Annotated in this window: 47 protein-coding genes and 1 pseudogene (1 of these 48 only partly in view); 32 read left to right on the forward strand and 16 right to left on the reverse strand. The window is 66.8% G+C overall.

Translation table 11 applies throughout. The annotated features are described in order from the left end of the window. A protein-coding gene (betI, locus tag WS75_RS28350) for a transcriptional regulator BetI (protein WP_059685553.1) crosses the window boundary here: on the reverse strand, nt 1–268 show its beginning. The gene continues 317 nt to the left of window position 1, outside the view; 268 of the gene's 585 nt are visible here — the first part of the coding sequence; the start codon lies at nt 266–268; its stop codon lies beyond the left edge, outside the window. A gap of 721 nt (nt 269–989) precedes the next feature. Here betI and WS75_RS28355 point away from each other — a divergent pair. The 8 genes from WS75_RS28355 (at nt 990) to fdhA (ending at nt 10,907) form a co-directional block, all read left to right on the forward strand. Then, the gene (locus WS75_RS28355) at nt 990–1,892 is read left to right on the forward strand and encodes an alpha/beta fold hydrolase (protein WP_059685555.1); all 903 of its coding nucleotides are present in this window, start codon (nt 990–992) and stop codon (nt 1,890–1,892) included. 67 nt (nt 1,893–1,959) lie between these two features. After that, complete coding sequence (locus tag WS75_RS28360; RefSeq protein WP_059685557.1) at nt 1,960–2,529, forward strand: methyltransferase family protein; 570 nt, start codon at nt 1,960–1,962, stop codon at nt 2,527–2,529. Nucleotides 2,530–2,545: 16 nt separating this feature from the next. Next, entirely contained in the window at nt 2,546–3,829 is a 1,284-nt protein-coding gene (locus WS75_RS28365; RefSeq protein ID WP_059685559.1) for a glycosyltransferase, read from the forward strand. Beyond that, nucleotides 3,826–5,421, forward strand: a complete 1,596-nt coding sequence (locus WS75_RS28370) for a DHA2 family efflux MFS transporter permease subunit (protein WP_059685560.1) — start codon at nt 3,826–3,828, stop codon at nt 5,419–5,421. Before WS75_RS28365 ends, WS75_RS28370 begins: the two co-directional genes overlap by 4 nt. Nucleotides 5,422–5,431: 10 nt before the next feature. Further along, complete coding sequence (locus WS75_RS28375) at nt 5,432–6,370, forward strand: glycosyltransferase family 2 protein (RefSeq protein ID WP_059685562.1); 939 nt, start codon at nt 5,432–5,434, stop codon at nt 6,368–6,370. Nucleotides 6,371–6,378: 8 nt separating this feature from the next. Continuing rightward, complete coding sequence (locus WS75_RS28380) at nt 6,379–8,256, forward strand: efflux transporter outer membrane subunit (RefSeq protein WP_059685564.1); 1,878 nt, start codon at nt 6,379–6,381, stop codon at nt 8,254–8,256. Beyond that, a complete protein-coding gene (locus WS75_RS28385) occupies nt 8,256–9,446 on the forward strand; it encodes an HlyD family secretion protein (protein WP_059685566.1) in 1,191 nt (396 codons plus the stop codon). The genes WS75_RS28380 and WS75_RS28385 overlap by 1 nt, the downstream gene beginning before the upstream one ends. A 264-nt stretch (nt 9,447–9,710) precedes the next feature. Next, nucleotides 9,711–10,907, forward strand: coding sequence for a formaldehyde dehydrogenase, glutathione-independent (gene fdhA / locus WS75_RS28390; RefSeq protein ID WP_059600256.1), 1,197 nt, complete (start codon nt 9,711–9,713; stop codon nt 10,905–10,907). Nucleotides 10,908–11,000: 93 nt separating this feature from the next. Here the strand turns inward: fdhA and WS75_RS28395 are convergent, their stop codons facing one another. Further along, entirely contained in the window at nt 11,001–11,840 is an 840-nt protein-coding gene (locus WS75_RS28395) for a hypothetical protein (RefSeq protein WP_059685568.1), read from the reverse strand. Between the two features lie 8 nt (nt 11,841–11,848). After that, nucleotides 11,849–13,270, reverse strand: a complete 1,422-nt coding sequence (locus WS75_RS28400; protein WP_059685570.1) for an aminotransferase-like domain-containing protein — start codon at nt 13,268–13,270, stop codon at nt 11,849–11,851. A 284-nt stretch (nt 13,271–13,554) separates the two neighbouring features. Between WS75_RS28400 and WS75_RS28405 the strand changes: the two genes are divergently transcribed. Next, nucleotides 13,555–14,967, forward strand: coding sequence for a discoidin domain-containing protein (locus WS75_RS28405; RefSeq protein ID WP_059685572.1), 1,413 nt, complete (start codon nt 13,555–13,557; stop codon nt 14,965–14,967). A gap of 55 nt (nt 14,968–15,022) precedes the next feature. Here the strand turns inward: WS75_RS28405 and WS75_RS28410 are convergent, their stop codons facing one another. Next, entirely contained in the window at nt 15,023–16,048 is a 1,026-nt protein-coding gene (locus WS75_RS28410) for a GlxA family transcriptional regulator (RefSeq protein ID WP_059685574.1), read from the reverse strand. 173 nt (nt 16,049–16,221) lie between these two features. Then, a complete protein-coding gene (locus WS75_RS33055) occupies nt 16,222–16,488 on the reverse strand; it encodes a hypothetical protein (RefSeq protein ID WP_257129470.1) in 267 nt (88 codons plus the stop codon). A gap of 9 nt (nt 16,489–16,497) precedes the next feature. On the opposite strand from WS75_RS33055, the gene WS75_RS28415 reads away from it, so the two are divergent. From WS75_RS28415 to WS75_RS28465, 11 genes are all read left to right on the forward strand, one after another. After that, complete coding sequence (locus tag WS75_RS28415; protein WP_059685577.1) at nt 16,498–17,772, forward strand: serine hydroxymethyltransferase; 1,275 nt, start codon at nt 16,498–16,500, stop codon at nt 17,770–17,772. Nucleotides 17,773–17,815: 43 nt separating this feature from the next. After that, nucleotides 17,816–18,787, forward strand: coding sequence for a dipeptidase (locus tag WS75_RS28420; RefSeq protein WP_034186088.1), 972 nt, complete (start codon nt 17,816–17,818; stop codon nt 18,785–18,787). Between the two features lie 139 nt (nt 18,788–18,926). Then, nucleotides 18,927–19,460 (forward strand): DUF5943 domain-containing protein, encoded by a 534-nt coding sequence (locus tag WS75_RS28425; protein ID WP_059685579.1) that lies wholly within the window; start codon nt 18,927–18,929, stop codon nt 19,458–19,460. 74 nt (nt 19,461–19,534) lie between these two features. After that, nucleotides 19,535–21,598 carry an NADH:flavin oxidoreductase gene (locus WS75_RS28430; protein ID WP_059685581.1) on the forward strand — a complete coding sequence of 688 codons (2,064 nt, stop codon included), beginning with the start codon at nt 19,535–19,537 and terminating at the stop codon, nt 21,596–21,598. Nucleotides 21,599–21,600: 2 nt separating this feature from the next. Beyond that, nucleotides 21,601–23,526, forward strand: coding sequence for a (Fe-S)-binding protein (locus WS75_RS28435; RefSeq protein ID WP_059685584.1), 1,926 nt, complete (start codon nt 21,601–21,603; stop codon nt 23,524–23,526). 4 nt (nt 23,527–23,530) lie between these two features. After that, a complete protein-coding gene (locus WS75_RS28440; RefSeq protein WP_059685586.1) occupies nt 23,531–24,700 on the forward strand; it encodes an electron transfer flavoprotein subunit alpha/FixB family protein in 1,170 nt (389 codons plus the stop codon). Then, entirely contained in the window at nt 24,697–25,482 is a 786-nt protein-coding gene (locus WS75_RS28445; protein WP_059685589.1) for a drug:proton antiporter, read from the forward strand. The genes WS75_RS28440 and WS75_RS28445 overlap by 4 nt, the downstream gene beginning before the upstream one ends. Nucleotides 25,483–25,534: 52 nt before the next feature. Beyond that, on the forward strand, nt 25,535–26,776 hold the full coding sequence (locus WS75_RS28450; RefSeq protein WP_059685591.1) for an aromatic ring-hydroxylating oxygenase subunit alpha: 1,242 nt from the start codon (nt 25,535–25,537) through the stop codon (nt 26,774–26,776). A 30-nt stretch (nt 26,777–26,806) separates the two neighbouring features. Next, nucleotides 26,807–27,964 carry a hybrid-cluster NAD(P)-dependent oxidoreductase gene (locus WS75_RS28455; RefSeq protein WP_059685593.1) on the forward strand — a complete coding sequence of 386 codons (1,158 nt, stop codon included), beginning with the start codon at nt 26,807–26,809 and terminating at the stop codon, nt 27,962–27,964. 139 nt (nt 27,965–28,103) lie between these two features. After that, nucleotides 28,104–28,967 carry a glycine betaine ABC transporter substrate-binding protein gene (locus WS75_RS28460; protein WP_059685595.1) on the forward strand — a complete coding sequence of 288 codons (864 nt, stop codon included), beginning with the start codon at nt 28,104–28,106 and terminating at the stop codon, nt 28,965–28,967. A 225-nt stretch (nt 28,968–29,192) separates the two neighbouring features. After that, nucleotides 29,193–30,848, forward strand: a complete 1,656-nt coding sequence (locus WS75_RS28465) for an APC family permease (RefSeq protein ID WP_059685597.1) — start codon at nt 29,193–29,195, stop codon at nt 30,846–30,848. Nucleotides 30,849–30,994: 146 nt separating this feature from the next. On the opposite strand, the gene purU is transcribed toward WS75_RS28465, so the two are convergent. Beyond that, a complete protein-coding gene (gene purU / locus WS75_RS28470; protein WP_059685599.1) occupies nt 30,995–31,882 on the reverse strand; it encodes a formyltetrahydrofolate deformylase in 888 nt (295 codons plus the stop codon). Between the two features lie 263 nt (nt 31,883–32,145). Further along, nucleotides 32,146–33,072, reverse strand: a complete 927-nt coding sequence (locus WS75_RS28475; RefSeq protein WP_082729771.1) for a choline sulfate utilization transcriptional regulator — start codon at nt 33,070–33,072, stop codon at nt 32,146–32,148. 202 nt (nt 33,073–33,274) lie between these two features. Here WS75_RS28475 and betC point away from each other — a divergent pair, with 202 nt between their 5' ends. From betC to WS75_RS28495, 4 genes are all read left to right on the forward strand, one after another. Continuing rightward, a complete protein-coding gene (betC, locus tag WS75_RS28480) occupies nt 33,275–34,810 on the forward strand; it encodes a choline-sulfatase (RefSeq protein WP_059685604.1) in 1,536 nt (511 codons plus the stop codon). A gap of 45 nt (nt 34,811–34,855) precedes the next feature. Continuing rightward, nucleotides 34,856–35,824: a choline ABC transporter substrate-binding protein gene (gene choX / locus WS75_RS28485; RefSeq protein ID WP_059685607.1), complete on the forward strand. Its 969-nt coding sequence runs from the start codon at nt 34,856–34,858 to the stop codon at nt 35,822–35,824. Between the two features lie 255 nt (nt 35,825–36,079). Continuing rightward, on the forward strand, nt 36,080–37,219 hold the full coding sequence (locus WS75_RS28490; protein ID WP_059685609.1) for a porin: 1,140 nt from the start codon (nt 36,080–36,082) through the stop codon (nt 37,217–37,219). Between the two features lie 199 nt (nt 37,220–37,418). Beyond that, nucleotides 37,419–38,669: an MFS transporter gene (locus WS75_RS28495; RefSeq protein WP_059685611.1), complete on the forward strand. Its 1,251-nt coding sequence runs from the start codon at nt 37,419–37,421 to the stop codon at nt 38,667–38,669. A gap of 6 nt (nt 38,670–38,675) precedes the next feature. Here the strand turns inward: WS75_RS28495 and WS75_RS28500 are convergent, their stop codons facing one another. From WS75_RS28500 to WS75_RS33060, 5 genes and pseudogenes are all read right to left on the reverse strand, one after another. Further along, a complete protein-coding gene (locus WS75_RS28500; RefSeq protein ID WP_059685613.1) occupies nt 38,676–39,038 on the reverse strand; it encodes a YbjQ family protein in 363 nt (120 codons plus the stop codon). 115 nt (nt 39,039–39,153) lie between these two features. Further along, nucleotides 39,154–40,407, reverse strand: coding sequence for a M20/M25/M40 family metallo-hydrolase (locus tag WS75_RS28505; protein ID WP_059685615.1), 1,254 nt, complete (start codon nt 40,405–40,407; stop codon nt 39,154–39,156). 78 nt (nt 40,408–40,485) lie between these two features. Then, a complete protein-coding gene (locus WS75_RS28510) occupies nt 40,486–42,198 on the reverse strand; it encodes a M36 family metallopeptidase (RefSeq protein ID WP_059685618.1) in 1,713 nt (570 codons plus the stop codon). 480 nt (nt 42,199–42,678) lie between these two features. After that, nucleotides 42,679–43,623: a GlxA family transcriptional regulator gene (locus tag WS75_RS28515; protein ID WP_059685620.1), complete on the reverse strand. Its 945-nt coding sequence runs from the start codon at nt 43,621–43,623 to the stop codon at nt 42,679–42,681. 142 nt (nt 43,624–43,765) lie between these two features. Next, nucleotides 43,766–44,159 (reverse strand): annotated as a pseudogene (locus WS75_RS33060) (hypothetical protein); the annotation flags it as partial. Between the two features lie 375 nt (nt 44,160–44,534). Here WS75_RS33060 and WS75_RS28525 point away from each other — a divergent pair. Further along, a complete protein-coding gene (locus WS75_RS28525; protein WP_059685624.1) occupies nt 44,535–45,662 on the forward strand; it encodes an aminotransferase class V-fold PLP-dependent enzyme in 1,128 nt (375 codons plus the stop codon). Nucleotides 45,663–46,049: 387 nt separating this feature from the next. On the opposite strand, the gene WS75_RS28530 is transcribed toward WS75_RS28525, so the two are convergent. Continuing rightward, nucleotides 46,050–48,350: an NADP-dependent malic enzyme gene (locus tag WS75_RS28530; RefSeq protein WP_059686340.1), complete on the reverse strand. Its 2,301-nt coding sequence runs from the start codon at nt 48,348–48,350 to the stop codon at nt 46,050–46,052. Between the two features lie 135 nt (nt 48,351–48,485). Between WS75_RS28530 and WS75_RS28535 the strand changes: the two genes are divergently transcribed. The 7 genes from WS75_RS28535 (at nt 48,486) to WS75_RS28565 (ending at nt 55,525) form a co-directional block, all read left to right on the forward strand. Beyond that, nucleotides 48,486–49,457 (forward strand): LysR substrate-binding domain-containing protein, encoded by a 972-nt coding sequence (locus tag WS75_RS28535; protein ID WP_059685627.1) that lies wholly within the window; start codon nt 48,486–48,488, stop codon nt 49,455–49,457. Between the two features lie 317 nt (nt 49,458–49,774). Then, entirely contained in the window at nt 49,775–50,728 is a 954-nt protein-coding gene (locus WS75_RS28540) for a choline ABC transporter substrate-binding protein (protein ID WP_059685628.1), read from the forward strand. Between the two features lie 100 nt (nt 50,729–50,828). Further along, nucleotides 50,829–51,758, forward strand: coding sequence for a 3-keto-5-aminohexanoate cleavage protein (locus tag WS75_RS28545; protein WP_006484708.1), 930 nt, complete (start codon nt 50,829–50,831; stop codon nt 51,756–51,758). A gap of 87 nt (nt 51,759–51,845) precedes the next feature. Next, complete coding sequence (locus WS75_RS28550) at nt 51,846–52,811, forward strand: L-carnitine dehydrogenase (RefSeq protein WP_059685629.1); 966 nt, start codon at nt 51,846–51,848, stop codon at nt 52,809–52,811. A 6-nt stretch (nt 52,812–52,817) separates the two neighbouring features. Then, complete coding sequence (locus WS75_RS28555; protein ID WP_059685631.1) at nt 52,818–53,306, forward strand: thioesterase family protein; 489 nt, start codon at nt 52,818–52,820, stop codon at nt 53,304–53,306. A gap of 43 nt (nt 53,307–53,349) precedes the next feature. Then, nucleotides 53,350–54,306, forward strand: coding sequence for an alpha/beta hydrolase (locus WS75_RS28560; RefSeq protein WP_059685636.1), 957 nt, complete (start codon nt 53,350–53,352; stop codon nt 54,304–54,306). A 22-nt stretch (nt 54,307–54,328) separates the two neighbouring features. Next, nucleotides 54,329–55,525, forward strand: coding sequence for a TauD/TfdA family dioxygenase (locus WS75_RS28565; protein WP_059685639.1), 1,197 nt, complete (start codon nt 54,329–54,331; stop codon nt 55,523–55,525). A gap of 192 nt (nt 55,526–55,717) precedes the next feature. On the opposite strand, the gene WS75_RS28570 is transcribed toward WS75_RS28565, so the two are convergent. From WS75_RS28570 to WS75_RS28580, 3 genes are all read right to left on the reverse strand, one after another. Beyond that, nucleotides 55,718–56,020 (reverse strand): DUF4148 domain-containing protein, encoded by a 303-nt coding sequence (locus WS75_RS28570; protein WP_059447722.1) that lies wholly within the window; start codon nt 56,018–56,020, stop codon nt 55,718–55,720. A 212-nt stretch (nt 56,021–56,232) separates the two neighbouring features. Further along, nucleotides 56,233–57,219 (reverse strand): oxidoreductase, encoded by a 987-nt coding sequence (locus WS75_RS28575; protein WP_059686345.1) that lies wholly within the window; start codon nt 57,217–57,219, stop codon nt 56,233–56,235. 136 nt (nt 57,220–57,355) lie between these two features. Next, nucleotides 57,356–57,646: a DUF3331 domain-containing protein gene (locus WS75_RS28580; RefSeq protein ID WP_044847789.1), complete on the reverse strand. Its 291-nt coding sequence runs from the start codon at nt 57,644–57,646 to the stop codon at nt 57,356–57,358. Between the last annotated feature and the right edge of the window lie 25 nt (nt 57,647–57,671).

Raw genomic sequence — 57,671 nt, forward strand, 5'->3', positions numbered from 1 at the left:
TCGCGCGCAGCCGGGACCGCGGGTCCTTGCGTGCCGCGATGCGGCGGCGCGTGGTGGCCGCCCACAGATCGCGCAGCACGTGCCGCATCGTGGCTTCGAGCAGGCCGTCCTTGTCGCCGAAGTAATGGCTGACGATGCCCGTCGAGATGTTCGCGCGCTGCGCGACCGATGCGAGCGTCGTGCCGGGGAGGCCGGCCTCGTCGATCGAGCGCAGCGTCGCGTCGATCAACTGCGCGCGACGAATCTCCCGCATTCCGACTTTTGGCATTGCGAACCCCTTCGCCCGGACGGGCCGTTCCTGGAAGTCGACAGCTTAGCGGTTTTTTATTGACCGTTCAATCAACAAAAAAACAGGGTCCGACGTCGAATCGGTAGATCGGCTGGGGGATCAGATGCTGCCGCACGCGATTGTGCAGGTGCGGAAAAACGCGTCGAAAGAAGGTTAAATAATTTGAAGTTTGTTTAAAACGATTTCCGAAAAGACGGCGCAATAGTTGCGAAAGGTCATTTAATCGATTTATTACACGTCGAAAGAATGTCGAGCTATGTGAGATTTTAGGAAATTCAGAAATTCTGGTCTCGTGTTCCGTCACGGGCAATTTCCAGGAATTCGTTTCAATCAGTCGATTGAAGTTATATAAAGAATTGAAATTAAAGGAAATTGTGTGGATGATCGAGTGCTTGTCGGCTCGACAGCAAACGATTGCGGTCAACGCGGGATCGAGTCCTTCTACCATAAAAATTGCCAAAAATATTTGAATCTGGCGTATTTCCAGATGGAGTAGAGGGGATCGTTGGAATGACTTGAGTAAGTAATATTGCCCGTATTAGTATGGCGCCGAACCATAAGGAATGAATCGGCGCCGCGGGTTTTTCCCGCGGTGCGTCGGCAATGGGTGCGGCCAACGACCGCGACGGGGCCGGCGCCCGCCATTGCGCACCTGCAGCATGCCGCGACGCCGAGACGCCGCATCCACCGGAGAACGACGATGCCGACCGAAAAATACGTGGTCCCGCTACCGAATGGTCTGAAGGTCTACGTCGAACGGAACGTGTTCGATCCGTCGTTCGACACGGCGATGCTCGTCAACGGCGCGCTCGCGACGACCGCCTCGTTCGGGCAGACCGTCCAGTATCTCGGCGAGCGGATGAACACGATCTGCTTCGACCTGCCGTATGCGGGGCAGTCGCGCCAGCACAACCCCGGCTGCTTCATTCTGACCAAGGACGACGAGGCCGCGATCCTCCAGTATCTGGTCGAGCGCTTCGCGCCGGCGTTCCTCGTATCGGTGTCGTGGGGCGGTGTCGCGTCGCTGTTCGCGCTCGCGCGCGGCTGCCCGAGCGTGCGGCGCGCGGCGATCTGCTCGTTCTCGCCGTTCCTGAACGACGCGATGGTCGACTACGTGACGCGCGCCCGCGACCACATCGCGGCCGGCGAGAACCTGAAGGCCGCGCAGCTGCTGAACGATACGGTCGGCCGCTACCTGCCGCGCATCATGAAGCTCTACAACTACCGCTATCTGACGCGCTTGCCGCGCGACGAGCAGGACCAGGTCGCGTTCCACGTCGACCAGATCCTGTCGCTGCAGCCGGAGCGCTACCTGAGCGAGTTTTCGAACATCGGCTGCGAGTTGCTGTTCCTGAACGGCGAGCGCGACGAATACACGACGCCGGCCGATGTCCGCCAGCTCGCCGCGCACGTGCCGCGCGCGCGCTTCGCGACGGTTCCCGACGCCGGTCATTTCCTCGACATCGAAGGCCGCGCGCAGCGCGAAACCACGCGCGCGGCGCTGCTCGACTTCTTCTGCGATACGCCGCCCGTCGCAGCGGGCATCGCGCTCGGCGCCGCACACGCATGCGTGTCCGCGCCGATGCCGGCGCTGTCGTCATGACGCAGCACGTCGCGCACCGGGCACACCGGGCGCATCCGAATTTTCTTTCACACGAGGCAGGCCAGCCGTGAATATCGTTCAGACCATCGCCATCGTCGTTCCCTGGGCCGCGTGGCTCGCCTACTGGATCGCGACGTCGCAGGCCGTGAAGACGACCGTGCGCAAGGAGGCGTCGCGCTCGCGCACGCTGCAGTCGATTCCGCTGATCGTCGGCGGCGCGTTGATCATCCTGCCCGATCCGTCGTGGCAGGCACTCGTGCCCGACTGGCAGCGCTTCGGCCTGCAGGCGCAATGCGGGCTCGCGGTGCTCGTCGCGGGGCTGCTGTTCTCCGTATGGGCGCGACTGCATCTCGGCACGAACTGGAGCGTGTCGGTCACACTGAAGGAAGACCATGAACTCGTCCGCACCGGGCCGTATGCGCTCGTGCGTCACCCGATCTATACGGGCTGCCTGATCGCACTCGTCGGCGCCGCGCTGATCGGCGGCGAATGGCGCGGCGCGCTTGGCGTCGCGCTCGTGTTCGCGTCGCTCGCGTACAAGGTGCGCGTCGAGGAGAGCTGGCTGACCGGGTATTTCGGGCCGGCGTACGCGCAATACCGCCGCGAGGTCGCGGCGCTGATCCCCGGCTTCTATTGACCCCGCGAGGCGCGCGATGGCGAAGGTGATCGTGACCGCGATCGGGTCGGCGGGCGACGTGCATCCGCTGCTCGGCGTCGCGCGTGCGCTCGCGCTGCGCGGCCACGACGTCGTGTTCTGCACGCACGCGCCGTTCGAGGCGATCGTGCGCCGTTGCGGGTTCGCGTTCGTGCCGATCGGCACCGCGGCCGAATACGAGGCCGCGATGGAGAACCCCGCGCTGTGGGATCCGCGCACGTCGTTTCGCACGCTGTGGCAGGTGATCGCGCCGACGCTGCGCCCGCACTACGACGCGCTGCGCGCACTGACTGATGGCGATACGGTACTCGTCGGCACGCTGTGGGCATTCTCCGCGCGCTTCATGCAGGAACTGCACGGCACGCCGTACGTATCGGTGCAGGTGTCGCCGTCGACGCTGCTGTCCGCGCATGCGCCGCCGACGCACCCGCGCCTGACGATTCCCGCACGCTGGCCGCTGCCGGTGAAGGCGGCGCTGATGACGCTGATCGAGCGCCAGGTGCTCGATCGCACCTGCGGCCCCGCGCTCAACGCGGTGCGCCGCGAGTTCGGGCTCGCGCCCGCGCGACGCGTGCTGGGCCGCTGGCTGCATTCGACCGACGGCGTGCTGTGCCTGTTTCCCGGCTGGTTCGCGCCGCCGCAGCCGGACTGGCCGTCGAATCACCAGCAAAGCGGTTTCCCGTTGTTCAACGATATTGCGACACCCGACGAAGATGTGGCACTCGATGCGTATCTCGCGGCCGGTGAACCCCCGGTCGTGTTCACGGCCGGTTCGACACGCGTCGATCATGCGGCCTATGCGCGCGCGGTGGCGGATGCGCTGCGCGCGAACGGCGCGCGCGGGATCCTGCTGAGCCCGCACGATGCGGCGCCGGACGGCGATCGGCTGCTCGTGCGCCGTTTCGTGCCGATGCGCAAGCTGCTGCCGCGTTGCCGCGCGCTCGTGCATCACGGCGGGATCGGCACGGCGGCGCTCGCGTTCGAAGCGGGAATTCCGCAGGTCGTGACACCGTTCGCGCACGACCAGTTCGACAACGCGCAGCGGGTCGCCGTGAGCGGCTGCGGCGTGCGCGTCGACGGCCCGATCGACGGCGCGCGTCTTGGCGTGGCGCTCGCGCGCGTGCTCGGTGAACCCGCGTTTGCGGCGCACGCTGCGCGTATCCGCGCAGCGCTGGCGGCCGAGCAGGACGGCTGCGAAGCCGCCGCCGATTTCATCGAACGGTTCGCGCCGACGCGCGGGTGGGCGGCCACACGGCCCGTAGTCGCGGCGGCCGGCGCATGAGTACCGCACCGCCGCTTCGCGACGGGCCCGCCGTGCCGTCCGCGTTCGACGTGCCGGCCGCTGCGCCGGCCGCGCCGCCGGTGCGCGGCGCCCGGCTCGCGCTGCTGACGTTCGCGCTGTCGCTCGCGACCTTCATCGAAGTGCTCGACTCGACCGTCACCAACGTCGCGGTGCCCGCGATCTCGGGCAGTCTCGGCGTCTCGAACAGCCAGGGTACGTGGGTGATCAGCTCGTATTCGGTCGCGGCCGCGATCGCGGTGCCGCTGACCGGCTGGCTCGCGCGGCGCGTCGGCGAACTGCGGCTGTTCGTCGGCGCGGTGCTGCTGTTCACGCTGACGTCGCTGCTGTGCGGCCTCGCGCGCGACCTGCACGTGCTGGTGGTCTGCCGCGCGCTGCAGGGGCTGTGCTCGGGGCCGATGGTGCCGCTGTCGCAGACGATCCTGCTGCGCACGTTCCCGCCGGACAAGCGCACCGTCGCGCTCGCGCTATGGGCGATGACGGTGCTGCTCGCGCCGATCTTCGGGCCGGTGGTCGGCGGCTGGATCGTCGACAGCTTCTCGTGGCCGTGGATCTTCCTGATCAATTTGCCGATCGGGCTGTTCTCGTTCGCGGTCTGCACCGCGATGCTGCGCCCCGACGCGCAGCGTGGTGCGGCCGGCCCGATCGACGTGCCGGGCATCGTGCTGCTCGTGATCGGCGTCGGCTCGCTGCAGGCGATGCTCGATCTCGGCCACGACAAGGGCTGGTTCGATTCGCCGCTGATCGTCACGCTCGCGGTGGTCGCGGGGCTCGCGATCGTGTCGCTGCTGATCTGGGAGGCGGGCGAGGCCCATCCGGTCGTCGACTTGAGCCTGTTTCGCGATCGCACGTTCTCGTTCTGCGTGCTGATCATCTCGCTCGGGATGATGAGCTTCTCGGTGGTGGGTGTCGTGTTCCCGCTGTGGATGCAGGCGGTGATGGGCTACAACGCATTCCACGCGGGGCTCGCCACCGCGTCGCTCGGCGTGCTCGCGCTCGTGTTCTCGATTCTCGTCGGCCTGCACGCGCACCGTTTCGACGCGCGCGTGCTCGCGACCTTCGGCTTCCTCGTGTTCGCGACCGTGCTCGCATGGGATGCGCATTTCACGCTGAAGATGACGTTCGCGCAGATCGCGGCGCCCGGGCTCATCCAGGGAATCGGGCTGCCGTGTTTCTTCATTCCGCTGACCGCCGCGACGTTGTCGCGCATTCCGGACGACCGGCTCGCGGCGGCGTCGAGCCTGTCGAACTTCCTGCGCACGCTGTCCGCCGCGTTCGGCACCGCGATGAGCGTGACGCTGTGGGACAACCGTGCGACCTATCACTACGACGTCGTGTCGCAATCGGTCACGCACGCATCGGCGAACACGCAGCGCTTCGTGCACACGCTGAACGCGATGGGCGTGGACGGCGTGCGCGAGCTATCCACGCTGCACCAGGTCGTGATGCAGCAGGCGTACATGATGGCGACGGGCGACATGTTCTGGATGGCGAGCATGACCTGCCTCGTGCTCGCCGCGATGATGTGGCTCACGCGGCCGAAGCGCGGCGCGGCAGCTTCGTTCGGACATTGAGGAGAGCGGCATGACGACACTCGGCGCACTCGTGATCCTGTATCACCCGACCGACGCGCAGCTCGCGGCACTCGGCACGTGGCGGCACGCGTGCGACGCGCTGCTCGTCGTCGACAACACGCCGCAGCCCGATCCGCGCGCAAGCGAACTGTGCGCGCGCGACGGCATCGCGCTGCTGCATCACGGCAATCGCGGCGGCGTCGCGGGCGCGTACAACGCGGGGCTCGCGGCGCTGTTTCGCGACAACGTCGATGCGGTCGCGCTGTTCGACCAGGATTCGTCGGTGCCGGCCGGTTACTTTGCGACGATGCGCGACGCCTGCGAGGGGCTCGCGGGGCGCGCGTTCCTGGCCGGCCCGCGCATCTTCGACGAGAACGCGCGCAGCTTCCTGCCCGAGCTGGCGACCAACGGGATCGCGTTACGCCGGCTGCGCGTCGATCCCGATGCGCAAGTGCAGCGCTGTGCGTTCCTGATTTCGTCGGGCTGCGTCGTGTCGCGCGCCGCGTTCGACGTGCTCGGCCGCTTCGACGAGACGCTGTTCATCGATCACGTCGATACCGAATACAGCTTCCGCGCGCTCGCGCGCAACGTGCCGCTCTACGTCGTGCCGTCGCTGGTGCTGCCGCACCGGATCGGCGCGAAGCAGCGTCACGCGTTCGGCCCTTTCGAAATGACGTCGATGAATCACTCGTGGCAACGGCGCTACTACAGCGCCCGCAATGCGGTGCAGCTCGGGATGCAGTACGGGCTGCGCTTTCCGGTGGCGATCGTGCCGAACCTGCTGACCGTGTGGCAGGTCGTGCAGATTGCGCTCGTCGAGCGCGACAAGCGCGACAAGCTCGCCGGCATCCTGTTCGGAATCGCGGACGGCCTGTTCGGCCGGCTCGGTCCGCTCGAGCGCACGCGGCCGCGTCTGGCCGCACGTGCGCAGCGCGTCCAGCAGGGATGAGGGAAACGATGCGGCGTGTGAAAGAAAATGCGGCAGCGCTGGCGCGTGGCGTGAAGGGCGGTGCGTTGATCGGAGCCGCGGCGGCGGCGATGGCATTGGGCGGATGCGTGCCGACCGGCTTCCTGCCGTCGCTGTCGTTGCGTGCGCCGGCCGACGATGCGCTCGCGCATACGGCCGGCCCCGGCGTGAATGGTGCGTGGCCCGCACCCGACTGGGTGAAGCAACTGCAGGATCCGCAGCTTGACGCGCTGGTCGCCGAGGCATCGCAACACAATCCCGACCTGCAGGTTGCTCAGGCGCGCTTGCGGATCGCGCAGGCGCAGCTTCAGCAGTTCGATTCGTTGACGGGGCTGACGGGTACGGCCGGCGCAACGGTCAGCCGCGCGCGGATGCCGAAGCCGGGCGACGACGTCGCCAACGTGTCGGTCAGCGGCTATCGCGTGCCGGTCGAGATATTTGGCGATCCGAACGTATCGCCGTCGTCGGTGTTCGTCGGGCTCAACTACCAGCTCGACCTGTGGGGCAAGAACCGCGCGGCGACGAAGAGCCTGATGTCGCTGCGTGACGCGGCGCGGGTCGAGGCCGAGCAGGTGCGGCTCACGCTGGCGGTCGCGATCGTCACCGTGTACTGCCAGCTCGACCAGGCGTACGCGACGCAGGATCTGCTGCAGCAGAAGCTCAAGGTCAGTCAGCGTGTGACGACCGTGCTGCGCGAGCGTACCGCGCGCGGGCTCGACAACGCGTACGACGCGAGCGACGCATCGATCAAACGCAGCAAGCTGCTCGCGCAGATCGCGCTGAACGACGAGCAGATCAAGCTCGCGCAACTGCAGCTCGGCGTGCTGTCGGGCCGCGGCCCGGAGCGCGGGCTTGCGCTGCAGCGGCCGCGCGTCGGCGCATTGGCCGGCGGCGCGCTGCCCGCGCGGCTGCCGGCCGATCTGCTGGGCCGTCGGCCCGACATCGTCGCTGCGCGGCTGCGTGTCGAAGCCGCGTTCGCGAATGCCGATTCGACACGCGCGCAGTTCTATCCGGACGTGAATCTCGTCGCGCTCGGCGGCGTGTTCGCGCTGACGCCCGCGTCGCTGTTCTCGCGCGACGCGCTTGGCGGTTCCGTCGGCCCGGCGATCTCGCTGCCGGTGTTCGATCGCGGCCGGCTGAAGGCGAAGCTCGGCGCGGACGTCGCGCAGGCCGACGTCGCGATCGGGCTGTACAACAAGACCGTCGACGATGCGCTCGGTCAGGTCGCGCAGATCGTCACGTCTCTGCGTACGTCGCAGACGCTCGTCGCGCAGCAGCAGGACGCGGTCGCGGCCGCGCAAAAGATCGTGGAGATCGCGACTGACCGTCATCGGCGCGGCGTGCTGATGCAGAAAGACGTCGATGTCGCGGATCTCACGTTGATCGACGAGCGCGCACAGATGATCGCGCTGCTCGGCCGGCAGCGGACGCTGCGTGTCGGGTTGATCGGCGCGCTGGGCGGCGGGTTCGACGCGGGCGCGACGGTCGCGCAGGCGCCGACCGTGCATCGGGCGCGTGGCGGGGCGGCGAAGCGCGGCGCTTCGGTCGCCGCATCCGCAGCGCCCGCCGTGGCGTCTGCGACCGCCACGGCCGCACCGGCCGCCGCCGCGACCACGAGCCAGTCGGTGGCGGGGCCGTCGGCCGATGCGCGTGCGCGGAGCGTGGCCGTCCCGCAGGTCGTCGCAGCATCGAATGCGGCGGCCGCGCGACGCGACGACGCGCCACGCCCGCCGGCCGTCGGCGCGACGCCTCGCGGCGTCCCCGTTTCCGCGCGCACGGCGGCAGTGAATCCAGCGCCGGGTCCGTCGGCCATGCCGCCGATCCCCTTGTTCCAGCATGACCGCCTGATCGTTACGCAAAGCGACTGATGCACCACGACAACCTTCATAACGCCGCGCAGCCGGCTGCCCTGAACGATCCCGCACTCGACGCGCGCCGGGCGACGCGCCGCAAGCGCTTCACGCTGTTCTTCGCGGTCGTGCTGCTGGCCGCGCTCGTCTGGATCGCGTTCTGGCTGTTGCATGACCGCTATTACGAAGACACCGACGACGCGTACGTCGCGGGCAGCATCGTGCAGGTCGCGGCGCAGATTCCGGGCACCGTGACCGACGTGCTGGTCGCCGATACGCAGGCCGTGCGTGCCGGGCAGACGCTGGTGCGGCTCGACGACACCGAGGCGTCCGTCGCGTTCGCGCAGGCGAAGGCGCAGCTCGCGCAGGCCGTGCGGCAGGTCGCGAACGCGAAGATCTCGAACACGATGTACGTCGAAGCCGTGACCGCGCGCCAGGCCGACCTGTCGCTCGCGCAGCGCGCGCTCGCCGCGCGTTCGGGCGCGTCGGTCGAGATCGTCGCGCCGGAGGAGCTGGCGCGCGCGCGCGCGGCGGTCGCCGGTGCGCAGGCCAATCTCGCGGCCGCACAGGCGCAGCTCGATGCGGCGCGCGCGCTCGGCACCCGGTTGCCCGTCGACGAAAACCCGGCCGTCGTGCAGGCTACCGCGCAGTTCAAGCTCGCGTACCGGAACCTGAAGCGCACGACGATCGTCGCGCCGGTCGACGGCACGATCGGTCAACGTTCGGTGCAGGTCGGCCAGCAGGTCGGGCCCGGCGTGCCGCTGATGTCGATCGTGCAGCTCAGTCAGTTGTGGATCGAGGCCAATTTCAAGGAAGGGCAGATCCGCCACATGCGCATCGGGCAGCCGGTCGAGATCGTGTCGGATCTCTACGGCTCGCGCGTGACCTATCGCGGCCGCGTGCAGGGCTTCTCGGCCGGCACCGGCAGCGCGTTCTCGATGCTGCCCTCGCAGAACGCGGCCGGCAACTGGATCAAGGTCGTGCAACGCGTGCCGGTCGTGATCGCGATCGATCCTCGCGATCTGGCCGCGCATCCGCTGCGGGTCGGGCTGTCGATGCGTGCGACCGTCGATACGCGCAACCGCGACGGCCATGCGCTCGACAGCGAGCCGCCGACGCCGGCCGTCAGTACGCGCGTGCACGACGGGGTGGCGAGCGACGCGGAAGCGGCGGCCGCCGCGATCGTTCGCGAGAATCAGGGCGGGTAACGCGCGCCCGACCGACGGGGCGGGCCGATCGCGCCGATCGGCCGCGCTCACGCGTTTCGTGCCTGCCACGATCGCGCTCTCCGGCCGTTTTTTCCCTGACCCGACTTTCGTGTTTCCGCCATTTATGTCGGCACCGTTCAAACGCATGTCGCGTTTGAGACATCGGGGCCCCCACCTCCGGGACTACTCTCGAACAGCACGTTGCGTAGCGCCGCATCCGTTGGCGCGCGGCAGCGCCATCCAACGAGACATGGAGACAATACGATGAGCAGCAATCGAGGTGTCGTCTATCTTGGGCCGGGCAAGGTCGAAGTGCAGAAGATCGATTATCCGAAAATGGTCGATCCGACCGGCCGCGCGATCGGCCACGGTGTCATCCTGAAAGTGGTGAGCACGAACATCTGCGGCTCCGACCAGCACATGGTGCGCGGCCGCACGACCGCTCCGGTCGGCCTCGTGCTCGGTCACGAGATCACGGGCGAAGTGGTCGAGGTGGGCCCGGACGTCGAGACGCTGAAGATCGGTGATCTCGTGTCGGTGCCGTTCAACGTCGCATGCGGCCGCTGCGCGATGTGCAAGGACACGCATACGGGTGTGTGCTTGAACGTGAACCCGTCGCGTGCCGGCGGTGCTTACGGCTACGTCGACATGGGCGGCTGGATCGGCGGCCAGGCCGAGTACGTGCTCGTGCCGTACGCGGACTTCAACCTGCTGAAATTCCCCGACCGCGACCAGGCGATGGCGAAGATTCGCGATCTGACCTGCCTGTCCGACATTCTCCCGACCGGCTATCACGGCGCGGTGAGCGCGGGCGTGAAGCCGGGCTCGACGGTCTACATTGCGGGCGCGGGCCCGGTCGGCATGGCGGCGGCCGCGTCGGCGCGCCTGCTCGGCGCGGCGGTGACGATCGTCGGCGACATGAACGCGGAACGCCTCGCGCACGCGCGGGCGATGGGCTTCGAGACGGTCGACCTGTCGAAGGACGCGTCGCTCGGCGAGCAGATCGAGCAGATCCTCGGCGTGCCGGAGATCGATTGCGCGGTCGACTGCGTCGGCTTCGAGGCGCACGGCCACGGTTCGTCGGGCCATTCCGAGGAAGCGCCCGCGACGGTGCTGAACTCGCTGATGGAAATCACGCGGCCGGCCGGCGCGATCGGCATCCCGGGCCTGTACGTGACGGACGATCCGGGCGCGAAGGACAAGGCCGCGCAGCACGGCAGCCTGAGCATCCGCTTCGGCCTCGGCTGGGCGAAGTCGCACTCGTTCTTCACGGGCCAGACGCCGGTGCTCAAGTACAACCGCAACCTGATGCAGGCAATCCTTTTCGACCGTCTGCCGATCGCGAAGATCGTCAACGTCGAAGTGATCTCGCTCGACCAGGCGCCGGAAGGCTACAAGAAGTTCGACGGCGGCGCGCCGCGCAAATTCGTGATCGATCCGCACGGCTTGCTGGCGGCCTGACGCACGAACGACGGGCATGAAGCGGGCGGCACCGGAGACGGTGCCGCCCGTTTTTCGTTGCGGGCGTGGCTGCGGTCGCCGTGCGCCGCGCGCTCAATGCCCGCGATAGATCATCGCCGTTTCGGCCGCGCTCGCCATCGCTCGCCGGCCATGACGCGTATGCAGGGTCACGCGGCGTATCGCGTGCGCGTGTCGCGTCGCGGTGGCACCGCCTTTCCAGTCGGCGACGCGAATGCCGCCGCCGCGCGCGCTGTCCGGTCCGTGAACCGGCGGCGTGTGCCGCGCGAGCGTCGTCATCGGGCGTCCTGTCGCGTGTCGGGGCGTGCCCGCATTGCCGGGTTGAGCGGCCTTGGTCGACCGATCGGTGTCGGTGTCGACGTTGGCGTTGGCGAGCCGATCGATGTCGACTGCCGCGCGCTCGGCCGCATGAAATGCCGGGACGGGCGCGGGCGCGGGCCCGACCGGCAACGTCGGCGCATCACCCGCATGCAGACTGGCGTAAGCCGTCAGCGGGCGCGACGCGCCCGGTCCGTGACAGACGGGATTCGCCCGGCACGTCCGGTCATACGTCACATAGCCGCCGACCAGCATCACGAGGGTCAGGATGCTCAGCAGCGGTGCGCTTGACGCGCGCGGCCGCTGGAGCGCCGCGCTGCGCACCGCGGCCGCGACGCGCGACGACCACGTCGGGACGTGCTGCGCCTCGTGCGTGGGCGCGGCCTGCGCGGCGGGCACATCGTCGTTCGATCGGCGCAGCGGCGCGAACGGCCAACCCCCCAGTCCGCAGACGGGGCACTGCTCGCTGGCGCGGAACGCCATGAAGCCGCACTGCCGGCAGCGCTGGCTGACGGTGGCGCGCGGCTCGGCACGCAGGCTCAGTGCGCCGCGCAGCGTGTCGCGCGTGCGGACTTTCCGGTTGGGCAGGACTTGCATGATCGTTGCTACCTCGTCTGCTGTTGCCGCCCCGCGAGCCTTCCGATGGTCCGCATCGCGTCCTCGACGGCAGGGGTCCACGGTCGGCCATAGTTCAGCCGGACGTAGCGGTGAAAGGCGCCCGTCATCGAAAAGATCGGCCCGGGCGCGAGGCTGACCCCATTCTCCATCGCGTCGCCGAACAACTGCATCGCATTGACGTGCGGCGGCAATTCGATCCACAGGAAATAGCCGCCGCGCGGGGCATGCACCTCGGTGTCGGCCGGGAAATACGCGCGAACGGCCGCGAGCATCTGCGCCTGGTGGGCCGCGAGGTTGAGCCGGAGCCTGCGCAGGAAGCGGTCGTACGCGCCGTCGCGCAGATAGCTGGACACGGCCATCTGCGCGGGCACGTCGGCCGCCGGCGCGCTCGTGTTCTTCACCTGCCTGATCTGCTTCACGTAACGTCCGGCCGCGACCCAACCGACCCGGAAACCGGGGGCGAGACACTTCGAGAACGAACCGCAATGCAGCACGAGCCCTTTGTCGTCATACAGCTTCGCGGGGCGCGTGGGCGTCGGGTCGAAATGGAGTTCTCCGAACACGTCGTCCTCGATCAGCGGCACCTGGTGCGATGCGAGCAGTTCGATCAGCCCGCGCTTGCCCTCGTCGGGCAGCGTCGCGCCTGTCGGGTTGTGGAACGAGGTCATGAACCAGCACGCGCGCACCGGATGCGTGTCGAGCACGTCGGCGAGCGCGTCGAGGTCGAGGCCGGTGCGCGGGTCAACCGGAATCTCGATGGCCTTCAGATGCAGCCCCTGCACGGCTTGCAGCACCGCGGGGAAGGCAGGGCGTTCGATCGCGACGATGTCGCCAGGGCGCGTGAGCGCCTGCAGGCTCAGCGTCAGCGCTTCCGCCGCGCCGGTCGTGATGACGATTTCTTCCATCGGCAACGCCGCGCCCGCGTTCAGGTACCGCAACGCAATCTGGCGGCGCAACGCTTCGTTGCCTGGCGGCAGGCCGGCCAGCAGTGTCTCGCGGTCCATGTTGCGGGCGGCCGTCGCCGCATATCGCCACAGGCTGCTCATCGGAAACAGTGAGTAGCTGGCGAATGCGGAACCCAGCGGCACGATGTCGTCGCGTTTGAGCGAGTCGATCAGCTGGAACAGCGCATCGCCGCCGCCGGTGTGCGATGCAGCCGGTTTGCGCGGTGTGTCGTGACCCGCGCGCACACGCTTGTCATCGAAGTTCGCAACGAAATAACCGCTACGCGCGCGCGCGACGATCAAGCCCTCGCTTTCGAGCGCGTAGTACGCGCGAAACACGGTGGAGGGACTGACACGATAGGCGAGGCATGCGGCGCGCACGGTCGGGATGCGTGCGCCTGGCGGCAGGTCGCCGCGCCGGATCGAATCGGCAATCGTCTGTGCGAGCACCGCATATCGCTTCATGCCTGGCCTCCGGCCGATCACGGCCGTCGCTGAAAAAAGAGTAGCACGGCGTCCGCCGCGTTCAATCCCGCCCCCAATCGTTCATCGGCAGTTCGCTGATACGCACGTTTTCGACTGACTCTGAGCCTTTTCTTCAGACCAGCGAACCGGCATTCTTCGCAAGTCTCATTCCCGACGCGTGATCGATACGGTCTTCACGCTCCTCGACGGCGGATCCGTGACGACCGCGCACCGTGCGCGGGACCGGGTGCGCAGTGTCCTCACCTTACCCGGAAGCAATCAGCGTGAAATCGAAGTTCCTCGTCGCGGGCCTCGTTGGCGGCCTCGCGCTCAACCTGCTCGGCGGCACCGCTGAAGCGGCCTGCGTCAACAATCCCCCGACTCAATCCAACGCGTCGTTTCCCGCCGCACTGACCGGCAAGCTCGTCTATCACAGCTACGTCAAGTACGGCGACGGCACGAGCCAGCTGTTCCTGTACGACTTTTCGGCGCGCACGCTCACGCAGTTGAGCAAGAGCAGCTGGGGCATCACCGATCCGATGAACGGCGTGTTCAGCCCCGACGGCAAGTGGCTTGCGTTCATGGGCATCAGCAATGGCGCCTGGAACGTGTTCATGCTGCAGCTCGGCGCCGGCACGCCGCCGGTCAACCTGACGAACAGCACGGGCGCGACGCGCAACGAGGATCCGAAGTTCAGCGCCGACGGCAAGACGCTCGTGTTCAAGCAGAACGGCGACGTGAAGCAGGGCACGCTGTCGTACACGAGCGCGGGCCCGGTGCTTACGTCGGTCGTGAGCCTGACCAACGCACCGGCGGGCGCCGAATACTCGATGCCGTTCCTCGCGCCGGACGCGAGCGCCGTCTACTACGCGACGGGCACCGGCTCGAACATGGGGCTGATGAAGCGCACGATCGCGACCGGCACGACGGTGGTGTTCGATCATCCGGCCGGTCTGCAGACCTACTATCCGATCGTACGCGGCGACGGCATGGTGTTCTACGCGCGCTGGAAGGACACGGGCGGTGCCGACCAGATCTATGCGAAGACCGCGGATCCGGCGTCGACGCCGAACGCGCTGCCGATCAACGACTGCATGAGCAACAACTCCGATCCGGCGCCGGTGAGCGGCACGAACTATGTGTTCTTCTCGTCGACGACGGCGGGCGGCTATCAGCTCTATGTGGGCGACGTGACCACCGGCCAGCGCTGGAGCCTGTCGCAGTTCGGCGTGAATGCGGACACGACCAAGGCGAAGCTCGGCTCGAGCTACTACGGTGGCCCTGCCGCCGCGCAGCCGATGCTGCTGTCGCAAGGTCGTCCGGCTGCTGCGTCGGCGAGCTACAACGCATCGCTGACGGCGGACAAGGCGTTCGACGGCAACACGACGAGCACGCGCTGGGATTCGCCGGAAGGCGCGGGCGTCGATCCGCAATGGATCTCCGTCGATCTCGGCGCGGTGAAGAAGATCAGCAGCGTCGATCTCTACTGGGACGCGGGTGCGCTCGTCTACCAGATCCAGACGTCGACCGACAACGCGAACTGGACGACGGTCTACTCGACGAACAACGGCGTGGCGTACGGTCACGTCACGCTGCCGAACCTGAACGCGCAGGGCCGCTACGTGCGGATGCTCGGCACGAAGCGGGCGACGCAGTGGGGTTACTCGCTCGATGAAATGCAGGTGTGGGGATCGTAAGCACCAGCAAAAAGGCGGCCTTCGAGGCCGCCTTTTTTATCGCGCCACGCCCGCGTCACGCGTGAATCACATGAGCCGGAAACGCCGGTGCGGTCGCCGCCGCGCCGTGCGCGAGCGGTGCGACCTGCTTGCGGCGCTCGCGCGTTGGCGCAACGCCGAACGCGTCGCGATAGCTCTTGCTGAAGTGGCAGGCCGACTGGAAGCCGCACGCCATCGTGATGTGCATGATCGACATGTCGGTCTGCAGCAGCAACTCGCGCGCGCGGCGCAGCCGCAGCGTCAGGTAATAGTGCGTGGGCGTCATCCCGAGATGCTCGCGGAACAGGCGCTGCAGTTGGCGCTGCGACATGTTCGCGAGTCGTGCGAGTTCCTCGCGCGACAGCGGCTCCTCGATGTTGTTTTCCATCAGCGAGATCACTTCGAACAGTGACTTGTTCGCCGAGCCGAGCCGCGCGACGAGCGGCATCCGCTGTTGCGCGCTCGTGTCGCGCACGTGTTCGACGATGAACTGCTCGGCGATCTGCGTGACGCGCGCGGTGCCCACGCGCGCGGCGATCAGGTTCAGCATCATGTCGAGCGGCGCGACGCCGCCGGTGCACGTGATGCGGTCGCGGTCGACCACGAACAGTTCCTTCAGGAAGCGCGTGTCCGGAAACTCTTCCTTCAACGCCGACATGTTTTCCCAGTGAATCGCGCAGGCATAGCCCGCGAGCAGCCCCGACTTCGCGAGCGCATAGGTGCCCGTGCACAGGCTGCCGAGCGGTAGTCCCATGCGCGCGAAGCGGCGCAGCGTCGACAGATGGGCGGGCGTGGTCGCGCGTTGCACCTCGACACCGCCGCACACGAATACGATATCCGGCTGCCCCACGCATTCGGCCGGGCCCGTGTCGACCGTGAGGCCATTGCTCGCCGTAACCGGGCCGCCGTCCGGGCTGATGATCGACCAGCGATAGAGCGGCTGGCCGCTCAGGTAATTCGCCATCCGAAGCACCTCGATCGCATTGGTGAACGCGATCATCGTGAAGTTCGGTAAGGGCATGAACGCGAAGTGGGACAGCGACGCTGTGCGGTCGGGCGACATGGGGGGCGTTCCTTGAATCTCTAATAGCTTTTGGCCCGAGAGGCACGGATCGGGCTGCCGTATTGTGTGAGCGAGCGCAACAAGCGTGCCATACGGCTAAACCCTAGCTGCATACGTTGTATGGGTGGAAAGCGGATGCTGCACTGCACCGTAAGCGGGCTGCGCTGCACCCTTCACGCGCAGCTCAGGCACCGGCGAAGTGCCTGTCCGTGGATAAACCGCACGCGCCGGTTTGCCTGGTCATCGGAAAAAGCACGACCGGTCACTTGTACAAAACGGACGCGCATGGCGGAAAAGGCAAAGAACGCGTCTAAATTCATCAATCCGCCGAAAATCCGAACGACAAGAATAGAGCCGTCGGCAGCCTTGCACTGGATGCGCGGGAAACCCAGGTACGGCGGGCCTCGAGCTTCGGTTGCACGCCCATCATTCTTCGTCACGGACGCACTATGTCGAACACCCAGCCTTTCTTCTCGCAGCCCCTCGCCGAGCGCGATGCGCCGGTGCGCAGCGCCATCCTGAAGGAGCTCGAGCGCCAGCAGTCGCAAGTCGAGCTGATCGCGTCGGAAAACATCGTGTCGCGCGCGGTGCTCGAGGCGCAGGGTTCGGTGCTGACCAACAAGTATGCGGAAGGCTATCCGGGCAAGCGTTACTACGGCGGCTGCGAATTCGCGGACGAGGTGGAGGCGCTGGCGATCGAGCGCGTGAAGCAGATCTTCAACGCCGGCTACGCGAACGTGCAGCCGCACTCGGGCGCGCAGGCGAACGGGTCGGTGATGCTCGCGCTGGCGAAGCCGGGCGACACCGTGCTCGGCATGTCGCTGGACGCCGGCGGCCACCTGACGCACGGCGCCAAGCCGGCGCTGTCGGGCAAGTGGTTCAACGCCGTGCAATACGGCGTGAACCGCGACACGATGCGGATCGACTACGACCAGGTTGAAGAACTCGCGCACCAGCACAAGCCGAGCCTGATCATCGCCGGCTTCTCGGCGTACCCGCGCGCGCTGGACTTCGCGCGCTTCCGTGCGATCGCCGACAGCGTCGGCGCGAAGCTGATGGTCGACATGGCGCACATCGCGGGCGTGATCGCCGCCGGCCGCCATGCGAACCCGGTCGAGCATGCGCACGTCGTCACGTCGACCACGCACAAGACGCTGCGCGGCCCGCGCGGCGGCTTCGTGCTGACCAACGACGAAGAGATCGCGAAGAAGATCAACTCGGCCGTGTTCCCCGGCCTGCAAGGCGGCCCGCTGATGCACGTGATCGCCGGCAAGGCCGTCGCGTTCGGCGAAGTGCTGCACGCGGACTTCAAGACCTACATCGACAACGTGCTCGCGAACGCGCAGGCGCTTGGCGAAGTGCTGAAGGCGGGCGGCGTGGACCTCGTCACCGGCGGCACCGACAACCACCTGCTGCTGGTCGACCTGCGCCCGAAGGGCCTGAAGGGCGCGCCGGTCGAGCAGGCGCTGGAACGGGCAGGCATCACCTGCAACAAGAACGGCATTCCGTTCGACACCGAGAAGCCGACCGTCACGTCGGGCATCCGCCTCGGCACGCCGGCCGGCACGACGCGCGGCTTCGGCGTCGCGGAGTTCCGCGAGGTCGGCCGCCTGATTCTCGAAGTGTTCGACGCGCTGCGCGCGAACCCGGAAGGCGACCACGCGACCGAACAGCGCGTGCGCCGCGAAATTTTCGCGCTCTGCGAGCGCTTCCCGATTTACTGATCGACGACCCCCACAAAAGTAGAGACTTGAGCGAGAGGCAGATATGAGCACGCTGCATCAGGACAGCATCATCATCGACGGACTGAACATCTCGAAGTTCGAGAAGCCGGTGTTCGAGGACATGCGCAAGGGCGGCATCACGGCCGCGAACTGCACGGTATCGGTGTGGGAGAACTTCACCAAGACCGTCGACAACATCGGCGTGATGAAGAAGAAGATCCGCGACAACGGCGAACTGCTGACGCTGGTGCGCACGACCGACGACATCTTCCGCGCGAAGAAGGAAGGCAAGACGGGCATCATCCTCGGCTTCCAGAACGCGCACGCATTCGAGGACAACCTCGGCTACATCGAGGCGTTCGCCGACATGGGCGTGCGCGTCGTGCAGCTTTGCTACAACACGCAGAACCTGGTCGGCACGGGTTGCTACGAGCGTGACGGCGGCCTGTCCGACTTCGGCCGCGAAGTGATCACCGAGATGAACCGCGTCGGCATCATGGTCGACCTGTCGCATGTGGGCGGCAACACGTCGTCGGAAGCGATCGCGTTCTCGAAGAAGCCAGTGTGCTACTCGCACTGCCTGCCGTCGGGCCTGAAGGAACATCCGCGCAACAAGAGCGACGCACAGCTGAAGGAAATCGCCGACGCCGGCGGCTTCGTCGGCGTGACGATGTTCGCGCCGTTCCTGAAGCGCGGGATCGAGGCGAACATCGACGACTACATCGAGGCGATCGACTACGTCGTGAACCTGATCGGCGAAGACGCGGTCGGCATCGGCACGGACTTCACGCAGGATTTCGCGAAGGAATTCTTCGACATGCTGACGCACGACAAGGGCCGCTATCGCCAGCTGACGAACTTCGGCAAGGTGATCAACCCGGACGGCATCCGCACGATCGGCGAATTCCCGAACCTGACCGCGGCGATGGAACGCCACGGCTGGAAGGAGTCGCGCATCCGCAAGATCATGGGCGAGAACTGGGTGCGCGTGTTCAAGGACGTGTGGGGCGCGTAAGCGCCCGCCGACCCGAACCGCCGCCCGCGATTCAACACAAGAACAATCGGGACGTGCCCGCGCTCGCAGCGCGGGCACGCGGACGATGTCGTGCCTGCGCCAGAACCGCGCGGCCTTTTTTCCTCACGGAGTCACCACGATGCAACCGCAACTGCCGATCAACGTCGATCCCGATACCGGCGTCTGGACCACCGACGCACTGCCGATGCTGTACGTGCCGCGCCACTTCTTCACGAACAATCACGTCGCCGTCGAAGAAGCGCTCGGCGTCGAGGCGTATGCCGAGATCCTCTACAAGGCCGGCTACAAGTCCGCATACCACTGGTGCGACAAGGAAGCGAAGCTGCACGGGCTGACCGGCATGGCCGTGTTCGAGCACTACCTGAAGCGCCTGTCGCAACGCGGCTGGGGCCTGTTCTCGATCATCGAGGCCGATCCGGCCAGCGCGCGCGCGAAGATCGGGCTGCGCCACTCGTCGTTCGTGCTCCAGCAGCCGGGCAAGGAAGGCAAGCTCTGCTACATGTTCGCGGGCTGGTTCGCCGGCGCGATGGACTGGGTCAACGACACGACGCCGGAAGGCAAAGGCGCGCCGCGCGCGCAATCGAAGGAAGTGCAGTGTGCGGCCGAGCATCACGACCACTGCGTCTTCGAAGTGTCGCCGATCGCGCACTGATGCGCTGACATCACGACACAGCAACACAACAACACCCGCAACACGAGACATTCGAACGCCAGAGGTCGCCTGCGATGCGTTATCCCCACCTGTTCAAACCCATGCAGCTGAACCAGCTGACGCTGCGCAACCGGATCGTCAGCACCGCGCACGCGGAGGTGTATGCCGAGCCGGGCGGCCTGCCGGGCGACCGCTACATCCGCTATTACGAAGAGAAGGCGAAGGGTGGCGTCGGCCTCGCAATTTGCGGCGGTTCGAGCCCCGTGTCGATCGACAGCCCGCAGGGCTGGTGGAAGTCGGTGAACCTGTCGAACGACAAGATCATCGACCCGCTCACGCGCCTGGCCGACACGATGCACAAGCACGGCGCGAAGATCATGATCCAGGCGACGCACATGGGCCGCCGCTCGTCGTTCCATGGCGAGCACTGGCCGCATCTGATGTCGCCGTCGGGCGTGCGCGAGCCGGTGCACCGCGGCAATGCGAAGATCATCGAGATCGAGGAAATCCGCCGCATCATCGGCGACTTCGCGGCGGCCGCGAAGCGCGTGAAGGCCGCCGGCATGGACGGCATCGAGATCTCCGCCGCTCACCAGCACCTGATCGACCAGTTCTGGAGCAAGCGTTCGAACCATCGCACCGACGAATGGGGCGGCAGCCTCGAAAACCGTCTGCGTTTCGGCATCGAGGTGCTGACGGCCGTGCGCGAAGCGGTCGGCAAGGACTTCTGCGTCGGCCTGCGGATGTGCGGCGACGAATTCCACGAGGACGGTCTCGATCACGAGGCACTGAAGGAAATCGCGCAGGCGATGTCGGAGACGGGCCTGATCGACTACCTGAGCGTGGTCGGGTCGGGCGGCGACACGCACAACACGATCGCCAACTGCATGCCGCCGATGGCGCTGCCGCCGGAGCCGTTCGTGCACCTCGCGGCCGGCATCAAGTCGGTGGTGAAGATTCCCGTGATGCACGCGCAGAGCATCCGTGACGCAGGCCAGGCCGAGCGCCTGCTCGCGAACGGCATGATCGACCTGGTCGGCATGACGCGCGCGCAGATCGCCGATCCGCACATGGTGATCAAGATCCGCGACGGCCGGGAAGACGAAATCAAGCAGTGCGTCGGCGCGAACTACTGCATCGATCGCCAGTACAACGGCCTCGACGTGCTCTGCATCCAGAACGCCGCGACGTCGCGCGAAGCGACGATGCCGCACATCATCGAGAAGTCGCGCGGCCCGAAGCGCAAGGTGGTGGTGGTCGGCGCGGGCCCCGCGGGGCTCGAGGCCGCACGCGTCGCGAAGCTGCGCGGCCACGACGTGGTGCTGTTCGAGAAGAACGCCGAAGTGGGCGGCCAGGTGATGATCGCGGCGAAGGCGCCGCAGCGCGAACAGATGTCCGGGATCATCCGCTGGTTCGACATGGAAACCAAGCGCCTGGGCGTCGATCGCCGCCTGGGCGTCGCCGCCGACGAGAAGATGATCATGGCCGAGAAGCCGGACATCGTCGTGCTCGCGACCGGCGGTTCGAGCTTCACGTGGCAGGTGCCGGCCTGGGGCGTGGCCGAAGGGCTGGCCGTCAGCTCGTGGGACATCCTGACCGGCAAGGTCGAGCCGAAGCAGAACGTGCTGCTGTTCGACGGCGTGAGCACCCATGCGGGCGCCGGCGTGGCCGACTTCATGGCGAGCCGCGGCTCGAAGGTCGAGGTCGTGACCCCCGACGTGAAGGTGGCCGACGATTGCGGCGGTACGACGTTCCCGATCTTCTATCGCCGCCTGTATGCGCTCGGCGTGATCCCGACGCCGAACACGATGCTCGATCGCGTGTACGAGGAAAACGGCAAGATGATCGCCGTGCTGCGCAACGAATACACCGAGGAACTGGAAGAGCGCGCGGTCGACCAGGTGGTGATCGAGAACGGTTCGTCGCCGAATGACGAGCTGTACTGGAAGCTCAAGCCGGAGTCGGTGAACCGCGGCCAGATCGATCCGCACACGCTGTTCGCGGCCGAGCCGCAGCCGTGCCTGTCGGAAGAACTGGGCAACGGCCGCTTCCTGCTGTTCCGTGTCGGCGACTGCATCTCGATGCACAACGTCCACGGTGCGATCTACGACTCGCTGCGTCTCGTCAAGGATTTCTAAAGATGAATCCGGCTTTCCTCATTACCGCACTGCTGTGGCTGTCGGTGGCGGGGCTCGCGTTCGCGGTCGCGAAGCGCTCGTCCTACTGGCGTCTCGGGCGCGCGACGGCGCCCGGCTCGTTCGGCGTCGCGAACCTGTTCGCGATCCCGAAGCGCTATTTCGTCGACCTGCACCACGTGGTTGCCCGCGATCCGTACATCGCGAAGACCCACGTCGCGACCGCCGGCGGCGCGATCGCCGCGCTCGCGCTGGTGTTCGTCAACTACGGCCTGGCGATCTACTCGCCGTGGCTCGACAAGCTGATCTTCCTCGCGGCGCTCGCGATGCTCGTCGGCGTGGTGTTTGTCTGGCGCCGCCGCGCGGCGAAGGACGTGCCCGCCCGTCTGTCGCGCGGCCCGTGGAACGCGCTGCCCTGGCTGCTCGGCTCGTTCGCGCTCGGCCTCGTGCTGTTCATGGTCGTGCCGGCCGGCGCGATGTCGGGTGCGTTCGCGGTGCTCTGCGCGCTGCTGATCGGCGTCGGCGCATTCACGATGACCGTCGGCGCCGCGAAGGGCGGCCCGATGAAGCATGCGATCGCCGGCCTGCTGCACCTCGCATTCCACCCGCGCCAGGAACGTTTCGCGGCCACCCGTGAATCGTTCACGGGCAACGGCACGGCCACGCCGCCGACCGCGCTGAAGCTGCCGGACATCGAGCACGACGAGTATGGCGTCGCGAAGCCGGTCGAATTCCGCTGGAACCAGCTGCTGAGCTTCGACGCGTGCGTGCAGTGCGGCAAGTGCGAGGCCGCGTGCCCCGCGTTCGCATCGGGCCAGCCGCTGAACCCGAAGAAACTGATCCAGGATCTCGTCGTCGGCATGGCGGGCGGCACCGATGCCGCGTACGCCGGCAGCCCGACGCCGGGCCTCGCGGTCGGCCAGCATCGCGGCGAGCCGAACGGCCCGATCGTGTCCGGCTTGATCGAGGAGCAGACGCTCTGGTCGTGCACGACCTGCCGTGCCTGCGTGCAGGAGTGCCCGATGCTGATCGAGCACGTCGACGCGATCGTCGACATGCGCCGCAACCGCACCCTGGTGCACGGCACGGTGCCGGGCAAGGGCCAGGAAGTGCTCGCGAACCTGCGCGAGACCGGCACGATGGGCGGCTACGACACGGCTGCACGTTACGACTGGTCGGTCGACCTGAACGCCCCCGTCGCGCAACCCGGCAAGCCGGTCGACGTGCTGTTCGTCGCCGGTGAAGGTGCGTTCGACATGCGTTACCAGCGTACGCTGCGCGCCTTCGTGAAGGTGCTGAACAAGGCGGGCGTCGACTACGCGGTGCTCGGCGGGACCGAGACCGACACCGGCGACGTCGCACGTCGCCTCGGCGACGAAGCGACGTTCCAGCAGATGGCGAAGCGCCTGATCGGCACCCTCGGCTCGCTGTCGTACAAGCAGATCGTGACGGCCGACCCGCACGTGATGCACAGCCTGCGCAACGAATACCGCGCGCTCGGGCTGCGCGTGACGGTCAAGCATCACACGACTTACCTCGCGGAGCTGGCCGACAGCGGCAAGATCGCGCCGAAGGCCGTCGAGGCGCTGCGCGAGAAGCGCACCACGTATCACGACCCGTGCTACCTCGGCCGCTACAACGGCGAGACGGAATCGCCGCGCAAGCTGCTGAAGACGATCGGCATCCAGGTCGTCGAGATGGAGCGCAACGGCATGCGCGGCCGCTGCTGCGGCGGTGGCGGCGGTGCGCCGCTGACCGACATCCCGGGCAAGCAGCGTATTCCCGACATCCGCATCGCCGACGCGCGCGCCATTGGCGCGGACGTGGTCGCGGTCGGATGCCCGAACTGCACGGCGATGCTCGAAGGCGTCGTGGGCCCGCGCCCCGACGTGCTCGACGTGGCCGAACTCGTTGCCGCCTCGCTGGAGTGAATCGATGAACACGATCAAACGAATCGATCCGCGCCGGCCGTTCATCATCACGGCCGCGGGCCTGAAGCGCATCACGCTGGGCGAGGAAGGCAGCGCCGACGCGAGCGCCACGCAGTGGTCCGCGCACGGTCACGGCGCCGCGGCCGCGAAGCCGCGCCGCCCGGTGCAGGACCCGAAGCACGTGATGCTGGTGGTGGCGCACACCGAGCGCGGCGCGCTCGACGATCACGCGCGGCAGGCGCTCGCCGCCGCCGCGGTGCTCGCCGACGCGCAGACGGAAGTCGCGCTGCTGGCGTTCGGTGAACTGAAGGATGACGCAGCGGAGCTCGGCGTCGACAAGCTGATCGAGCTGGCCGACTTCGACCGTCGCGCCTTTGCGCCCGAAAGCGAATTGCAAGCGTTGCAGGCCTGCGCCGCGGCGCTCGCGCCGAAGCACGTGTTCGTGCCCGACAACGCGACCGGCGACGGCGATCTGGGCCGGCGTTACGCGGCGGCCGCCGGCGCGAGCGTCGCGACCCACGTGGTCGAGATCGACGCGAAGCACGTCGGCGCGTATGCGCAGGCCGGCCGTGCGTTCGCGACGCGCGGCTTGCCCGACGTGATCCTGCTGGCGCAGAACGCGGTCGAAGCAAAACTGCCGTTCGTCGGTGCCGGCGAGCGCCTGGCCGCCGACTTCATCCGCCCGGCCGGCGACGCGGCGCAACCGTACCGCGATCTCGGCCTCGAGGAAATCGACGCGGCGCAGGTCGCGCTGGAGGAAGCCGACTTCATCGTGTCGGCCGGCAACGGCGTGTCCGACATCGGCGCGTTCGAGCGGCTCGCCGGCGCGTTCGGCGCGGCGATCGGCGCGAGCCGCGTCGCGGTCGACAACGGTCACTTCACGCGCGACAAGCAGGTGGGCGCGACCGGCAAGACGGTCGAGGCCAGCGTGTACATCGCGTTCGGCATCTCGGGCGCGGTGCAGCACTTGCAGGGGATCAAGGACTGCCGCCACGTGATCGCGGTCAACCTCGACGGCAGCGCGCCGATCGCGAAGCGCGCGAATCTGACGGTGGTGGGCGACGCGCAGGCGACGATCGCCGCGCTGATCGAACAGGTGCAGGCCGCGCGCGCGTCGCGCGGACAATCGCCGGCCGCGGTCGGCGCCCGTGAATCCGAAGGAGTCGCAGCATGAACGCCCCCCGCCAGTTGCAACGCATCGCGGTGCTCGTCTCCGTGGGCCGGCACCCGGTCAGCGGCACCGCGCGCTACAGCCGCAACGACGCGGCCGCGCTCGAGGTCGGCCGTCAGCTCGCGGAGCGGCATCGCGCGCAGCTCGACGTGCTCCATGCGGGAGACCCCGCGAATGAAGCGCTTGCTGAATACCTCGCGCTCGGTGCGCGGCAGGTCGAGGTGCTGGCCTGTCACGACGGCGACGATGCCGCGCGTGCGCTCGCCGCGCGCGTCGAAGGCTATGACCTCGTGCTGACCGGCACCCGCGCCGAGGGCGCGTACGACACCGGGATGCTGCCGTATCGCGTCGCCGCGACGCTCGGCTATCCGCTCGTCGGCGCGGCCGTCGACGTGACGGTCGACGGCGGCCGCGCGGCGGTCCGGCAATTCTTGCCGAAAGGGTTGCGGCGGCGCGTCGATGCGGCGCTGCCTGCCGTCGTTGCGGTCCACCCGCTCGCCAACGTGGCGCCGCGCTACGCGTATGCACGGCTGCGGGCCGGGGCGATCCGCCCGGCACTGACGTCGACCGGCGCGGATGCCGATGCCAGCGCGTGGAAGGTGGGTCCGATCGAGCGTAAACCCGTAAAGCTGGTCGCCGCCGAGAAGCGCTCCGGGCATGCCCGGATGCTGTCGGCGACGACGACGGAAAGCCGCGGCGGCAACGTCGTAAATGAAGGGAGTTCAGTCGAAAAAGCACAAGTGATCCTCGCGTATTTGCGCGAGCATCAGCTCATCGACTACTGATTTTGATGCCTGTCGGCAACCACACTGGGACGCAAGGAATCCGGAGCAAACGATGAAAGTATCGGCAGACATTCGTGCACTGATCGAGCGACGCAAGGAAGGTTACAGCCTCGAGGCGCCGTTCTATACGAGCGAGGAAATCTTCGCCCTCGACATGGAGGCGATTTTCCGCCAGCACTGGATCCAGGTCGCGGTCGAACCGGACATTCCCGAGCCGGGCGACTACCTGACCGTGCAACTGGGCAGCGACTCGATCCTGATCGTGCGCGACGACGACATGGAAATCCGCGCGTTCCACAACGTGTGCCGCCACCGCGGCGCGCGCCTGTGCAACGAGGATAAGGGCTCGGTCGGCAACATCGTGTGCCCGTACCACAGCTGGACCTACAACCTGACGGGCCAGCTGATGTTCGCCGAGCACATGGGCGAGCAGTTCGATCGCTGCAAGCACAGCCTGAAGTCGGTGCACGTGCAGAACCTCGCGGGGCTGATCTTCATCTGCCTCGCCGAGGAGCCGCCGGTCGATTTCGCGCAGCTGCGCGCCGAGATGGAGCCGTATCTGCTGCCGCACGATCTGCCGAACACGAAGATCGCCGCACAGATCGACATCATCGAGGAAGGCAACTGGAAGCTCACGATGGAGAATAACCGCGAGTGCTATCACTGCGTCGCGAACCATCCCGAGCTGACGATCTCGCTGTACGAATACGGCTTCGGCTACCAGCGCTCCGACGCGAACGCCGAAGGCATGGACGCATTCGCGGAAACCTGCGTGCGCCGTGGCAAGGAGTGGGCCGAGATGGGCCTGCCGTCCGCCGAAATCGAAAAGCTGCTCGACGTGACGGGCTTCCGTACGCAGCGCCTGCCGCTCGACCGGAGCGGCGAATCGCAAACGCTCGACGCGAAGGTCGCGTCGAAGAAGCTGCTCGGCAAGTTCGAACAGGCCGACCTCGGTGGCCTGTCGTTCTGGACGCAGCCGAACTCGTGGCACCACTTCATGAGCGATCACATCGTGACGTTCTCGGTGATTCCGCTGTCGGCCGGCAAGACGCTCGTGCGTACCAAGTGGCTCGTGCACAAGGATGCGAAGGAAGGCATCGACTACGACGTGAAGAACCTGACGGCCGTGTGGAACGCGACCAACGACCAGGATCGCGCGCTCGTCGAGTTCTCGCAGCGCGGCGCGACCAGCAGCGCGTACGAGCCGGGCCCGTATTCGCCGTACACGGAAGGTCTCGTCGAAAAATTCTCGGCCTGGTACATCGGCCGGCTCGCCGAAAAGACCGGCGCGTAGTAGTCAGCGGAACAGCAAGCGGAGTTACACATGATGCGAGATGCGGCCAATTTCGAGCCGGCGGACAGCCGGGTTACACACCCGGCGTTCTGGAACGCGCTCCCCGAGCGCTGGACGAGCGACGTCGAGGAAACGCTGGTGTGCTGCCACGTGCGGCAGGAAACCCACGACGTGAAGAGCTTCTTCTTCCGTTCGCCGCAGGGCCGTGCGTTCTCGTTCGAGCCCGGGCAGTTCATCACGCTCGAGCTCGACATCGAAGGCGAGACGATCAACCGGTGCTACACGATCTCGTCGTCGCCGGCGCGGCCGCACACGATCTCGATCACGGTCAAGCGCGTGCCGGGCGGCAAGGTGTCGAACTGGCTGCACGACAACCTGCAGCCGGGCGCGTCGGTGCGTGTGCTCGGCCCGGCCGGCGAATTCACGTGCGCGCGGCATCCGGCGCGCAAGTATTTGTTCCTGTCGGCCGGTTCGGGCGTCACGCCGCTGATGTCGATGAGCCGCGCGCACCATGATCTTGCAGAGGATCGCGACATCCTGTTCGTGCACAGCGCACGCACGCCGGACGACATCATCTTCGCGCGCGAACTCGATCTGATCGCGTCGAACCATGCGAATTTCCGCACGTCGTTCGTCGTCGAGCGTGTCGGCGCACGCACCAACTGGCCGGGCGTCACGGGCTTCCTGACGCTGCCGCTGCTGAAGCTGATCGCACCGGACTTCATGGAGCGCGAGATCTTCACGTGCGGCCCCGCGCCATACATGAAGGCCGTGCGCGACCTGCTCGACGAAGCCGGCTTCGATCGCAAGCAGTATCACGAGGAAAGCTTCTCGTTCGAAACGCTCGCGCAGACCGCGAGCGACGACGTGCTCGCCGAACTCGTGCAGGCCGCCGACGGCGCCGATGTCGCCGACGTCGCGACGAAGCAATACACGGTCAGCTTCGCGAAGAGCAACCGCGAGATTTCGTGCGGCTCGGAGCAGCACGTGCTCGACGCGGCGCGCCAGTCGGGCGTGCGGCTGCCGGCGTCGTGCACGCAGGGCATGTGCGGCACCTGCAAGGTCAAGCTCGTGTCGGGGCAGGTCGAGATGAAGCACAACGGCGGCATCCGCCAGCGCGAGATCGATCAGGGGATGGTGCTGCTGTGCTGCAGCAAGCCGCTGTCGGATCTTGTGATCGACAAGTAGTCAAAACAAGCCATTGCATGTCCGGGGGCGTCGCGTCGCACCCGGACAAGCATCCGTCGCAAAACAACGATACCGCGGAATTGTGGTTGAAGAACCTAGAGAGACAACGCGCACGGTGCGCATTTCAAGGAGATCGACCATGAAGTTGTTCGGAAAACTGATGTGGACCGGCGCACTGTCGGCGATGGTGGCACTGAGCGCGTCGGCGCTCGCCGATACCAAGCCCACGCTGAAGATCGGCTACGTCGAGGGCTGGGACGACAGCGTCGCGACGTCGAACGTCGCGGCCCGCGTGATCGAGAAGAAGCTCGGCTACCAGGTCCAGCTCGTACCGGTCGCTGCCGGGATCATGTGGCAGGGCGTGGCGCGCGGCGACCTCGACGCGACGTTGTCCGCGTGGCTGCCCGTCACGCACGGTTCCTACTGGGGCGAATACAAGGCGAAGGTCGTCGATCTCGGCGCGAACTTCCCCGACGCGAAGATCGGCCTGATCGTCCCCGACTACGTGAAGGCGAAGAGCATTGACGACCTGAATGCCGAGAAAAGCAGCTTCGGCGGCCGGATCGTCGGCATCGACGCGGGCGCGGGCGTGATGCGCAAGACCGACGAAGCGATCAAGAGCTACGGCCTGAGCTACACGCTGATGCCGAGCTCGGGCAGTGCGATGACGGCCGAGCTGTCGCGCTCCGTCGGCGCGAACAAGCCGGTGATCGTGACCGGCTGGGCGCCGCACTGGATGTTCGCGAAGTGGAAGCTGCGCTTCCTCGAGGATCCGAAGAAGGTGTTCGGCGGCGCGGAGCACGTCGACAGCGTCGTGAACCCGCAGCTCGAAACGAAGGCCAAGCCGGTCGTCGCGTTCCTGAAGAAGTTCCAGTGGAAGCCGGGCGAGATCGACAGCGTGATGCTCGCGATCCAGAACGGCTCGAAGCCGGAAGCGGCCGCCGATGCATGGATTGCGGCGCATGCGGACCGCGTGAATTCGTGGACTGAAGGCGCGCAGTAAGACCGCGGCGATTCGTCGCGCGAAATCATAAAACAATACGCCGGGAGTGGTTGGCAGGAATCCGAAATAATCGTGAATTCATGCGGCCATATCCCGGTTTTCTATTTCCGATTCTGCAAAAATGCGCGTTATTTGTTACACTAGCGCCCTTGTGCGGAATCATCTGCTTTGCATCGGACCGGAGTAAGCGCTGAGGCGCTTACGCTGATCGAGAGGAGGAATTGGATGAATCAGGCAGGACTGCGTGCTAATCGCACCAGTGGTGTTGAGGCAACCATCTCACATGATTCGACGGGCCACACGCTGCACCGTGGCCTGACTTGGAAAGACGCATTCTGGGTAACGAGCGGCGTGCCGGCAGGCGTGCTGTTCACGATCGGCGGCGTATGCGCGACGATCGGTCAGCCCGCGTGGGCGATCTGGATCGCCGCGATCACGATGGGGCTGATTCAAAGCGCGACTTATGCGGAAATATCGGGGCTATTTCCTCATAAATCGGGCGGCGCGTCGGTGTATGGCGCGATCGGCTGGGTCCGATACAGCAAGCTGATTGCCCCGGTTTCCGTGTGGTGCAACTGGCTCGCGTGGTCGCCGATGCTCGCGCTCGGCTGCGGCCTCGCGGCGAGCTATGCGCTCACGAGTCTCTTTCCCGCCGATGCGGCAGTGCTGCACTGGCAGCTCAAGGTTGCGGACCTCGGGTTCATCAAGCCCGGTCTTTCCCTTCGAATCAACGCGACATTCATCATCGCGACGATTCTGCTTCTCATCACGTTCAAACTGCAGCACAGCGGCGCGTCGAAGGCGGCACGCACGCAGCGCATCCTCGGCATCGCGTCGCTCACGCCGCTGTTGATCGTCGGCATCGTGCCGTTAGTCACCGGCGACGTGCCGATGTCGAACCTGCTCCCGCTGCTGCCGCTCGGTCATGACGCGCAAGGCAACCTCACGACCGCGACCTTCGGATCGTGGAACGGGCAGGGCGTCACGATGGCGCTCGGCGCGATGTTCATGGCCGGCTGGGCGTCGTACGGTTTCGAGACGGCCGTCTGCTATACGCGTGAATTCCGTGATCCGCGTCGCGACACCGCGAAAGCGATCTTCTGGTCGGGCGCGCTGTGTCTCGTCGTGATGACGCTCGTGCCGATGGCGTTCCAGGGCGCGCTCGGCACGCAGGCGATGCTCGATCCGTCGATCGGCGACGGCACCGGCGTCGCGGCCGCGATGGCGAAGATCGTCGGCGGCGGCGCATGGGTCGCGAATGCGGTCGTCGTGATGCTGATGCTGTCGATCCTGCTGATCGTGATGACGTCGATGATGGGCTCGTCGCGCACGCTGTACCAGGCATCGGTCGACGGCTGGCTGCCGAAGTATCTGTCGCACGTGAACGAGCACGGCTCGCCCACGCGGGCGATGTGGACCGATCTCGGCTTCAACCTCGTGTTGCTGATGATGTCGGACTACATGACGGTGCTGTCGATCTCGAACGTCTGCTACATGCTGTTCGTATTCCTGAACCTTCAATCGGGCTGGATCCACCGGATGGATCGCGGCAACTGGGATCGGCCGTTCCGCTGCCCGACCTGGCTGCTCGTCGCCGGTTCGATCTGCGGCTACGCGAACCTCGTCTATGTCGGCGCGGGTGCGAACCTGCAAGGCGAAGGCACGCTGCGCAACGGGCTGATCGCGATGCTGCTGATCGTGCCGGTGTTTCTCTATCGCCACTACTGGCAGGATCGCGGTCGTTTCCCCACGCAGATGCAGCGCGACATGGAGCTCGACGTGCCGAAGCGCGCGATGTGGCTGAACCTGATGCCGTATGCGGCGCTGGTCGGCGCGGGGCTCACGATCTGGCTGTCGTACTACTTCGCGTGGGTGAAGTGAGCACCTGACCACGGCGCGCGCGGCGCGTGACGAATCCGGACACCGCACCCGGAGCCGTCGCGCGAAGCGTCGAACCTCAGGCGATAAAAAACCCGACCGGCTGCTGCTGCCGGTCGGGTTTTTTGTTGGCTGCTCGCCGAGTGGACTTACGGAAACACCACCGTCCGGTCGCCGTTCAGGAACACGCGGCGTTCGATGAACGCCTTCACCGCGCGTGCAAGCGTGATGCATTCGACGTCGCGGCCGACCGCGAGCAGTTGCTCGGGACGCAATGCGTGATCGACGCGTTCGACCACCTGCTCGATGATCGGACCTTCGTCGAGATCGTCGGTCACGAAGTGCGCGGTCGCGCCGATCAGCTTCACGCCGCGCGCATGCGCCTGGTGATACGGCTTCGCGCCCTTGAAGCCGGGCAGGAACGAGTGATGGATGTTGATCGCGCGGTTCGCGAGCTTCGCGCTGGTTTCCTGCGACAGCACCTGCATGTAGCGCGCGAGGATCACGAGTTCGGCACCGCTCGATTCGAAGAAGTCGAGCCACTGCGCTTCCTGCTGCGCCTTGGTGTCGGCCGTGATCGGGAAGTGGCGGAACGGCAGCCCGTGCTGCGCGGCGAGCGGCTCGAAATCCGGATGGTTCGACACGATGCCGACGATGTCCATCTTCAGCTCGCCCATCCGCCAGCGGAACAGCAGGTCCGCGAGGCAGTGCTCGAGCTTCGACACCATGATCAGCACTTTCGGGCGCGCATTGACGTCGTGGATCGCCCATTGCGTGTCGCCTTCACCGCCGCCGCCGAGCCCGGTGGCGATCGGCCCGAACTCCTGGCGCAACGCGTCGATCTGTAGCGTCTCATCCGTCGGATGAAACACGCAGCGCACGAAGAAGTGGTTGCTGAGATCGTCGTCGAACACGTTCAGCGCATCGACGTAGCAGCGATGGCGCTCGAGAAAGCCGACGACGGCGGCGACCTGACCGGCCGCGCTCGGGCACGACAGCGTCAGGACGAATTGATCGGGGCGTGAGTCGGCGGTCATGAAATTCCTCGGAGTCGTGGGGCGCGAACCCGCGCGGCGGCGCACCGGGGCGCCAGGCTACGCGGGTAGCGGGAGACTCAAGTAAATCAGGACGTTTTCGGCGCGGATAGAACCAACCCGCCGTGTGGCTGGTATCGGCGCGCCAGCGCGGCCGGACTGGGGGCGGCGCTTCATGTGCGGGCGAGCCGGCGGGCGTCGGGCGGAGGAGCGCAGCCGGTACGGCCGGCGTCGGGCGCATCTCCTCCGGCCGGCCGGCCGATCGTTCAGGCAGGTGCGCACGCATCCAGCAGCCAGCGCCGGAACACGTGGGTCGCGTCCGGCTCGGGGCGCTGCGGTGGACGCACGAGGAAGTAGCCGCGCGACGTGACGACGGGCGCGTCGACGAGCTTCACGAGCTGCCCGGACGCGGCGAGCTCGTCGACGAGCGGCGACCAGCCGAGCGCGACACCCTCGCCGATCAGCGCGGCATGGATCACGAGCGCATAGCTGTTGAAGGTCACGCCGCGCGCGGCGGCCGGCGCGTCATGGCCGTGCGCGTCGAACCAGCCGGCCCACGACAGCCAGCGTTCGGGGCGCGTCGGCTGCACGTGCAGCAGCGGCAGCGCATGCAGATGGTCGGGCCGGGCGACGTGCGGGTGCGCGGCGCGGAACGCGGGCGAGCAGACCGGGGTGACGGATTCCGGAAAGAGCCGCGCGGCCGTGCACGACGGCCAGTGGCCATCGCCGAACAGGATCGCGATGTCGGCGTGGTCGCGCTGCGCGTCGAAGTCCTGTGACGTGACGACCCGCACGTCGACGTCCGGCATCACGCGTTTCAGGCCCGCGAGGCGCGGCATCAGCCAGTAGGTCGCGAAACCGAAATCCGTGACGATCGTGAGCGCGCCATGCTCGCGGCGCGCACGCAGCGTCGCGGTGGCGCCGCGCAGCGTGTCGAGGCTCACCCGCACGGCTTCGTACAGGCAGTGGCCGTCGCTCGTCAGCGTGACGCCGCGCGGGCTGCGCTCGAACAGCGGCACGCCGAGTTCGGCCTCGAGCTGGAACACCTGCTGGCTCACGGCCGGCTGCGTCGAGCCGAGCTCGCGCGCGGCGGCCGTGAAGCTCTGGAGACGGGCGGCCGATTCGAACGCGCGCAGCGCCTGCATCGACGGTAACGGTTCGGATTTCGACATAAGTCTCTCTAATGGCCTCATAAGGGCCGGACGCCTTCCCGCACGAATTCGGGCGGGGGATAGTGCTTCGGACGGCACGGCACCGTGCCGATCCTTCCGCGATTCTAGCCAGTCGCGGCCGGTGCGCGCGGCACTTTCTTCACGCTGCGTCCGTCATGTTGGCCGTGCCGCTGCCCAGGCGTCGCGCCGTTCCGCTCGAACACCGATTTCCCCACGACCGCCGATGACGAACCTGACTCCCAACATCCTGATCCTGATGGCCGACCAGTTGACGCCGTTCGCGTTGCCGGCCTACGGCAATCGCGTTGCACGCACGCCGACGCTCGACCGGCTCGCCTCGCAAGGCGTGGTGTTCGATGCCGCGTATTGCGCGAGCCCGCTGTGCGCGCCATCGCGATTCTCGCTGCTGACCGGCAAGCTGCCGTCGGGTATTGGCGCCTACGATAACGCCGCCGAATTGCCGGCGCAAACGCTGACCTTCGCGCACTACCTGCGCGCGGGCGGCTACCGCACGATGCTGTCCGGAAAAATGCATTTCTGCGGCCCCGACCAGCTGCACGGCTTCGAGGAGCGGCTGACGACCGACATCTATCCCGCCGACTTCGGCTGGGTGCCCGACTGGGACCGCCCGACCGAGCGGCCGAGCTGGTATCACAACATGAGTTCGGTGCTCGAGGCCGGCCCGTGCGTGCGCACGAACCAGCTCGACTTCGACGACGAGGTCACGTTCGCGGCGAAGCAGAAGCTCTATGACGTCGCGCGCGAGCGTGCGGCCCGGCATGACGAGCGGCCGTTCTGCATGGTCGTCTCGCTGACGCATCCGCACGATCCGTATGCGATCACGCGCGAATACTGGGATCTGTACAGCGATGACGAGATCGACATGCCGGCCGTGCGGCTCGATGCGGCCGAGAGCGATCCGCATTCGCAGCGGCTGCGCTTCGTCTGCGAAAACGACCGCACGCCGCCGACCGACGCGCAGATCCGCGCCGCGCGCCGCGCGTATTACGGCGCGACGTCCTACGTCGACGCGCAGTTCGGCAGCGTGCTGGCCGCGCTCGACCAATGCGGGTTCGCCGACGACACGATCGTGATCGTCACGTCCGACCACGGCGACATGCTCGGCGAGCGGGGACTCTGGTACAAGATGACGTTCTTCGAGGGCGGCTGCCGCGTGCCGTTGATCGTCCACGCGCCGGGCCGTTTCGACGCCGCGCGCGTGCGCGGACCGGTATCGCACGTCGACCTGCTGCCGACGCTCGTCGACCTGGCTGGCGCGGCGCCGGCCGGCGGCTGGCCCGACGCGATCGACGGCGCGAGCCTGGTGCCGCATCTGCGGGGCGCGAGCGGGCACGACGTCGCGCTGGGCGAATACCTCGCGGAAGGGGCGGTCGCGCCGGTCGTGATGATCCGGCGCGGCGACTGGAAGTACGTGCATTGCCCGGCCGACCCCGACCAGCTCTACAACCTCGCCGACGATCCGCGCGAGCGTACGAATCTGGCCGGTCTGCCCGAAGCTGCCGACGTGCTCGCCGCATTCCGTGCGGAGGCGGCGCGGCGCTGGAACCTGCCGGCACTCGACGCCCAGGTGCGCGCGAGCCAGCGGCGGCGGCGGTTCCATTACGCCGCGACGACGCAGGGCCGCATCCAGGCATGGGACTGGCAACCGTTCACCGACGCAAGCCAGCGCTACATGCGCAATCACATCGAACTCGACACGCTCGAAGCGATGGCGCGCTTTCCGCGCGTCGGGCGCTGAACGTACCGCATCGCGGTCATTGACGAACGACGGAGGAAGCGAATCATGAAACGGCAATGCAATGCAGCAATCCGGAGGCTCGGCACGGCGCTCGCCGCGGCCGCGTGCGTGGTGGCGATGCAGTCCGCACACGCCGCCGATCCGCAGACGTGTCGCGACGTGAAGATGGCGGCGCCCGGCTGGACCGACATCGACGCGACGAACGCGATGGCCGGCGTCGTGCTGAAGGCGCTCGGCTACCGGCAGGACGTCGCGAACCTGTCGGTGCCGATCACGTACCAGGGCTTGAAGAAAGGGCAGGTCGACGTGTTCCTCGGCAACTGGATGCCCGCGCAGGCGCCGCTCGTGAAGCCGTTCGTCGACGAGAAGTCGATCGACGTGTTGCACGCGAACCTGAGCGGCGCGAAGTTCACGCTGGCCGTGCCCGACTACGTCGCGGCGGCTGGCGTGCGCACGTTCGCCGATCTCGCGCGCTACGCGGACCGCTTCGGCGACAAGATCTACGGGATCGAGCCCGGCGCGCCCGCGAACCAGAACATCAAGCGGATGCTGTCCGACCATGCGCTCGGGTCCGCGAACTGGTCGCTCGTCGAATCGAGCGAGACGGGGATGCTCACGCAGGTCGAGCGCGCGGTGCGGGACAAACGCTGGATCGTCTTTCTCGCGTGGGAGCCGCACCTGATGAACACGAAGTTCCACTTGACCTACCTGTCGGGCGGCGACGCGTATTTCGGCCCGAACTATGGCGGCGCGACCGTCAACACGGTGACGCGCCCGGGCTTTGCCGGCCAGTGCGCGAACCTGGCGCGGCTGTTCCGTCAGATGACGTTCTCCGTGGACGTCGAGAACCGGATGATCGCGGACATGCTCGACAACAAGACGTCGCCCGCGCTCGCGGCGCAGCACGTGCTGAAGGCCGACCCGGCGCTCGTCGAGGGCTGGCTCGATGGCGTGACGACCGCATCCGGCACGCCGGCCCTGCCGGCCGTGCGCGCGGCGCTCGACGCCCGCTGACCTGCCTCCGGGCGGCCGGTTTTTGCCGTGCGCCCGTCTCGGTGTTTTCCCGACCAGTCGCATCAAGACCATTTGGTGTCGCCTTCAGACTGGTGACATGAAATATGGGTTTGTATTTTTCGCCAATGGCTGCGTTATTGCGGAAAACGAAATGCCGAAGCCAGCGGGCGTACCGAATTCGAATCAGCCGGCGCATTGCTGCGCGCGCCAGGCCACGATTCTTTCCATCGAAGGGTTCAGGGAGGGTGGTCGACAATGAAGCAAAAGAAAGTTGCCGTAGCCGCCGCGCTGGCATGCGCGGCCTGTATTCCTGCCATCGGCCACGCGCAGAGCAGCGTGACGCTATACGGGATTCTCGATGCGGGCATTACGTACGTGAACAACACGGGCGGTTCGCACGTGGTCAAGTTCGATGACGGCGTTTCCTACGGGAACCGCTTCGGCCTGAAGGGCACGGAAGATCTCGGCGGCGGCCTGAAGGCCGTGTTCGCGCTCGAGAGCGGGTTCCACCTCGGCAACGGGCAGCTCGGCTTCGGCGGGGCGGAGTTCGGGCGGCAGGCTTATGTCGGTCTCCAGAACGACTGGGGTACGCTGTCGTTCGGCAACCAGCTGGACATCACCAACGAGCTCGTGTCGATCTACAACATCTCGGCATGGGGCAGCGGCTACGCGATCCACCAGGGCGACTTCGACCGCTTCAATGGCGACCGCCTGCCGAACTCGGTCAAGTTCCTGTCGAACGACCTGAGCGGCTTCAAGTTCGGCGCGATGTACTCGTTCGGCAACGTCGCCGGCAACTTCCATCGCAACAGCGCATGGAGCGCGGGCGCAAGCTACACGAAGGGCGACTTCTCGATCGGCGCCGCTTACACGCGCCTGAACAACCCGAACGGCAACTACGCGTTCGACCCGTACGCGATGATCGGCACGCATACGTTCCTCGGCCAGCAGACCGTGACCGTCGATCCGGCGACCGGCGCCCGCACCGACCTGTTCGCGAACACCGCGATGGACGTCGACAGCCAGGGCACGTTCGGCATCGGCACGAGCTACACGATCGGCAAGCTGACGCTCGACGCGAACTACTCGTACTCGACGATCAAGGGTTTCGGCCAGTCGTCGCACATGCAGGTGTATGAAGGCGGCGGCCTGTACCAGTTCACGCCGGCGCTGAGCTTCATCGCGGGCTACCAGCACACGCGCTTCGAAGGCCACCACTGGAACCAGGGCACGGCCGGCCTGCACTACCTCCTGTCGAAGCGTACCGACGTGTATATCTCCGGCGATTACCTGCGTGCTTCGCAGGGTGTCGATGCGGTGATCGGCTACAGCTTCACGCCGTCGACGACGCAGACGCAGGCCGATGTGCGGATCGGGATGCGGCATTCGTTCTGAGCGGGGTGGGGTAGTTCTTTCGACGTCTTCAGCGAGATCTCTCTTTGGCGCGAACCGCGGTTCGCGCTTTTTTTTTTTGTGCGGTGGGGTGCCGCGCGTGACGGACGCGCGCGAGACGAGGTTTCGGCGGTTGGCGATATCATCGCGGTTTGACGCGCCCCCGTGTCTCGCTGATCGCCCGCTCCCACACATCCCTCCGATGACCGCCCCGTTACCCGAATCCCGTTCGCCGTCGCCGTTACCCGCCAACCTGTTCCGCCACGCACCGTTCCAGCGCTTTTGGGGCACGCGCGTGATGTCGTCGCTCGCATTCCAGATCCTGTCGGTCGCGATCGGCTGGTACGTCTATGCGCTCACGCACAGCGCGTTCGCGCTCGGTCTCGTCGGGCTCGCGCAGTTCGTGCCGATGTTCGCGCTGACGCTCGTCGTCGGGCAGGTGGCCGACCGCTACGATCGCCGGCGCATCGCGACGATCTGCCAGAGCGTCGAGGCGCTGGCCGCCGGCGTATTCCTGCTTGGCGCCGCGAAAGGGGGGCTCACCGCACCGGGCGTGTATGCGCTGGCGGCGATCGTCGGCACCGCGCGCGCGTTCGAATCGCCGTCGGTGTCGTCGCTGCTGCCGGCCGTCGTGCCGCGCGGCGACCTGCCGCGCGCGACCGCGCTGTCGACATCCGCGAACCAGGCCGCGCAGATTCTCGGGCCGGCGTTCGGCGGGCTGCTGTATGGCGTCGGCGCGCCCGCCGCGTTCGGCACGAGCGTCGTCGCGTTCGCGATCGCGGCGGTGCTGAGCGGCACGATTCCGCTGCGCAGCGCGCCCCCCGCGCGCGAGCCGGTCACGCTGCGCTCGGTGTTTTCCGGTATCGCGTTCATCCGGCGCGAACCGGCGATCCTCGGTGCGCTGTCGCTCGACCTGTTCGCGGTGCTGTTCGGCGGCGCGACCGCGCTGTTGCCGATCTATGCGCGCGACATTCTGCAGGTCGGGCCGTGGGGGCTGGGCGCGTTGCGCGCGGCGCCCGCGGTCGGCGCACTCGCGGGCACGCTGTGGCTCACGCGTTTTCCGTTGAAGGGGCGGCCGGGCCGCGCGATGTTCGGCGGCGTGATCGCGTTCGGCATCGCAACCATCGTGTTCGGGCTGTCGAGGCATTTCGCGGTGTCGCTCGTCGCGCTGGCGGCGTTGGGTGCGTCGGACGTCGTGAGCGTCGTCGTGCGCCTGTCGCTCGTGCAACTGCGTACGCCCGACGACATGCTCGGCCGCGTGAGCGCGGTCAACTCGCTGTTCATCGGTACGTCGAACCAGCTCGGCGAATTCGAATCGGGGGTGACGGCGGCGTGGTGGGGCGCGCCGGCCGCGATCGTCGTCGGCGGCGCGGCGACGATCGCCGTCGCGCTGACATGGATGAAGCTGTTTCCTCAGCTGACCAACATGAAGTCGCTCGAACGCGACGCATGACACGCGTCAGGCATCCTGCGTCACGCGCACGGCCGTGCCGTAGCAGATGACTTCCGTCACGCCCGCCCCGATCTCGGTCGAGTCGTAGCGCATCGCGACGATCGCGTTCGCGCCGAGCTTGCGCGCGTCGGCGAGCATCTTGTCGAATGCCTGCTCGCGCGCCCTCTCGCACAGCGACGTGTAGAGCGTGATGTTGCCGCCGAAAATGGTCTGCAGCGACGCACCGAACGAGCCGACGATCGAGCGCGAACGCACGATGATGCCCTGCGCGACGCCGAGCGAACGGACGGTCGTGTGGCCGGGCAGGTCGAACGCGGTCGTGACGCGCTCGGGCGAGAGATCGTCGGCGGAGCGGGAGAGGTCGGTCATGGATGTGCACCGTGTTGCGGAAGTGATCGAACGACGATTCTATCCGGAACGGGAAACGCGCTCGAATGGGCGCGCACGACGCGCGCCCGGTGCGGCTCGAGGCGGAGGGGTTCCGTCAGCGCTTGACGGTTGCGCTGCCGTCACCGCCGAGATCGACGGCATACGCGAGCGCCAGCTTGCCGAACTTCAGCGCGTGGTTCGCCTGCCGGTCCGAATTCTCCAGCGTGTCGTTCACGGTATGGATGTACGGACTGTCGTTCTGGTCGGCCTCGAACGGGAAGGACGCCGGATAACCCTGCGCATTCCAGGACGCATGGTCCGAACAGGCATAGCCGCATTGCGACGTGCCGATCGCAAGTTCCGGCAGGTAAGTCTTCGCCAGGTTCGTCAGATAGGTGTTCTGCGCGGCGTTCGTGTAGTCGGTGATCAGGTAGATGTCTTTCGGATCGCCCTTGTAGTTCGTCATGTCCAGCTGCAGCACGCCAACCACGTTCGCATTCTGCGTGCGGAACTGCCTGGCGATCGCCTTCGATCCGAGCAGCCCGGCTTCCTCGGCCGCGTAGCCGACGAACTTGATCGTTCGCTTCGGCCGGTAGTCGTTCGCGAGCAGCACGCGCAGCGCTTCGGTCAGGCTCGCAATGCCGGACGCATCGTCGTCGGCGCCGGGCGAGCGCGTGTTTTCTGTCGTGCGGCCGACCGTCGAATCGAGGTGGCCGCCCAGCACGACCGTGCCCGCGGCGGGATCGCTGCCGCGGATCGTCAGGATCACGGATTTCTGCGGGAAGCCCGTATGCGCGAACTGCTCGACGGCGATGTCGGTGCGCGAGCCGGCCAGTTGCTTCCACTGCAGCGCGAGCCAGTCCGATGCGGCGACGCCGTGCGACGTCGTGTAGTAGCGGTTCGTGAAGCCGGACATCGATGCGATCGTGCCGACGATGTTACTGGCCTGCAGTTGCTGCACCCAGGTCTTGATCTGCGGCGCGTTCGACACCGTGTAAGCGGTCGCGGCCACCTGTTTCGCGCGCGCCGCCGGTACGGGCTGCAACGCCTGGCGTGCGTCGTCGAACGAGTCGTGCACGAGGTAGCCGGGCCCGTGGCCGCGCGCATGGTGTACCGCATGGGCGAGTTCGCCGAGCCGCGCGTCGTCGATCTCGACGACGTGCACGGTTTCGCGGCGCGCGGCGCCGTCGGCCGTCTTGCCGGCGTCGACCGTCGCGCTGTATTGCGCGGTCGCGCTCGCATCGATGCGTTGAAGCTGGCGGAAAGCGGTGTCGCCGAGCGTGATCCACACCGGCGTGGCGTGCGCGGCGGCGGTCAGCAGCATGCCGCCCAGCGCGGCGCTCAGGCGGGTCAATGTCAGAGTAGGCATGTTCGATCTCGTGAGGATGGCGATGTCGAGGAAGAGGGCGCGCCGCAGGTCGTGCGACGCCCCCCGCCTGCTGCGGCGTTACGACTTCTGCGGCACGGTCACGCCGTACGTGCAACTCTTGTTGTACGCATTGCCGATCGCCGTGAGCTGCGCGCTGCTGTAGCCGAGCGCGGCGGCGGCTGTCAGCACCGCTTGCGCGGCGGCCTTCTGGTTCGTCGAGCTGTTGGTCATCGACAGGCCCTTCAGGAACGCCTTGTCCATTGCCTGCGCGCCGATCGCGTCGCGCGCGACGAGGTTGCACGACGCCCAGTACTGGCCGGCCGTGTGGATCTCGGCGCCGCGTGCCTGCGCGTAGGTGCGCCCGACGTTCCAGTTCGTCACGCGGCCGCCCCAGTATTCGTTGTGGCCGTCCCAGTTGTAGACCCAGTGATACTGCGCGTCGGACGGGCTCCACTGGTTGAAGTCGCGGCTGTACGCGGCGGCGAGATAGTCGCCGGTGCCTTCCGACAGGCCTTCCTGCTGTGACAGGCCGCCGTTGGTCACCCAGTCGTGGATCCCGTGGCCGAGCTCGTGGATCACGACGTCCGCATCTTCCGCATCGTCGACACCGCCCTGCCCGAAGGTGAGCCGGCCGCTGCTCGACGAGTACGACGAGTTGTCGTCGCCCGATTCGCCGTGCGGGTCGTACTGCACGCCGCCCGTGTATTGGTACGGCATCGCCTTGATGCCGAGCGTCTGGTTCACGTAACGAAGGAACGTGTCGATGTGGTAGTACGCGTTCACCGCCTCGAAGTACAGGTTGCCGCGCGTGAACTCGAATGCGGGCGTGGCCTGTGCCGGGCACGCGTTGTCGCGCGGCGCATCGAAATCGACGCACGACGCATACGGGCCCGACAGCACGTAGCGTGAATTCGACTGCGCGAGATCCTTCAGCGTCACGCGTACGCGCGAGGCCGTGAGCTGCGTGGAGTCCGCATCGTTGTTGTCCTTGTAGCCCGTGCTGCCGTAGCTGCTCTTCGTCGACGAAAGCGGATCCGGCCGGAACACGAAACCGGTGCCGTCGGTCGCATAGAACGCCTTGTCCTCGGCGCGCAGCACTTCGCCGCTGCCCGCGTCGATCAGCAGTTCCCAGTCGCCCTTCGGGCCGTCCTGCGGGCGCCCGCGCACCTTCCACGCGGTATGCGTGCCGGCCTTGTCGACGAACGCGACGAGCTGCGCGTCGAGGTTCGTGAAGCCGCCGACGCCGAGATACGCGCGCGCGCGGTCGAGCGCCTGCTGCTGGTCGACCGCCTGCGCCTTGCGCGCGGTGGCGACCACGCCGTTGATCGTGTTGCTCGCGACGTACAGGATGCGGCCGTCCTTCGCGACCGTCACCGCGATGTCGCTGCCGTACACGGGCAGCCCGGCCGCCTGCTGCTGGAAGCGCACGACGGTGAAATCGGCGTCGTCGCGCTCCGACGTCACCGCGAGGCTCGCGAGCGCGGCTGGGTCGAGCCCGAGCTGCGTTGCCTGCGATGCGACGAAATCGCGCGCGGCGGCGGCGGGCGTGGCGGCCGCCTTCTTTGCGCGATACGCGGGGTTGTACAGGGTGACGGCGACGCCGTCCGCGCGGAACTGGCCGGCGGCCGTATCGGCCTTGGCCGCGGCCGGCGCCACGCCGCGCGTCAGGCTTTCGCGCAGGCTCGACGCCTGCGGGTTCGCGACCTTGGTATCGGCCGCGCTGCCGCCGACGATGCCGAAACCGAGCGCGAGACCCAGGGCGAGCGGCAATGCTTTGCGTGATGTCTGCATACGTGATCCTCATCTCAACGGTTGAACACGCCCGCGCGCTCGTGGCGAACAGGCACGACACGGCCCGCGCGCCGGCTCGATGGAGCCGGTGCGAGAAAGCGGTGCAGGGAGATTCGACTGACTGAGGAGAACTAAGCGTCAGGTCGAAACGAATCGAAGCGGAAAGGCGGCGGGGAAGCGAACGGAAGGCAGGTGCGGCGACGGCGAAGCGAGCATCGTCATGTCATACCCCTCGGATCGGCATTGATGGCGGTTTGGCAGCCTGCGTGGCGCGACGTGCGTCAGGCCCGGGCTCTCATCTCCTTAGGGCTGCCTATCTAATTGCGAGGTATGTTACAGAATATTTTTCGGTGACATTGCAATTTATTTTCGAAGGCCGCTTCGGTCCGTCGATCAATCGGCGGCATTGTTCATCGAATGACGGGAAACGTTGCCGAAGCGCGCAACAGCGCGCCGGATTGTATGTAAAAGCGGTGCTGCTCAGCGCGTCGCGCGGCGGTCGCTGCGCGGGCTCACGCCAAAACGCGTGCGATACGCGCGCGAGAAATGAGACGGCGATTCGAAGCCGCATGCGACGCAGACCGACGTGATGCTCATGTCGGTCTGCTGCAGCAGCTCGCGGGCGCGATCGAGGCGCAGGTTGAGGTAGAAGCGCGTCGGCGTGTCGTTCAGCGTCGCGCTGAACAGCCGCTCGAGCTGGCGCCGCGTGATCGACACGTCCTGCGCGAGCGCGTCCGAGCCGAGCGGGCTCTCCATATGCCGCTGCATCATGTCGATCACCTGGATCAGCTTGCGGTTGTGCACGCCGTAGCGCGCGGCGATCTCGAGCCGCTGGCTGTCCGAGCGTTGCCGGATGCGGCTGACGACGAACTGTTCGGAGATCGCCGCCGCGAGATCGGCGCCGTGCCGTCTCCCGATCAGGTCGAGCATCATGTCGATCGACGCGGTGCCGCCCGCGCACGTGATGCGCCGGTCGTCGATCTCGAACAGTTCCTGCGTCGCGTTCAGGCCCGGGTAGCGTTCGCGGAACGCGGCAAGCGCCTCCCAGTGCAGCGTGAGCGTTTGCGATGCGTCGAACAGCCCGGCTTCCGCGAGCACGAAGCTGCCGGTGTCGATGCCGCCGAGCGTCGCGCCGTGCCGGTTCTGGCGGCGCAGCCAGTCGCCGAGTGCGCGGTCGTAGCACACGAGCGGATCGAAGCCGGCGACGACGAATACCGTTTCGACCTGCGCGACGTCCGCGTACGCGGCTTCGGCGGCAACCGGGATGCCGTTGCTCGCGGCGACGGGCGCGCCGTCCGCGCTGATCACGTGCCAGCGGTACAGCTCGGTGCGAAAGCGGTTCGCGACGCGCAGCGGTTCGACCGCCGACATGAAGCCGAGCGCTGAGAAGCCGGGCAGCAACAGAAAGTGGAAATCCTCGGGCATCGGGGCGTGGGGTGGAATCGGGTGGTCGTCACGTCCGGGCGCGACGCAACGTGGCTCGGCGAGCGGGCAGGCACGCGCACGCCGCGCCCGGCTCGCGCAAGCCGAACGTTCAGCGCACGATTATCGCGGGTTTTGCCGGTGCTCAGCGCGTTTTGGCACCGCGCGCCGTCCGGCGCGCTGTCGTCGAAGGCAGTTCGCCGAACTGGGCCTTGTACGCGCTCGCAAAATGCCCGAGGTGGATGCGTGAGCAGATCGCCGAGTACGTTCGCGACATCGCTGCTCAGCCCGGACTGCGCACGCGCTGTATCGAACGTATCGGGCGCCGACAGCACGCGTTCGAGCAGCGTCGCGAACTGCACGCTCGGGCGCTCGCGCGCGGCGACCGGCACATCGACGACGCCGCGCCGCAACGCGCGCTCGTCGAGCCGGACATCGGCAGCATCCTCGATTTGCTGCATCAGCTCGGAATCGCCGACCACGCCGATCGGCGACATGTCGTCGGGAGAATGGAGTTCGAAAGGCGAGCCGCCGCGCGACGTTGCGGAATTCAATCGTGTCCATAGGGAGTTCTTCCCGGGGAGCAAGCCGTCACTATCGACCTCGCAGGCGACGAACATGGCGGGCACCAGGATCGAGATCGAGGCGATTGCCTGCAGGCCTTGAGCGCGGGAAATGCCGGAAAACCGACGCGAGTCGGTCTTGCAAGCGACGCGGCCGGATGCGCCGACACATGCGCGACGTCATTGCTTCGTGCGTGCACCGCACAAAACACGCAAATCCCCAACGTCAGACTGCATTCGTTAGAATCGTTCGTCGTCAAGGCAATCATGCAGATTTGCATAGGCGCAGCGGTAGCCACTCACGAATACCGCGCCCCTCATCCCATGCTTCATCCTTTACCGGAGGCGAACGTGCCAGGATTACTTCCCGATGTCGACCGCGACGGGCTCCTCGAATATTCGGTGGTGTACACCGACCGGTCGATCAATCACATGTCGCAGCGCTTTCAGGGCGTCATGCGCGATATTTCCGCCGCGCTGAAGAAGGTCTACAACGCGAAGGCGGCCGTCATCGTCCCGGGCAGCGGGACGTTCGGCATGGAAGCCGTGGCCCGGCAGTTCGCGACGAACAAGAAGTGTCTGGTCATCCGCAACGGCTGGTTCAGCTTCCGCTGGTCGCAGATTTTCGACATGGGCAGCATTCCGTCCGAATCGATCGTGTTGAAGGCGCGTCCCGTCGAATCAGGCAGGCAGGCGGCGTTTGCGCCGGCTCCGATCGAAGAAGTCGTCGCCGCGATTCAGGAGCACAAGCCGGATCTGGTGTTCGCTCCGCACGTCGAAACCGCCTCCGGGATGATGTTGCCCGATGCGTATCTGCGCGCGGTGGCCGACGCCGTGCATGCGGTCGGCGGCATGTTCGTGCTGGATTGCATCGCGTCCGGCACGATCTGGGTCGATATGGAGAAGAGCGGTGTCGACGTGCTAATCAGCGCGCCGCAAAAGGGCTGGAGCGCGTCGCCGGGTTGCGCACTGGTCATGCTCAGCCCGCTCGCTCGCGAGCGCATCGATGCGACGACCAGCACCAGTTTTGCCTGCGATCTGCGCAAGTGGCTGCAGATCATGGAAGCCTACGAGAACGGTGGCTTCGCGTACCACGCGACGATGCCCACGGACAGCCTTGCGACGCTGCGCGATGTCATCAAGGAAACGGAAGCATACGGCTTCGACAAGGTGCGGGCGGAACAGCTCGAACTCGGCACGCGCATTCGCGCGTTGCTGGCCGAGAAGGGTTTCAGGAGCGTGGCGGCGCCAGGCTTCGAGGCGCCTGGCGTCGTGGTCAGCTACACCGACGATGACGACATCCGGTCCGGCAAGAAATTCGTCGATGTCGGCGTGCAGATCGCGGCCGGTGTGCCGCTGCAATGCGATGAGCCGGCGGATTTCAAGACGTTCCGCATCGGCTTGTTTGGTCTCGACAAGCTGCATGACGTCGATGCTGCGGTCCGGAGGTTTGCTAGCGCGTTGGAACGGATTCTGTAGGGCGCGCCTTCGATCCAAGGGTCGGTCGCATGGTGCGCTCGACACGATCGAGCCCATCGAAGTGATGTGCCATCCGAACGATCGACCGAGGTCGGAAGCCGCCAGACTCGGCGGCGGCTTCCGACCCGAACGAGCCGACGCATAGTGGCGGCTGCACGCCCCGCATCGGGTCGCACCACGGACGCTGCTATTCGTACAAGCACGGTTGGCGGTTCGTCGATGTACGCAATCGTTGCGTTCATCGCCATGTCTCGCGAACAGGGGCGGCTGCCGAAGCTGGCGCCGATTGCCGGCGATCCTGATACCTGAATCGCGGATATCGTTTTTCAGCGGACCACAGCCCGATGACCGACGGGGTCGGCCGTAGCCGACCCGCATCAACCGCAATTACACGGCCGCGTTGCGATTCGCCTCGATCACCGTCAACGCCGTCATGTTCACGATCCGTCGCACGGTCGCACTGGACGTGAGAATGTTCACCGGCCCATTGACCCCCAGCAGGAACGGCCCGACCGCAACGTTACTGCCGGCCTCGGTCTTGAGCAGGTTATAGGCGATATTCCCCGCATCCACGTTCGGACACACGAGCAGGTTCGCCGCGCCCTTCAGCGGCGACATCGGCAGAAGCCGCGACCGCAGCGCCTCGTCGAGCGCACAGTCGCCGTGCATTTCGCCATCCGCCTCGATATCCGGCGCATGCGCGCGAATGATTTCGAGCGCCCGGCGCATCTTCACGCCCGAAGCCGCGCTCCCGGACCCGAAGTTTGACCGCGACAGCAACGCAGCCTTCGGCGAGAGATTCAGCCACTCCATCTGCCGCGCGGCCGCGATCGTGAATTCCGCGATCTGCTCCGCATCCGGGTTGTCGTTGACGTGCGTATCGACCAGCGCGACCGTCCGCTGATTGAGCAGCAGGATGTTCATCGCGGCGTAGGTCGACGCATCGGGCTTCTTGCCGATGACTTCGTCCACGAACCGCAGGTGATTGTGATACTCGCCGACCGTCCCGCAGATCATCCCGTCCGCATCGCCGAGCCGCACCATCATCGCGCCGATCAGCGTCAGGCGGCGCCGCATTTCGACGCGCGCCATTTCCTTCGAGATGCCGTCGCGGCAGCGCAATTCCCAATACGTCGTCCAGTATTGCGGGAAACGTTCGTCATATTCCGGATTGGTCACTTCGACATCCTGACCGAGACGCAGGCGCAGGCCGAATCGCTCGATACGCGCGAGCAGCACCTCCGGACGCCCGACCAGGATCGGACGCGCGAGCTTCTCGTCGACGATCACCTGCACCGCGCGCAGCACGCGCTCGTCTTCGCCCTCGGTGAACACGATGCGTGCCTTGCCGCCGTCACGCACGAGCTGACGCGCGGTCGCGAACAGCGGCTTCATGAACGCGCCAGAGTGGTAGACGAACTGCTGCAACTGCTCGACATACGCGTCGAGATCCGCGAGCGGGCGCGTCGCCACACCGCCTTCGATCGCGGCCTTGGCCACGGCCGGCGCGATACGCACGATCAGGCGCGGATCGAACGGCTTCGGAATCAGGTATTGCGGACCGAAGGACACTTCGTCGCCGCCATAGGCCGCCGCGACGATGTCGTTCTGCTCTTCCTGCGCGAGGCCGGCAATCGCGTGAACCGCGGCGATTTCCATTTCGCGGGTGATCGTCGTTGCGCCCACATCCAGTGCGCCGCGGAAAATGTACGGGAAGCAGAGAACGTTGTTGACCTGGTTCGGGAAATCCGAGCGGCCCGTCGCGATCACGACGTCGTCGCGCGTCGCATGCGCGAGTTCGGGGAAGATTTCCGGCGTCGGATTGGCGAGCGCGAGAATCAGCGGACGCGCGGCCATCGCCTTCAGCATCTCCGGCTTCAGAATGCCGCCGACCGACAGCCCGAGGAACACGTCGGCGCCGCCGATCACTTCGGACAGCGTGCGCGCGTCGGTTTCCTGCGCGAAGCGTTCCTTGGCGGGATCCATCAGCGTGGTGCGACCGCGATAGACGACGCCTTCGATATCCGTCGCCCAGATGTTCGCGACCGGCAGCCCGAGGTCGACGAGCAGGTCCAGACAGGCCAGCGCCGCGGCACCGGCGCCCGACGTCACGACCTTCACGTCGGAAATCGACTTCCCGACCACCTTCAGCCCGTTGATGAACGCGGCGGCCACGGTAATGGCGGTGCCGTGCTGGTCGTCGTGGAAGACGGGAATCTTCATGCGCTCGCGCAGCTTGCGCTCGACGGTGAAGCACTCCGGCGCCTTGATGTCCTCGAGGTTGATCCCACCGAAGGTGGGCTCGAGGCCGGCGATGATGTCGACGAGCTTGTCCGGATCGGTCTCGTTGATCTCGATGTCGAACACGTCGATTCCCGCGAACTTCTTGAACAGCACGGCCTTGCCTTCCATGACCGGCTTCGACGCGAGCGCGCCGATGTTGCCCAGACCCAGCACGGCGGTGCCGTTGGTGATGACGCCCACCAGATTCCCGCGGCTCGTGAAGCGATGCGCGTTCAGCGGCTCGGCGGCGATCGATTCGCACACGCTGGCGACGCCGGGCGTGTAGGCGAGCGCGAGATCGCGCTGCGTCACGAGCGGCTTGCTGGCGACGACGGAGATCTTCCCCGGGGTCGGAAACTCGTGATAGTCGTACGCGGCCTGCTGCTGAGTCTCTGTCTGTTTCATGTTTTTGGGTCCGGGCGTGCGCGCCAGGCCAGTCCCGACGCGATCCATGAGGTGATTCTAGGGATCGGCCATAAGGAGATGATTCTGTTTTAATATCGGTCCATCACTTTTTCATGATGATGTGGCGGTCCGGCAATGACATTCGACGCAAACGACGCGGTCAGGCGGCTCGGTGCGCGCCTGAAGATGCGGCACCTGATGCTGTTGCTGCAGATCCAGCAGCACGGGTCGCTCACGCGCGTCGCGGAGCACATGGCCAGCAGCCAGCCCGCCGTGACGAACGCGCTGTCCGAGCTGGAAAGCATGTTCGGCACGCCGCTGTTCGAGCGCTCGTCGCGCGGGATGCGGCCGACCGCGCTCGGTTCGGTCGTGCTCGAGCGCGCCAGGGCGATGCTGAAGGACCTCGACCATCTCGCCCGCGAGATGGAGGCGGTCGCCGCCGGCCACGCGGCCCACCTGCATATCGGCGTGATTCCGTTCATCTCGGGCCAGATGCTGTCGGCCGCGCTCAAGCGGCTGCAATCCCGGATGGAGCGGCGCCTGACCGTGACGATCCACGAAGGCACCAGCGACCAACTGCTGCTCCAGCTCAAGGACCACGGCGTCGATCTCGTCATCGGGCGGGCGTCGTCGGCGGTCGATCTGGGCCAGGTCTCCTTCGAAGTCCTGTACCAGCAGCAGCCCCGGATGATCGCGAGCCGGCGCCTCGCCGCGAAACTGGCCCGCATGAAGCTCGACTGGGAGAAGCTGCACGAGCTGGACTGGATTCTCGGCGCGCCGCATACGCCGATGCGGGAGCAGGTGACCGACCTGTTCCTGTCGGCCGGCATCGCGCCGCCCGTGCCGATCGTCGAAAGCTACTCGTCGAAGCTGATCGGCGAAATGATCGCATCGAGCGACGACGCCGTATCGATCGTGCCGACCGATATCGCGGAAGAAATGGTGCGCATCGCCGGCGTGGCGATCGTGCCTTACTCGCTGGTCTGGACGCTGCCGCCCATCGCGCTGTTTACCCGCGCGGCCGAATCGCATGCGCCGACGCGGGATCTGCTCGTCCAGGCGCTGCGCGAGATCTGCAGGGAAACCTACGTCGAGGTACCGCGATAACGCGTCGGGCGCCGGCCCGCACCCGCCCGGCCGGAATCGGCGCCAAGCCCGCTCCGGCATCGCCGCCGACGCACGCTCCGTCGGCATTCGTTACGCCGCATCCGGACAAACCCGTCTTCACAGTAATTTGCCTCAAACCCCCGCCATACAAGCCATTGCCAACGCGTAGTGGTTTTCACCCATAGTCGCAAATAGTCAAGAAAAGGTCGCGGCCGGTCGTCTTTCGACCAATATGGCTCGTTACTTTTACTCCCACGATGCAGGCCGGGACGCACTCCGCGAACCCGTCGGACATCGGTCCAATCGGGAGAGAAACCATGAAGTCGACAAAGATCGCCGCGTTCGTCGCGGTCCTGCTGGCGACCGGCGCATTCGCGACCGCGGCGCACGCCGAAACGGATGCCGCGACCTGCCGCAACGTACGCTTCGCGGATATCGGCTGGACCGACATCACGTCCACCACGGCGCTCGCCTCGACCGTGTTCGAAGGGCTCGGCTACAAGCCGACGACCACCATTGCATCGGTGCCGATCTCGTTCGCCGGCCTGAAGAGCAAGCAGCTCGACATCTCGCTCGGCTACTGGTGGCCGGTGCAGCAAAAGCAGCTCCAGCCGTTCCTCGACAGCAAGTCGATCAACGTGGTCGAGCCGCCGAACCTGTCGGGCGCGAAGGCGACGCTCGCGGTGCCGAGCTACGCATACCAGGCCGGCCTGAAGAGTTTCGAGGACATCGCGAAACACCGCGCGGAACTCGACGGCAAGATCTACGGGATCGAACCGGGCAGCAGCGCGAACGCGACGATCCAGAAGATGATCGACACGAATCAATACGGTCTCGGTGGCTTCAAGCTGGTCGAATCGAGCGAAGCCGGGATGCTCGTCACGGTCGAGCGCGCGATCCGCGATAAGAAGTGGGTCGTGTTCCTCGGCTGGGAACCGCATCCGATGAACATCCAGATCAGCATGAACTACCTGTCCGGCGGCGATGCGAGTTTCGGCCCGAACTATGGCGAAGCGCGCGTGTACACGCTGACGGCGCCCGACTTCATCTCGCGCTGCCCCAACGCAGGCAAGCTCGTCGAGAACCTGCGCTTCACGACGCAGCTCGAGAACCAGCTGATGCAGTCGGTGATGAACAAGACGAAACCGGCGGACGCCGCGAAGGCATATCTGAAGAAGAATCCGCAGGTGCTCGATGCCTGGCTCGCCGGCGTCAAGACGTTCGACGGCAAGGACGGCCTGCCTGCCGTAAAGGCGTATCTCGGCCTATAACGGCCCGTGCGCGCCGCAAGCGGGCGGCGCGCATCGGCAAATGATCTGCAGTACGACAGAAATCGAGCGACACGAACCGAATCAAGCGAGGGCATTCAGCATGAACCACGAAGTCATCATCACCTGCGCGGTGACCGGCGCGGGCGATACCGTCGGCAAGCATCCGGCGATTCCGGTCACGCCGAAGGAAATCGCGGCCGCCGCGATCGAAGCGGCGAAGGCCGGCGCGACAGTTGCGCACTGCCACGTGCGCGATCCGCAGACGGGCCGCGGCAGCCGCGACCCGAACCTGTACCGCGAAGTGGTCGACCGGATCCGCTCGGCAGACGTCGACGTGATCATCAACCTGACGGCCGGCATGGGCGGCGATCTGGAGATCGGCCCGGGCGAGGACCCGATGCGCTTCGGCAAGGGCACCGATCTTGTCGGCGGCCTCACGCGCCTCGCGCACGTCGAGGAACTGCTGCCGGAAATCTGCACGCTCGATTGCGGCACGCTGAATTTCGGCGACGGCGACTACATCTACGTATCGACACCCGCGCAACTGCGCGCCGGCGCGAAGCGCATCCAGGAACTCGGCGTGAAGCCGGAGCTGGAAATCTTCGATACGGGCCATCTGTGGTTCGCGAAGCAATTGCTGAAGGAAGGGCTGCTCGACGATCCGCCACTGTTCCAGCTGTGCCTCGGCATTCCGTGGGGCGCGCCGGCCGACACCGGCACGATGAAGGCGATGGTCGACAACCTGCCGCCGGGCGCGCACTGGGCCGGCTTCGGGATCGGCCGCATGCAGATGCCGATGGTCGCGCAGGCGATGCTGCTCGGCGGTCACGTGCGCGTCGGCCTCGAAGACAACATCTGGCTCGATCGCGGCGTGCATGCGACCAACGGCACGCTCGTCGAGCGTGCACGGGAAATCGTCGAGCGCCTCGGCGGCCGCGTGCTGACGCCGGCCGAAGGGCGTCGCAAGCTCGGCCTGCCGGCGCGCGGCGAGCGTCTGCTCGAACGCCGCGCGGTGGCCGAATTCGCGTGAGCGTTCACGGCTGATTCCGATTCAATGCGGCGGCGCGCACGAGCGCGGCCGCCGTTCGATTTCCCTCGATCTGAAGGATGCATTGACATGGCAGTGAAGACCGACATCAAGACGTTCGCCGCGATCGGCACCGGTGTGATCGGCAGCGGATGGATTTGCCGTGCGCTCGCGCACGGTCTCGACGTGGTCGTGTGGGACCCCGCGCCGGGCGCCGAGGCGCGGTTGCGCGCGAACGTCGCGAATGCCTGGCCTGCGCTCGAACGCGTCGGCCTCGCACCGGGCGCCGATCCCGCACGGCTGCGCTTCGAGTCGACGATCGAGGCCTGCGTCGCCGACGCGGACTTCATCCAGGAAAGCGCGCCCGAGCGCGAGGCGCTGAAGCTCGAACTGCACGAACAGATCAGCCGCGCGGCGAAGCCCGACGCGATCATCGCGTCATCGACATCGGGGCTGCTGCCGACCGACTTCTACGCGCGCGCGACGCATCCGGAGCGCTGCGTGGTCGGCCATCCGTTCAATCCGGTCTACCTGCTGCCGCTCGTCGAGGTGCTCGGCGGCGCGCGCACGTCGCCGGAAGCGGTCGAGGCGGCGATGGCGATCTATCGCAAGCTCGGCATGCGGCCGCTGCACGTGCGCAAGGAGGTGCCGGGCTTCATCGCGGACCGGCTGCTCGAAGCGCTGTGGCGCGAGGCGCTCCATCTCGTCAACGAAGGCGTCGCGACGACTGGCGAGATCGACGATGCGATCCGTTTCGGCGCGGGCATCCGCTGGTCGTTCATGGGCACGTTCCTGACCTACACGCTCGCTGGCGGCGACGCAGGCATGCGACACTTCATGCAGCAGTTCGGCCCCGCGCTCGAACTGCCATGGACGAAGCTGGTCGCGCCGAAGCTGACCGACGAACTGATCGACAGCGTCGTCGAAGGCACGAGCGAGCAGCAGGGCACGCGCAGCATCAAGGAACTCGAACGCTATCGCGACGAGTGCATCACCGAGGTGCTGAAGGCGATCGCCGCGGTGAAGGCGCGGCACGGGATGCGATTCGAGGACTGAACCAACATGACCGGCGATACCCCGCTGACGATTTACCACGACGTCGTGCGGCCCGAGTGGGTCGACTACAACGGCCACCTGCGCGACGCGTTCTATCTGCTGATCTTCAGCTTCGCGACCGATGCGCTGCTCGAGCGCATCGGCCTCGACGACGCCGCGCGTCGCGAGCGGTGCCGTTCGGTCTACACGCTCGAGGCGCACGTGAACTATCTGCAGGAGATCAAGGAGGGCACGCGCGTGCGCGTTGACGCGCGGGTGCTCGCGCACGACGCGAAGCGGCTGCATCTGTATCTCGAGCTGTTCGCACACGGCCATGACGGCGCGGTGTCGGCGAGCGAGCAGATGCTGCTGCACGTCGACACGCGCGACGGCGCGAAATCGGCGCCGTTCGACGACGACGTCGCCGCGCGCGTGGCCGAACTGCATGCGTTGCAGCGCGATTGCGCGGCGCCCGCGTATGCGGGCCGCGTGATCGGACTGCCGCCGCGTCGCTAGCGTCGGCGTTCAACTTTCGACCGTCGACTGCGGAGCGCACACGATGCTCGAACCGGAAATCGCGGCGTTCGTTGCGGCCGTCGACGCGTGGTATCCGGCCGACGCGGCGGCGCGCTCGCCCGTCGAGCAACGCCGCGTCTACGATCGCTTCGCGGCCGCATGGACGCCCGCCGAACTGCCGGCCGGCATCGTGCGGCACGACGCCGTGTGGCATGCACCGGACGGACGCGCGATCGCGCTACGGCGCTACGCACCCGCGCAGGGCGAGCCGCGCGGCACCGTGCTGTTCTTTCATGGCGGCGGCTTCGTCGTCGGCTCGCTCGACAGTCACGCGCTGATCACGGCGCAACTGGCGGCCGACACGGGGCTTGCCGTCATCGCGGTCGACTACCGGCTCGCGCCCGAGCATCGTGCGCCGGCCGCGCTCGAGGATTGCCTGGCCGTCACGTGTGCCGCGCGCGACGCGGTCCGCTGGCCGTTCGACTCGTGCGCGCGACCGCTGACACTCGCGGGCGACAGCGCGGGCGGCAATCTCGCGGCGGCCGTCGCGACCGCGCTGCGCGACGCGGGCGAAGGCGGCATCGACGGGATCGCACTCGTATATCCGATGCTCGGCATCGAACCGCAATCGCCGGCGCGCGAAACGGAAGCGCACGCGCCGATGCTGACGCTCGACGACGTCCATCGTTATCGCGCGCTGTACTGGGGCGATGCGGATGAAACCGCATTGAACGACGATCCGCTGCTGCGTGCATCGGTGCCGCTCGCGGCGTCGCACTTCGACGGGCTGCCGCCCATGCTCGCGATCGGCGCTGAACACGATCCGCTGCGCGACGATGCGCGCGTCTATGTCGAACGAATCCGTGCGGCCGGCGGCGCCGCGCGTTACTGGAGGGGAGAGGGGCTGGTGCATGGCTGCTGGCGCGCGCTCGGAACGAGCCCGCAGGCGGCGCGGATGCACCGGATGATCGGCGGGTTTCTGCTCGCACCACACGCGTAGCAGGCGTTTCCGGGAGACAACGATGCAGGCAGCGCAACACCGTATCGAGGACTGGCGGACCTATTCCGCCGACGCGGCCATTGCGGCGGCGACGATTGGCGATGGAGCGGTGAACGTCGAGTGGAGCGACACGCGACGATCGCCGTTTCACTTCGACTGGCTGCGCGACAACTGCGCGTGTTCCGCGTGCGTGCATGCGCTCACGCGCGAACAGGTGTTCGAGATCGCCGACGCGCGCGAGGATCTGTCGGCGCTCGCCGTGCATGTCGACACCGACGGCGCGCTGCATGTCGAGTGGAACGACGGGCATCGCAGTACCTGGTCGCCGGGATGGTTGCGCGCGCATGCATACGACGATGCGTCGCGCGCGGAACGCCAGGCCGCGCACGGGCGGCACGTGTGGGCCGGCGACGATGCGACGGCGATCGGGGTGTTCGCGTGGCGTGACGTGATGGAGGACGACGGCGCGTTGCGCGCGTGGCTCGCCGCGTTGCAGCGCACGGGGTTGACGCTCGTCGAGGGCGTGCCGGCCGAACGCGGCCGGGTCGACGAGATCGCGCGTCGTGTCGGTCTGATCCGCGAAAGCAATTTCGGCGTGCTGTTCGATGTCGAGTCGAAGCCGCGACCGGACAGCAATGCCTATACGTCGCTCAACCTGCCGCCGCACACCGACCTGCCGACGCGTGAATTGCAGCCGGGCGTGCAGTTCCTGCATTGCCTCGCGAACGACGCAACCGGCGGAGACAGCATCTTCCTCGACGGCTTTGCGCTCGCGGAAGCGCTGCGGCGCGACTATCCGGCCGATTTCGAACACCTTGCCTCGACGCCGTTCGAGTTCTGGAACAAGAGTGCGAACAGCGACTACCGCTGCTCGGCGCCGGTGATCGGCCTCGATGCACGCGGCAACGTGACGGAAGTGCGCGTCGCGAATTTCCTGCGCGGGCCGCTCGATGCGCCGGCCGGATCGGTCGCGGCCATCTACCGCGCGTACCGGCGGTTTCTCGGGCTCGCGCGCGAGCCACGTTTCCGGGTGCAGCGCCGGCTGCGGGCGGGCGACATGTGGGCGTTCGACAACCGGCGCGTGCTGCATGCGCGCACCGAGTTCGATCCGTCGACGGGCCGCCGGCATCTGCAGGGCTGTTACGTCGATCGCGACGAACTGCTGTCGCGCTGGCGCGTGCTGTCGCGTGCGGCGCCTGCGGCAGCCGCGGGGCGTTGACCGGCGCATACGGCATCGCCACGCATACCTCGTGGCGGAAAAAGCGCCCGGACGCAGCGCGCCCGGGCGAAGCCACCCGCTGCCGGGCGGCGGAGGTTTGCGTTTCACAAAAAAAGACGAGCCCGCATCAGGGGCTCGTCCGGGTACAGCTTCGTCGCGCCGGGCGCGGTGCGCCCGTCAGGGCGCGTCGGCTTACTGGCCGAAGAAGATCGAGTCGCGAGCGTTCGACGACGCTGCGGCAGCCGGGGCGCCCGAGTGGACGACCGGAGCCGGTTGAGCGCCGTAGCCGCTGGCGTCGGCACCATGAACACGCGCTTCCGCCGACTGGATGTCGTTCGGGTAATACGGGCTCGACACGCCCGGCTTGTAGCCGGCTTGTTCGAGCTGGACCAGTTCGTTGCGGACTTGTGCGCGGGTCACGGTGCTTTGTGCGAAAGCGCCGAACGAAGCGGACAGGGCGACAGCGGCAACAACTGCGGAAACGAGCGATTTCATGATGACCTCCGGTGTTTTATTGGATTCGCTTGCGACACCATGTCTGCAGCGATTGACTAAATCTTAGTCACCGGGCGGTTGAGGGTAAACGCTGATTTTGACGATAGATTGTTTCCGGACTGGTAACAGTGGGCCGGCCAATCAGGCTTTCGCCAAGCTTTCGTTTCTGTAAGTGTAATAAGTATGATGAATACCGAGGCAAGGGGCGCGATTCAACGTGCCTCGGCCGACGTGTCGAGCGGCGTGGCGGGCAGGCGAGCTGCGGCCACGCCGGAGCTCAGGAAACGCACGCCCGTCGCGGCTTCGGAGGCCGCCCACAGCAGCGCGGCGGTCGCCACATCGCGTGCCGCGCGCGGCACGCTTGCCAGTGCCGGCAGGCCGCGCGACTCGAACCAGCCGGACGGTCCGATGTACGAGCCGCCGGTGAGGTCGGGCGACGTCGCCGCGTGAATCGCCGGAAGCGCACCCTGGTCGGCCGGTTGCGCGAGATAACGGTTCGCCGCGCGCATCAGCGCGGCGCGCGTGGGCGAACGGTCCATCGCGGGGCCCGCGAACTGCAGATTGGTCGCCGCGTAGCCGGGATGCGCGGCGACGCTGATGCCCGCGAACGCCGCGCGCTGGAAGCGGCGCTGCAGTTCGATCGCGAACACTAGGTTGGCGAGCTTGCTGTCGCAGTATGCGAGATAACGGTTGTAGCGGTGTTCGGCCCGAAGGTCGTCGACGCGGATCCGGCCGCCGCGGCTCAAGCCGCTCGACATCGTCACGACCCGCGCGCGCCGCGCGGCGCGTAGCGCAGGGAGCAGATGGCCGGTCAACGCGAAATGGCCGAGGTGGTTGGTGCCGAACTGCATCTCGAAGCCGTCTTGCGTGTGCCGCAGCGGCAGGAACATCACGCCTGCATTGTTGCAGAGGATGTCGACGCGGCCGTGGCGGTCGGATACGTCGGCGGCGAAGCGCTGGATCGACGCGAGATCGGCGAGGTCGAGCGGATCGACTTCGACGCGTGCGGCGGGATGGAACCGCCGGATCGCATCGGCGGCCTGCGCGGCGCGCGCGGCGTCGCGGCAGCCCATCACGACGGTCGCGCCCTTGGCGGCCAGCGTTTCCGCGATGTGCCAGCCGAGCCCGCTGTTGGCGCCGGTCACGACCGCGACTTTGCCGCCTTGCGGGGGGACGTGGCGCGCGCTCCATGCATGCATGTCTGCCTCCATCGGCGCGGCCGGTGCGCCACGACGCGTAATCATTACATTGAATGCTGTAACGATAGTCCGCGCGGGCGGGGCAGACAAGCGGGGAACTAGACCGGTGGTTCTACGCCGGCTTGCGCGTCGCGCGTTATCGGCTGCCGGCCAGGGCCAGCACTTCGGCGGCGGAGATCATCGCGGCCGCGTTCGCCGGTGCCGGGCGCTCGGCCGGGCGGAAGACTTCGTCGCCGCGCTGGATGACCTGGCGCGACAGCGCACAGGTGCCGGTGCGCTGCGCGAAGCGGCGGCGCCAGCGCTGCTCGCCGTAATGACAGCGGCCGGGTTCGACCCAGCGAACGACGAGCAGCGTATCGGAGCGTTCCAGAATTTCGACGTGGACGTCGGCGGGATCGAGCACAGGCAGGGATTTGGAGGCCTTCATTTGCCGTTTCCTAAAGCTCGTGCGG

The organism is Burkholderia sp. FL-7-2-10-S1-D7, from assembly GCF_001524185.1.
In the GTDB taxonomy this organism is placed as follows: Bacteria; Pseudomonadota; Gammaproteobacteria; order Burkholderiales; family Burkholderiaceae; genus Burkholderia; species Burkholderia diffusa.

Bases quoted from the DNA above. Each gene is read 5' to 3' on its own strand.
- WS75_RS28355 (WP_059685555.1), top strand. From the start codon at position 990: ATGCCGACCGAAAAATACGTGGTCCCGCTACCGAATGGTCTGAAGGTC.
- WS75_RS28365 (WP_059685559.1), top strand. From the start codon at position 2,546: ATGGCGAAGGTGATCGTGACCGCGATCGGGTCGGCGGGCGACGTGCAT.
- WS75_RS28370 (WP_059685560.1), top strand. From the start codon at position 3,826: ATGAGTACCGCACCGCCGCTTCGCGACGGGCCCGCCGTGCCGTCCGCG.
- WS75_RS28375 (WP_059685562.1), top strand. From the start codon at position 5,432: ATGACGACACTCGGCGCACTCGTGATCCTGTATCACCCGACCGACGCG.
- WS75_RS28380 (WP_059685564.1), top strand. From the start codon at position 6,379: ATGCGGCGTGTGAAAGAAAATGCGGCAGCGCTGGCGCGTGGCGTGAAG.
- WS75_RS28385 (WP_059685566.1), top strand. From the start codon at position 8,256: ATGCACCACGACAACCTTCATAACGCCGCGCAGCCGGCTGCCCTGAAC.
- fdhA (WP_059600256.1), top strand. From the start codon at position 9,711: ATGAGCAGCAATCGAGGTGTCGTCTATCTTGGGCCGGGCAAGGTCGAA.
- WS75_RS28395 (WP_059685568.1), bottom strand. From the start codon at position 11,840: ATGCAAGTCCTGCCCAACCGGAAAGTCCGCACGCGCGACACGCTGCGC.
- WS75_RS28400 (WP_059685570.1), bottom strand. From the start codon at position 13,270: ATGAAGCGATATGCGGTGCTCGCACAGACGATTGCCGATTCGATCCGG.
- WS75_RS28410 (WP_059685574.1), bottom strand. From the start codon at position 16,048: ATGTCGCCCGACCGCACAGCGTCGCTGTCCCACTTCGCGTTCATGCCC.
- WS75_RS28415 (WP_059685577.1), top strand. From the start codon at position 16,498: ATGTCGAACACCCAGCCTTTCTTCTCGCAGCCCCTCGCCGAGCGCGAT.
- WS75_RS28420 (WP_034186088.1), top strand. From the start codon at position 17,816: ATGAGCACGCTGCATCAGGACAGCATCATCATCGACGGACTGAACATC.
- WS75_RS28425 (WP_059685579.1), top strand. From the start codon at position 18,927: ATGCAACCGCAACTGCCGATCAACGTCGATCCCGATACCGGCGTCTGG.
- WS75_RS28430 (WP_059685581.1), top strand. From the start codon at position 19,535: ATGCGTTATCCCCACCTGTTCAAACCCATGCAGCTGAACCAGCTGACG.
- WS75_RS28435 (WP_059685584.1), top strand. From the start codon at position 21,601: ATGAATCCGGCTTTCCTCATTACCGCACTGCTGTGGCTGTCGGTGGCG.
- WS75_RS28440 (WP_059685586.1), top strand. From the start codon at position 23,531: ATGAACACGATCAAACGAATCGATCCGCGCCGGCCGTTCATCATCACG.
- WS75_RS28445 (WP_059685589.1), top strand. From the start codon at position 24,697: ATGAACGCCCCCCGCCAGTTGCAACGCATCGCGGTGCTCGTCTCCGTG.
- WS75_RS28450 (WP_059685591.1), top strand. From the start codon at position 25,535: ATGAAAGTATCGGCAGACATTCGTGCACTGATCGAGCGACGCAAGGAA.
- WS75_RS28455 (WP_059685593.1), top strand. From the start codon at position 26,807: ATGATGCGAGATGCGGCCAATTTCGAGCCGGCGGACAGCCGGGTTACA.
- WS75_RS28460 (WP_059685595.1), top strand. From the start codon at position 28,104: ATGAAGTTGTTCGGAAAACTGATGTGGACCGGCGCACTGTCGGCGATG.
- WS75_RS28465 (WP_059685597.1), top strand. From the start codon at position 29,193: ATGAATCAGGCAGGACTGCGTGCTAATCGCACCAGTGGTGTTGAGGCA.
- purU (WP_059685599.1), bottom strand. From the start codon at position 31,882: ATGACCGCCGACTCACGCCCCGATCAATTCGTCCTGACGCTGTCGTGC.
- WS75_RS28475 (WP_082729771.1), bottom strand. From the start codon at position 33,072: ATGAGGCCATTAGAGAGACTTATGTCGAAATCCGAACCGTTACCGTCG.
- betC (WP_059685604.1), top strand. From the start codon at position 33,275: ATGACGAACCTGACTCCCAACATCCTGATCCTGATGGCCGACCAGTTG.
- choX (WP_059685607.1), top strand. From the start codon at position 34,856: ATGAAACGGCAATGCAATGCAGCAATCCGGAGGCTCGGCACGGCGCTC.
- WS75_RS28490 (WP_059685609.1), top strand. From the start codon at position 36,080: ATGAAGCAAAAGAAAGTTGCCGTAGCCGCCGCGCTGGCATGCGCGGCC.
- WS75_RS28495 (WP_059685611.1), top strand. From the start codon at position 37,419: ATGACCGCCCCGTTACCCGAATCCCGTTCGCCGTCGCCGTTACCCGCC.
- WS75_RS28500 (WP_059685613.1), bottom strand. From the start codon at position 39,038: ATGACCGACCTCTCCCGCTCCGCCGACGATCTCTCGCCCGAGCGCGTC.
- WS75_RS28505 (WP_059685615.1), bottom strand. From the start codon at position 40,407: ATGCCTACTCTGACATTGACCCGCCTGAGCGCCGCGCTGGGCGGCATG.
- WS75_RS28510 (WP_059685618.1), bottom strand. From the start codon at position 42,198: ATGCAGACATCACGCAAAGCATTGCCGCTCGCCCTGGGTCTCGCGCTC.
- WS75_RS28515 (WP_059685620.1), bottom strand. From the start codon at position 43,623: ATGCCCGAGGATTTCCACTTTCTGTTGCTGCCCGGCTTCTCAGCGCTC.
- WS75_RS28530 (WP_059686340.1), bottom strand. From the start codon at position 48,350: ATGAAACAGACAGAGACTCAGCAGCAGGCCGCGTACGACTATCACGAG.
- WS75_RS28535 (WP_059685627.1), top strand. From the start codon at position 48,486: ATGACATTCGACGCAAACGACGCGGTCAGGCGGCTCGGTGCGCGCCTG.
- WS75_RS28540 (WP_059685628.1), top strand. From the start codon at position 49,775: ATGAAGTCGACAAAGATCGCCGCGTTCGTCGCGGTCCTGCTGGCGACC.
- WS75_RS28545 (WP_006484708.1), top strand. From the start codon at position 50,829: ATGAACCACGAAGTCATCATCACCTGCGCGGTGACCGGCGCGGGCGAT.
- WS75_RS28550 (WP_059685629.1), top strand. From the start codon at position 51,846: ATGGCAGTGAAGACCGACATCAAGACGTTCGCCGCGATCGGCACCGGT.
- WS75_RS28555 (WP_059685631.1), top strand. From the start codon at position 52,818: ATGACCGGCGATACCCCGCTGACGATTTACCACGACGTCGTGCGGCCC.
- WS75_RS28560 (WP_059685636.1), top strand. From the start codon at position 53,350: ATGCTCGAACCGGAAATCGCGGCGTTCGTTGCGGCCGTCGACGCGTGG.
- WS75_RS28565 (WP_059685639.1), top strand. From the start codon at position 54,329: ATGCAGGCAGCGCAACACCGTATCGAGGACTGGCGGACCTATTCCGCC.
- WS75_RS28570 (WP_059447722.1), bottom strand. From the start codon at position 56,020: ATGAAATCGCTCGTTTCCGCAGTTGTTGCCGCTGTCGCCCTGTCCGCT.
- WS75_RS28575 (WP_059686345.1), bottom strand. From the start codon at position 57,219: ATGCATGCATGGAGCGCGCGCCACGTCCCCCCGCAAGGCGGCAAAGTC.
- WS75_RS28580 (WP_044847789.1), bottom strand. From the start codon at position 57,646: ATGAAGGCCTCCAAATCCCTGCCTGTGCTCGATCCCGCCGACGTCCAC.